At 68.9% G+C, this 57,671-nt stretch carries 40 protein-coding genes (2 of these 40 cut by a window edge); 16 read left to right on the top strand and 24 right to left on the bottom strand.

All coding sequences use genetic code 11. From position 1 onward, the window contains the following. The 8 genes from ACR4XJ_RS14375 to ehuB form a co-directional block, all read right to left on the bottom strand. On the bottom strand, nucleotides 1–726 hold the 5' portion of the coding sequence (locus ACR4XJ_RS14375) for a 4Fe-4S binding protein (RefSeq protein WP_434755855.1). It extends 213 nt beyond the left edge of the window; only the first 726 of its 939 coding nucleotides appear in the window; its start codon is at nucleotides 724–726; its stop codon lies beyond the left edge, outside the window. Continuing rightward, nucleotides 723–1,337 (bottom strand): 4Fe-4S dicluster domain-containing protein, encoded by a 615-nt coding sequence (locus ACR4XJ_RS14370; protein WP_434755854.1) that lies wholly within the window; start codon nucleotides 1,335–1,337, stop codon nucleotides 723–725. The genes ACR4XJ_RS14375 and ACR4XJ_RS14370 overlap by 4 nt, the downstream gene beginning before the upstream one ends. A gap of 58 nt (nucleotides 1,338–1,395) precedes the next feature. Further along, nucleotides 1,396–1,686, bottom strand: a complete 291-nt coding sequence (locus tag ACR4XJ_RS14365; protein WP_434755853.1) for a chaperone NapD — start codon at nucleotides 1,684–1,686, stop codon at nucleotides 1,396–1,398. 107 nt (nucleotides 1,687–1,793) lie between these two features. After that, complete coding sequence (locus tag ACR4XJ_RS14360) at nucleotides 1,794–4,061, bottom strand: nitrate reductase (protein ID WP_434755852.1); 2,268 nt, start codon at nucleotides 4,059–4,061, stop codon at nucleotides 1,794–1,796. Nucleotides 4,062–4,223: 162 nt separating this feature from the next. Then, complete coding sequence (locus ACR4XJ_RS14355; protein WP_434755851.1) at nucleotides 4,224–4,757, bottom strand: hypothetical protein; 534 nt, start codon at nucleotides 4,755–4,757, stop codon at nucleotides 4,224–4,226. Further along, nucleotides 4,754–5,326, bottom strand: coding sequence for a cytochrome c3 family protein (locus ACR4XJ_RS14350; RefSeq protein ID WP_434755850.1), 573 nt, complete (start codon nucleotides 5,324–5,326; stop codon nucleotides 4,754–4,756). The genes ACR4XJ_RS14355 and ACR4XJ_RS14350 overlap by 4 nt, the downstream gene beginning before the upstream one ends. Nucleotides 5,327–5,733: 407 nt before the next feature. Beyond that, a complete protein-coding gene (locus ACR4XJ_RS14345) occupies nucleotides 5,734–9,066 on the bottom strand; it encodes a PAS domain S-box protein (RefSeq protein WP_434755849.1) in 3,333 nt (1,110 codons plus the stop codon). 104 nt (nucleotides 9,067–9,170) lie between these two features. After that, entirely contained in the window at nucleotides 9,171–10,052 is an 882-nt protein-coding gene (ehuB, locus tag ACR4XJ_RS14340) for an ectoine/hydroxyectoine ABC transporter substrate-binding protein EhuB (protein WP_434755848.1), read from the bottom strand. Between the two features lie 294 nt (nucleotides 10,053–10,346). On the opposite strand from ehuB, the gene ACR4XJ_RS14335 reads away from it, so the two are divergent. Continuing rightward, nucleotides 10,347–11,114, top strand: coding sequence for a tetratricopeptide repeat protein (locus ACR4XJ_RS14335; protein WP_434755847.1), 768 nt, complete (start codon nucleotides 10,347–10,349; stop codon nucleotides 11,112–11,114). A gap of 123 nt (nucleotides 11,115–11,237) precedes the next feature. On the opposite strand, the gene ACR4XJ_RS14330 is transcribed toward ACR4XJ_RS14335, so the two are convergent. The 5 genes from ACR4XJ_RS14330 to ACR4XJ_RS14310 all read right to left on the bottom strand — a co-directional run bounded on the left by ACR4XJ_RS14330 (nucleotide 11,238) and on the right by ACR4XJ_RS14310 (nucleotide 17,374). Further along, complete coding sequence (locus ACR4XJ_RS14330; protein WP_434755846.1) at nucleotides 11,238–13,943, bottom strand: glycosyltransferase; 2,706 nt, start codon at nucleotides 13,941–13,943, stop codon at nucleotides 11,238–11,240. A gap of 187 nt (nucleotides 13,944–14,130) precedes the next feature. Further along, nucleotides 14,131–14,544 carry a hypothetical protein gene (locus tag ACR4XJ_RS14325; RefSeq protein ID WP_434755845.1) on the bottom strand — a complete coding sequence of 138 codons (414 nt, stop codon included), beginning with the start codon at nucleotides 14,542–14,544 and terminating at the stop codon, nucleotides 14,131–14,133. Nucleotides 14,545–14,768: 224 nt separating this feature from the next. Further along, nucleotides 14,769–15,794 (bottom strand): glycosyltransferase family 2 protein, encoded by a 1,026-nt coding sequence (locus ACR4XJ_RS14320; RefSeq protein ID WP_434755844.1) that lies wholly within the window; start codon nucleotides 15,792–15,794, stop codon nucleotides 14,769–14,771. Nucleotides 15,795–15,858: 64 nt separating this feature from the next. Next, nucleotides 15,859–16,794, bottom strand: coding sequence for an ATP-binding protein (locus ACR4XJ_RS14315; RefSeq protein ID WP_434755843.1), 936 nt, complete (start codon nucleotides 16,792–16,794; stop codon nucleotides 15,859–15,861). Between the two features lie 328 nt (nucleotides 16,795–17,122). Then, nucleotides 17,123–17,374 (bottom strand): hypothetical protein, encoded by a 252-nt coding sequence (locus ACR4XJ_RS14310; RefSeq protein ID WP_333506060.1) that lies wholly within the window; start codon nucleotides 17,372–17,374, stop codon nucleotides 17,123–17,125. A gap of 363 nt (nucleotides 17,375–17,737) precedes the next feature. Between ACR4XJ_RS14310 and ACR4XJ_RS14305 the strand changes: the two genes are divergently transcribed. From ACR4XJ_RS14305 to rfaE2, 7 genes are all read left to right on the top strand, one after another. Then, entirely contained in the window at nucleotides 17,738–18,106 is a 369-nt protein-coding gene (locus ACR4XJ_RS14305) for a response regulator (protein WP_434755842.1), read from the top strand. A 365-nt stretch (nucleotides 18,107–18,471) separates the two neighbouring features. Next, nucleotides 18,472–20,292: a sensor histidine kinase gene (locus ACR4XJ_RS14300; protein ID WP_434755841.1), complete on the top strand. Its 1,821-nt coding sequence runs from the start codon at nucleotides 18,472–18,474 to the stop codon at nucleotides 20,290–20,292. Beyond that, nucleotides 20,289–20,741 carry a response regulator gene (locus ACR4XJ_RS14295; RefSeq protein ID WP_434755840.1) on the top strand — a complete coding sequence of 151 codons (453 nt, stop codon included), beginning with the start codon at nucleotides 20,289–20,291 and terminating at the stop codon, nucleotides 20,739–20,741. The genes ACR4XJ_RS14300 and ACR4XJ_RS14295 overlap by 4 nt, the downstream gene beginning before the upstream one ends. Before the next feature lie 106 nt (nucleotides 20,742–20,847). Continuing rightward, a complete protein-coding gene (locus tag ACR4XJ_RS14290) occupies nucleotides 20,848–21,522 on the top strand; it encodes a site-2 protease family protein (RefSeq protein WP_434755839.1) in 675 nt (224 codons plus the stop codon). A 58-nt stretch (nucleotides 21,523–21,580) separates the two neighbouring features. Beyond that, nucleotides 21,581–22,570, top strand: a complete 990-nt coding sequence (gene trpS / locus ACR4XJ_RS14285) for a tryptophan--tRNA ligase (protein ID WP_434755838.1) — start codon at nucleotides 21,581–21,583, stop codon at nucleotides 22,568–22,570. Nucleotides 22,571–22,835: 265 nt separating this feature from the next. Further along, nucleotides 22,836–23,657 (top strand): YkgJ family cysteine cluster protein, encoded by an 822-nt coding sequence (locus ACR4XJ_RS14280; protein WP_434755837.1) that lies wholly within the window; start codon nucleotides 22,836–22,838, stop codon nucleotides 23,655–23,657. Nucleotides 23,658–23,815: 158 nt separating this feature from the next. Next, on the top strand, nucleotides 23,816–24,352 hold the full coding sequence (rfaE2, locus tag ACR4XJ_RS14275) for a D-glycero-beta-D-manno-heptose 1-phosphate adenylyltransferase (protein ID WP_434755836.1): 537 nt from the start codon (nucleotides 23,816–23,818) through the stop codon (nucleotides 24,350–24,352). A 181-nt stretch (nucleotides 24,353–24,533) separates the two neighbouring features. On the opposite strand, the gene ACR4XJ_RS14270 is transcribed toward rfaE2, so the two are convergent. Together ACR4XJ_RS14270 and ACR4XJ_RS14265 are read right to left on the bottom strand one after the other, a co-directional pair. After that, entirely contained in the window at nucleotides 24,534–27,164 is a 2,631-nt protein-coding gene (locus ACR4XJ_RS14270) for a PEP/pyruvate-binding domain-containing protein (protein WP_434755835.1), read from the bottom strand. Nucleotides 27,165–27,167: 3 nt separating this feature from the next. Further along, the gene (locus ACR4XJ_RS14265; protein ID WP_434755834.1) at nucleotides 27,168–30,032 is read right to left on the bottom strand and encodes a sigma 54-interacting transcriptional regulator; all 2,865 of its coding nucleotides are present in this window, start codon (nucleotides 30,030–30,032) and stop codon (nucleotides 27,168–27,170) included. Between the two features lie 623 nt (nucleotides 30,033–30,655). On the opposite strand from ACR4XJ_RS14265, the gene ACR4XJ_RS14260 reads away from it, so the two are divergent. From ACR4XJ_RS14260 to ACR4XJ_RS14235, 6 genes are all read left to right on the top strand, one after another. Continuing rightward, entirely contained in the window at nucleotides 30,656–30,949 is a 294-nt protein-coding gene (locus ACR4XJ_RS14260) for a DVU0150 family protein (RefSeq protein WP_434755833.1), read from the top strand. Between the two features lie 28 nt (nucleotides 30,950–30,977). Further along, entirely contained in the window at nucleotides 30,978–32,030 is a 1,053-nt protein-coding gene (locus ACR4XJ_RS14255; protein ID WP_434755832.1) for a sulfite exporter TauE/SafE family protein, read from the top strand. A 31-nt stretch (nucleotides 32,031–32,061) separates the two neighbouring features. Further along, entirely contained in the window at nucleotides 32,062–32,667 is a 606-nt protein-coding gene (locus tag ACR4XJ_RS14250) for a DUF4881 domain-containing protein (RefSeq protein ID WP_434755831.1), read from the top strand. Between the two features lie 128 nt (nucleotides 32,668–32,795). Continuing rightward, on the top strand, nucleotides 32,796–33,020 hold the full coding sequence (locus tag ACR4XJ_RS14245; RefSeq protein ID WP_434755830.1) for a hypothetical protein: 225 nt from the start codon (nucleotides 32,796–32,798) through the stop codon (nucleotides 33,018–33,020). Continuing rightward, nucleotides 33,017–33,853 (top strand): hypothetical protein, encoded by an 837-nt coding sequence (locus tag ACR4XJ_RS14240; protein WP_434755829.1) that lies wholly within the window; start codon nucleotides 33,017–33,019, stop codon nucleotides 33,851–33,853. Before ACR4XJ_RS14245 ends, ACR4XJ_RS14240 begins: the two co-directional genes overlap by 4 nt. 70 nt (nucleotides 33,854–33,923) lie before the next feature. Continuing rightward, nucleotides 33,924–34,334, top strand: a complete 411-nt coding sequence (locus ACR4XJ_RS14235; RefSeq protein WP_434755828.1) for a response regulator — start codon at nucleotides 33,924–33,926, stop codon at nucleotides 34,332–34,334. 323 nt (nucleotides 34,335–34,657) lie between these two features. Here ACR4XJ_RS14235 and ACR4XJ_RS14230 read toward each other — a convergent pair whose 3' ends face one another. From ACR4XJ_RS14230 to ACR4XJ_RS14220, 3 genes are all read right to left on the bottom strand, one after another. Continuing rightward, entirely contained in the window at nucleotides 34,658–35,590 is a 933-nt protein-coding gene (locus ACR4XJ_RS14230) for an SAM-dependent methyltransferase (RefSeq protein ID WP_434755827.1), read from the bottom strand. A gap of 116 nt (nucleotides 35,591–35,706) precedes the next feature. Then, nucleotides 35,707–36,795 carry an HD domain-containing phosphohydrolase gene (locus tag ACR4XJ_RS14225; protein ID WP_434755826.1) on the bottom strand — a complete coding sequence of 363 codons (1,089 nt, stop codon included), beginning with the start codon at nucleotides 36,793–36,795 and terminating at the stop codon, nucleotides 35,707–35,709. Continuing rightward, nucleotides 36,792–40,058: a PAS domain S-box protein gene (locus tag ACR4XJ_RS14220; protein WP_434755825.1), complete on the bottom strand. Its 3,267-nt coding sequence runs from the start codon at nucleotides 40,056–40,058 to the stop codon at nucleotides 36,792–36,794. The genes ACR4XJ_RS14225 and ACR4XJ_RS14220 overlap by 4 nt, the downstream gene beginning before the upstream one ends. A 519-nt stretch (nucleotides 40,059–40,577) precedes the next feature. Between ACR4XJ_RS14220 and ACR4XJ_RS14215 the strand changes: the two genes are divergently transcribed. Next, complete coding sequence (locus ACR4XJ_RS14215; protein WP_434755824.1) at nucleotides 40,578–43,613, top strand: sensor domain-containing diguanylate cyclase; 3,036 nt, start codon at nucleotides 40,578–40,580, stop codon at nucleotides 43,611–43,613. A 54-nt stretch (nucleotides 43,614–43,667) separates the two neighbouring features. On the opposite strand, the gene mltG is transcribed toward ACR4XJ_RS14215, so the two are convergent. The 3 genes from mltG to ACR4XJ_RS14200 form a co-directional block, all read right to left on the bottom strand. Next, nucleotides 43,668–45,014: an endolytic transglycosylase MltG gene (gene mltG / locus ACR4XJ_RS14210; protein ID WP_434755823.1), complete on the bottom strand. Its 1,347-nt coding sequence runs from the start codon at nucleotides 45,012–45,014 to the stop codon at nucleotides 43,668–43,670. Nucleotides 45,015–45,316: 302 nt separating this feature from the next. Next, nucleotides 45,317–45,745, bottom strand: coding sequence for a Holliday junction resolvase RuvX (gene ruvX, locus ACR4XJ_RS14205; protein ID WP_434755822.1), 429 nt, complete (start codon nucleotides 45,743–45,745; stop codon nucleotides 45,317–45,319). Nucleotides 45,746–45,819: 74 nt separating this feature from the next. Then, nucleotides 45,820–49,437, bottom strand: a complete 3,618-nt coding sequence (locus tag ACR4XJ_RS14200) for an FAD-binding and (Fe-S)-binding domain-containing protein (RefSeq protein WP_434755821.1) — start codon at nucleotides 49,435–49,437, stop codon at nucleotides 45,820–45,822. Nucleotides 49,438–49,880: 443 nt separating this feature from the next. Here ACR4XJ_RS14200 and ACR4XJ_RS14195 point away from each other — a divergent pair, with 443 nt between their 5' ends. Then, a complete protein-coding gene (locus ACR4XJ_RS14195; RefSeq protein WP_434755820.1) occupies nucleotides 49,881–51,347 on the top strand; it encodes an ATP-binding protein in 1,467 nt (488 codons plus the stop codon). A 307-nt stretch (nucleotides 51,348–51,654) separates the two neighbouring features. Here ACR4XJ_RS14195 and ACR4XJ_RS14190 read toward each other — a convergent pair whose 3' ends face one another. The 3 genes from ACR4XJ_RS14190 to hypF all read right to left on the bottom strand — a co-directional run. Beyond that, nucleotides 51,655–53,679, bottom strand: a complete 2,025-nt coding sequence (locus ACR4XJ_RS14190; RefSeq protein ID WP_434755819.1) for an autotransporter outer membrane beta-barrel domain-containing protein — start codon at nucleotides 53,677–53,679, stop codon at nucleotides 51,655–51,657. 95 nt (nucleotides 53,680–53,774) lie between these two features. After that, nucleotides 53,775–56,348, bottom strand: a complete 2,574-nt coding sequence (locus ACR4XJ_RS14185) for a LuxR C-terminal-related transcriptional regulator (protein ID WP_434755818.1) — start codon at nucleotides 56,346–56,348, stop codon at nucleotides 53,775–53,777. A gap of 317 nt (nucleotides 56,349–56,665) precedes the next feature. Further along, a protein-coding gene (gene hypF, locus ACR4XJ_RS14180; protein WP_434755817.1) for a carbamoyltransferase HypF crosses the window boundary here: on the bottom strand, nucleotides 56,666–57,671 show its end. The gene runs 1,454 nt beyond the window's last position; 1,006 of the gene's 2,460 nt are visible here — the last part of the coding sequence; its start codon lies off the right edge, out of view; it ends in the stop codon at nucleotides 56,666–56,668.

Below are 57,671 nucleotides of genomic sequence, written 5' to 3'. Positions count from 1 at the left end.
CCACAGCCGCGCGGCCAGCGAAAGCAGCACCGACTGCGGGCACAGGTAGCGGCACCATAAGCGGGTGCGGGTGCGCCATTCCGCCGCCAGCAGCGCGGCAATGAGGACGAGGCCCGTCCACGGCCAGTCCCACGCGCTGGGGGCCGGGCGGGACAGGGCCAGCAGTTGCAGGGTGATCTCACCGGGCAGGGACAGCTGGTTCAGCAGCGGCGCGCCCGCAAGAACCGTCAGCGCAAGTCCTGCCGCCGCCATGCCCGCCCGGATGGGGAATCCGTTCCTCCACGTGGGGGACAAGCTGGTGAGCCGGGAGGCGTCCGGGCGAGCCGCAGCGTCCGGGTGAGCCATGGCATCCGGCCCGGCTTCGGTCCGGGGACGAGCGAGGCAGGCCGCGCATGCCGCACGCGGGGCGCTCTTTCGCCGGGCATGCACCAGTTCCGACAGCAGCCCGTAGGGGCAGCCCCAGGAACAGAACACCCGGCCCAGCGCCACGGCCACGGCCAGCACCAGCAGCCCTCCCAGCAGCAGGCGCGCGCCGGGCAGCGCCCCGGCCGCCAGCACCTGCACGGCGGCCAGCGGGTCGGCCAGCGGCAGGCCCCACGCCTCCAGCGAGAACAGCGTGCCGGACACGCCGTGGAATCCCTTGCGGTTCAGCCAGGGCAGCGCCGCGAACAGGGCCAGCACGGCCCACTGCGCGGGACGCCGCCAGCGTGCGTGCCACGGTTTCATACGGGAAACCCTCCGTGTCCGGGTGTGGCCGCGATTTCCTTGTCCACGTTCGACGCGGTCCTTCGGCCCGCGACTTCATCCATGTTCGACGCGGTCCTTCGCCCGGCGACTTCATCCACGTCCGACGCGGTCCTTCGGCCCGCGTCTGGCCGCACCACGATGGCGTCCACCGGGCAGACGTGCTCGCACACCCCACAGCCCACGCAGGCGTCGGCCACGGCCGGAATGTCGCCGCCCTCCAGCACCATGGCAGTGCCGCGCAGCGGGCATTTGTCGTAGCAGGTGCGGCACAGCACCGTGCCCACCCAGTTGTGGCAGCGGTTCTTGAGCAGCACGGCCATGCCCATGTCCGCCCGCGCCATGTCGCGCACCGGACGCAGCGCGCCCGACGGGCACACTGGCGGACACTTCATGCACAGCCAGCAGGGGATGGATTTGGCATGGATGTACGGGGTGTTGCGCACCCGGCCCAGGAATCCGGCCAAGCGCCCGGCGGCCATGCGGATGGACCCGTACGGGCATGCCTCCGCGCATTTGCCGCAGTGGATGCACCGGGCGCGGAATTCCGCCTCGGCCCGTGCTCCCGGCGGCCGCAGCAACCCCGAGGACATAAGGCCGGATGCCGGGAGCGCCCCCCCGCCGTCCGGCGGTTTGGAGGATGCGGACACCTCAGGCGCTCCGGTGCTTGCCTTCCCACGGCGGACACTTGATGGAGCCGCCGTCGGCCAGTTCGTCCTCGTAGGTCAGGTAGGCAAGATCCACCGACAGCACGCCCTCCCACACCGCCAGCCGCTTGAACTCCTGCTCCATGCGGTCCGACGCGGCCTCCAGCACCGCCACCATGCGGCCCGGAACCTCCGCGCGCTGCACCTCGGCAATGCGCGGGTCGACCGCCAGCCGCGTCCATACCGCTTCCGCCGCGTCCGCGTCCGTCTGCACCAGAATGCCTGCTATGGCCATGATGCGCTCTCCATTGAAAAGTTTGGGGGGGAGGGGCCGGGGGAAGGAGGAATCCCCTTTTCCCAATGGGGGTTCCTCCCTCCCCGTTATCTCTTCTCCCGCCGTGCCTACGCCTTCCGTATCCGCGCCGCGCAGATCTTGTATTCGGGCTCGCGCGAGATGGGGTCGGTGGCGTCCAGGAACAGCTTGTTGACCAGCTTTTCCCTGTCGAAGAACGGCACGGCGATGAGCCCGGTGCGGCACACGTCGCTGACGCGCGCGGGCAGGGTCATCTTGTCGCGCCGGGTTTCCACCACGCAGGCGTCGCCGTGGGCGATGCCGAGGCGCGTGGCGTCGTCGCCGTTGATCTCCACGAAGGCCGAGGGGTTGGCCTTTTGCAGTTCCGGCACCTTTCCGGTCATGGTGGCGGTGTGCCAGTGGTCGATGACGCGCATGGAGGTCAGGTACAGCGGGTATTCGGCGTCGGGTTCCTCGGCCGCGCCCTGGTAGGGGCGCATCCACAGGGCGGCCTTGCCGTCGGGCCTGCCGTAGAAGAAGAACTTGTCCGGATGGTCGGCGGGCACGATGGGGTCTTCGCCGCGCACGTAGCGCAGCCGGGTGCCGGGATGCTTCTCGTGGGGGCAGGGCCAGATGAGGCCCGATTCCTTGCGCAGCCGTTCGCGGGTCATGCCGTAGAAGTCGTAGGTGGTGCCCTTGCTGACGGCGCGCCATTCATCCCACACGTCGGCGGCGTTGCGGAAGTTGACCAGCTTGGGGTCCACGCCCGCGCGCCTGGCGAACTCCACCAGGGTGTTCACGGTGGGGCGGCAGCCCTGCGGCGGCTCCACGGCCTTTTCAATGAGCGCGTAGCGGCGTTCGCCGCAGCCGTACACGCCGTCGCGCTCGCACCAGAAGGCCGGGGCCAGCACCAGGTCGGCGTAGCGCAGGGTGACGGCATCGGGGAAGGCCTCGATGACCGCGATGAACGCGTCCGGGTGGCTCATGGCCTTGTGGACCTTGTTCAGGTTGGGCAGCGTGTGGGCGGGGTTGGTCTCGCAGATCAGCAGGGCCTTCACGTCGCCCCGGCCAAGGGCTTCGAACAGGGCCACGGTGTGGTAGCCGGGCTCGGGGGCGATGGTGCCTTCGGGCACGCCCCACAACTGCTCCATTTCGGCGCGGTGCTTGGGGTTGGGGATGGCGCGGCCCGCGGGCAGCAGGTGCGAGAGCGCGCCCGCGTCGCGCACGCCGCCGCAGGCGTTGGGCTGCCCGGTCAGCGAGAAGGGGGTTGCGCCGGGGCGGCAGATCTGCCCGCTGATCAGGTGCAGGTTGTGGATCAGGTTGTTGGCCCACACCCCGCGCACCCGCTGGTTGATGCCCATGCACCACAGCGACGTGGTGGCGGGCGATTCCGCGAACAGCCGCGCGGCCTGCCAGATCTGCTCTTCCGGGATGTGGCAGATGCCCGCCACCTTCTCGGGCCGGTAGTCCTCCAGGAACGCCTTGTAGTCGTCGAAGGTGCAGTCCTTGCCCTCGTTGTCCTTGAAGGCCACGTACTTGCCCCAGAAGCGGGAGTTGTCCAGTTCTTCGTGCACCATGACCCAGGCCATGGAGTTCATCAGGGCCAGGTCGGTGCCGGGGCGGAAGGCGATGTGCAGGTCCGCGATGCGCGAGGTGTTGGTGCGGCGCGGGTCGGCCACGATGATCTTGACGCCGGGCGTGGCCTGCTTGCGCCGCGCGATGCGCCGGAACAGCACGGGGTGCGCCTCCGACGTGTTGGACCCGATGATGAAGAAGCACGAGGCCTGGTCGATGTCCTCGTAGGTGCCCATGGGCTCGTCCTTGCCGAACGAGGTCACGTAGCCGCCCACGGCCGAGGCCATGCACAGGCGGGGGTTGCCGTCCACGTTGTTGGTGCGCAGACCCGCCTTGAAGATCTTGCTGGCCAGGTACGATTCCTCGGTCAGACACTGGCCCGAGCCGTAGTAGGCCACGGACTTGGGACCGTGGGTGTCGATGGCCGTGCGGAACTTTTTCGCCAGCAGGTCCAGCGCTTCGTCCCAGCCAATGGGCTCCAGCGGGCCGCCCTTGGTCCGGCGCACCATGGGGCTGGTGACCCGGTCGGGCGAGTTCAGCACCGGGATGAGCAGCGCGCCCTTGAGGCACAACAGGCCCTTGTTGTGGTTGTCCGGGTCGCCCTTGATGGCCACGGCCTTGCCGTTCCTCACGCCCACAAGCACGCCGCAGCCGGTGCCGCAGTAGCGGCATACGCCCTTGACCCAGGTGTCGGGCTTTTCGTCCTGCTGGGCGGCCGATGCCGGCAGCGGCGCGCCGCTGACGGCGGCCAGCGCGGCAGACAGGGCCATGTAGCGCAGAAAATCGCGTCTGGTGCATTCCATGGTGCTCTCCTTGCTATGGGGGCATGGTTGCAACGCAGTTTTTTTGTTCGCGGGCAAGGAAAACAAGCCTGACATCAGGGAGTATACTCTTGTGGTATTCGACCTGGGGGCAGGCGACGTTTGACGAAGCCGGCGGGCAAAAGGACGCGTTGCGGGCATGCCCTAGTCCAGCGTGGTCTTGGTGGTGGCCTGCCGGTTGACGTAGGCGTCGCCGTGCATGGGGTTCTGGTGGTTGGGGTGGCACGCGGAACAGTTGCCGCGCGTGCCGAACTTGGCCTCCATGCGGTCCATGCTGGGGGCATGGCAGCGGGCGCATATCTCCACGCCGGGGGAGCGGTTGAAGGCGATGGCCCCCTTGCCGTCGGGCTGGCCGTGGCAGGTCTGGCAGCGCACCAGGGTGATGCCGTGCTTGCCCTCGTACCAGTCCTGGGCCACGCGGGGCGTGGATTTCACGTGGCAGCCGTAGCAGTCGCCCATCTTTTCGGGCGCATCGAGATGTCTGGCCGCCTCGCAGCGCACGCCGGGAAAGGCCAGGCGCACGTACAGGAAGAACGCGGCCACCAGCAGGGCCAGGCCCGCCAGCGCGACGACCGCGCGGTTGCGCAGCAGCGGGTGGGACAGGATGGACGTTGGCCGTGAGGTCGGCGTGATTCCCATCGGATCGGGCGTCATGGTGGGTTTCATGGCGGGCGTCATGGGCGTGCCTCCTTGAGCTTGGCGGCGAATTTGGCGTTGGCGGCCAGGCGCTGGTCGAAGCGCGGCAGGTGCGCCATGTTGCGGTGGCAGCCCGCGCAGCCACTGCGGGAGATGCCGTTCTTGCCCTCGTAGTTCTCGTGGGCCAGGCGTCCGGTTTCAGACACGGCGCCGTCGTTCTTGGCGTTGCGGGCAAGGTCCTGGTGGCAGGCGCGGCAGTTGGCGTCGTCCACGAACCGGCGCGCCATGGGCTGCATGGCGGCCCGGTCCAGGTCCTCTCCCTTGCCGCCGTAGTGGGCCCAGATGTCCTTCACGCCCAGGTACGTCTTGGCGGCGACCATGCGCACAAGGCCCGTACCGGGGATGTGACATTGCGAACACCCGATGGGGCCGCCCTTGGCGTCCTTGGCGTGGGGCGAGGCGTCCAGTTCCGTCTGGTAGACCTTCATCTCGTGGCAGGACATACAGAACGCGGTGGTGGACGTGGCCTTCACGCCGTAGGCGCTCGCGCCGAGGGCGACCACGGCCAGGCCCACGGCCATGATCCAGAAACTTCGGGAACGGGGTGGCATGCGCATGCCTCCGGCTGGGGGTTGGGGGATTGCGAGCCCCATTGTGAAAGAATGCACAGCAAGAGGCGGGCCAGCATGCAAGTAATCGCTAACATGCCGTAACAACGCGGATTCATGATGCAGGGGCCGCGCCGGTCAGTCATGTTTTTCTGAAAGACTGTCAGCTATTTCTGAAAATTCGTGTTTTTCGTACAGGCGGGGTGGAGCTGGAACGGAAGCCGGGGGGCGAGAGGGGGGGGCTGGTTGCCGACGCCGGAGGGGCAGTGCCCGCCGGGGGCGAGGGGCCGTGCGGCGGGCCGCAAGGGGGGATGCGCGGGGGGCATGGGACCGGGCCGGGGTGTGCCGGACAGGCCGGGGGGGAGAGGGCGGGGGGGAAGACCGGTGCGGGTGGCCGGCGGGAGGGGCGGTTATTCCATCGGGCCCCGGCGCAACTGCATGGCGCGCAGGATGGCCCGGCGCAGCACGCCCATCTCCACCGGCTTGGCCACGTAGTCGTCCATGCCCGCTTCCAGGAACGTTTCGCGGTCGCCCATCATGGCGTGTGCGGTCATGGCCACCACGGGGATGGCCGCGCGGGCGGCGAAGGCCGGGTCGGTGCGGATGGCGCGGGTGGCGGTGATGCCGTCCATGACCGGCATCTGCACGTCCATGACCACGCAGTCGAACTTGGCGCGGCGCAGGGCGTCCAGGGCCTGCTGGCCGTCGGGGGCCAGGGTCACGGCCATGCCGGACTTCTCCAGCATGCGGCGCACGGCCAGCTGGTTCACGGCGTCGTCCTCCACCAGCAGCACGTGCAGCCCGGACGGGGGTTCCGGCAGGGCGTCGTCCCTGGCGGGGCCATCGGGGTTGTCCGCCTCTCCGTGCTCGGGGGAGTGCGCCGCCCGCGCCGTCATGCGGGGATGCGCGCCCGGCAGGGCGGAAACGTCGGCATGGCGGGCGGGCATGCCCAGGCCCGCGTCGCCGATCACGGGGGCGTCGGCCTCGGGGGCGTCCCGCCCCGGCTGCGGGGGCTGCCGCGTTTCGCCGTCGTCCCGCAAGGCCCCGAAGGGCAGCGAGATGAACACCGTGGTGCCCGTCCCCTGGGTGCTTTCCAGCGAAAGTTCGCCGCCCATCAGGGCCACCAGCCGCCGCACGATGGACAGGCCCAGCCCCGCCCCGCCGTGCCGCCGCACGTGCGAGCCGTCCAACTGGCTGAACGGCTCGAAGATGCGTTCCAGGTGCGTCTCCGGAATGCCGATGCCGGTGTCGCGCACCTCCAGCAGCAGGTGCAGGCTGGAGGGCAGGGTGGCCGGGCCGCCCCCGGCAGCGTTCCCGGCCGCGCCCGCGGGCAGGCCCAGCGGGACGAGTTCCACGGTCACCGAGCCGGAGTCGGTGAACTTTATGGCGTTGCCCACCAGGTTGAAGGCGATCTGGCGCAGCCGGGCCTCGTCGCCCACCAGCCGCGCGGGCAGGCGCGGGTCCAGCCGGATGTCCAGTTCCAGTCCCTTTTCGCGCGCGGGCAGCAGGAAGATGTCGCGGATGGACGCCGCCACCCCCTCCAGCGCAAAGGGCGCGGCGCGCAGGGCCAGCCGGCCCGCCTCCACCCGCGAAAGGTCCAGCACGTCGGACAAGAGCTGGGTGAGCCGCCGGGCCGAGGTGATGGCGCTGGTCAGGTAGTCCTGCTGCTCACCGTCCAGGGTGGTGGTCTGTAGCAGTTGCAGCATGCCCAGCGCACCGTTGAGCGGGGTGCGGATTTCGTGGCTCATGTTGGCCAGGAATTCGGACTTGGCCAGGTTGGCGGCCTCGGCCATGGCCTTTTCGCGCAGCAGGGCGGCCTCCGCCTCCTTGCGGCCGGTGATGTCCACGGCCATGCGGATCACCGCGCGGCGGCCGTCGGGCAGCGAGCCCAGCGGCGCGGAACTGAAGTCCCACACCCTGGCCGAGCCGTCGGCGCAGATGACCGGGTGTTCGCCGTCGGCCCTGCGCGCGCCCAGGGCGTACAGGGTGTCGGTGTCGGTGGGGTGGCGCGCGGCATCGCCCGCGCCGCCATCCCCGCCGCCCGGAACCGCGTCGTGTCTTGCGTCTTGTCTTGCATCGGGCCCATGCACCGGATCGCCGCGCATGGCCAATTCCTCCCAGCGGGCCAGGGTGGGCACGCTGCCGGGAGCGTAGCCGGAAAGTTCGCACCAGCTGCGGTTGAGGGCCAGCACGGTGCCGTCCTCGTCGTGAATCATCACCGGCACGGGCGCTTCCTCGATGGCCGCGCGGAACTGCCGTTCGCTGGCCAGCAACTGGCGGCGGGCCACGTACTGGGCGCTGACATCGGTGAACACCAGCACCGCCCCGGTGATCTCGCCGGCCGCGTCGTGGATGGGGGCGGCGCTGTCCGATATCTGGTATTCCGCGCCGTCGCGGGCCAGCAGCAGGGTGTCGTTGGACAGTTCCACCACCTGGCCGGAGCTCACGGCGCGGGCCACGGGGTCGGGCACCGGTTCGCGCGTGCCGCCGGAGACGATGACGAACACCTCGCCGATGTGCCGCCCCCTGGCCGTGCCGAAGGGCCAGCCGGTCAGCCGTTCGGCCACCGGATTCATCAGGGTGACGCGTCCGGCGCGGTCGGTGGCCATCACCGCGTCGCCGATGGAGCGCAGGGTGACGGCCAGGTTCTCGCGGCTGGTGCGCAGGGCCTCTTCGGCCTGGCGGCGGGCGGTGACGTCGGAATGGGTGCCCACGAAGCGCAGCGGGGTTCCGTCTTCCGCGAGGGACATCACCTTGCCCCGGCCCAGCACCCAGATGTACGAGCCGTCCTTGCGCCGCATGCGGTATTCCGAGCGGTAGGTGGAGGCGGCGCCGGAAAGGTGCAGGTCCATGTCGGCCCGCATGCGCTGCCGGTCGTCGGGGTGCACCCGGTCTTCCCATTCGCGGGGCGAGGCGCCGATCTCGTGCTCCCCGTACCCCAGCAGTTCCTTCCAGTGGGGCGAAAGGAACAGTTCCCCGGTGGGGAGGTTCCAGTCCCACACGCCGTCGCCGGGCCCTTCCAGGGCGAATTGCCAGCGCTCCTCGCTGTCCACCAGGGCCATCTCGGCGGCGCGGCGGCGGTCGGCGGCCACCTTGAACAGCAGGGTGAGGCCGCACAGAAAGCCCATCCACAGCACGAAGACCACCCGGGTCAGGCGGCTCTGGCGCTCGGCGTCCTCCACGAAGCGGACGAAGACGTTGCGCTCCAGCGCGTCGCCCAACCGGTCCAGTTCGGTGAAGGCCCGCCGCTGTTCCAGCACCAGCAGGGGGTGCTCCTCGCGCGGGGTGGAGAGGCGGGCGTTGGTGGTGCGGTCCAGCGCGGTGATGCCGTCGGCGTAGATGCGCAGCTGGGCCACCAGCATTTCCGGCGCGTCGTCACGGAAGAGGCGGGCGGCGGGAATGGCGGGGACGCCCGGAATGGCGTGGCCGGGCAGGGCGCCGCCCGGCGCCAGCAGTTCGTCCACGGCGTCGTACAGCCTGCCTGCGCCCTGCTCGAAATAGGCGCCGTGGATGCCGGGGAGGATGTCGGCGTCGCCCGCCAGTTGGCGTTCCGCGGCCAGTTGCCCCTTCAGCAGGTCGGCCCGGGCGATGCGCAGCGCCTTCACCACCGGCAGGAAGCCGCGCAGGCTGGCGTGCCAGCCGTGGTTGATCCACAGCAGCAGGACGCCGGAGCACACCAGCGCCAGGATGCCCCCGGCGATGGCGATGTTGCGGCTCTGCGAGATGACGGGGCGTCTGGTCATGCTGCGGGTCCTGTGGCTGTGGCGGACGTGGCGGGTTCGGCGTCCATGGGGTGGAGGCGTGCGGTGCGCGGTCCGTGCCGGGCTCGGGCCGCGCACGGGCCGGATCAGTCGCCGGGGGGGAGTCCGCCGGGGGCGGACCAGGGGGGCAGGGTGGTGGCGTCGAAGCCGAAGGGCCGCACCAGCGCGAGGTGCTCCGGCGAGCCGATGAAGGTGCGCAACTGCTCGTTCACCCTGGCCGCAAGGACTGTGTCTTCCTTGCGGAAGGCGAAGGCGCACAGCCCGGCCACGGACCTGCCCTCGATGACCGGCTGGGTGAACGGCCGCGCGGCCTCCAGTTCATCCGGGTGCTGGCGGGCCAGCAGCACCACCGTGGGCCCGGAAAGGGCCAGGCCGTCCACGCGGCCCTTGCGCACGGCGGTCATGCCCGCGTGCGCGTCGGGCACCAGGAGCAACCGCTCGGCGGGCATGCCCAGTTGCAGCAACTGGCGGTGCTCCACGGCGCCGTCCAGCACGGCCACGGTGACCTCGCCGCGCCCGGCGAGCGAGGCGTAGTCGTGCAGGCCGCGCGGGTTGCCGCGCCGCACCAGCAGGCCCTGCCCCACGACGCTGGAGGGCAGCGAAAAGGCCACGCGGGCCGTCCGGTCGGGCGTGATGAACATGCCCGCCGCGATCATGTCGATGTGCCCGGCCAGCAGGTCGGGGATCAGGGCGTTGAAGTCGCCGAGCACCCAGCGCATCCGGGTGATCCCCGCGCGGGTCAGCACCGCGCGGGCCACTTCCGGGGCCTCGCCGGTCACCGTGCCCTCGGGGGTGCGGTAGGCGTACGGGGGTTCCAGGGCGTAGCCCACCCGCACCGTGCCCCCACGCCACGCCGTATCGTCCGGTCCGGGCAGTTCAAGCAGCAGGAAGAGCAAGGCCGTCACCGCGCAGGCCAGGGCGACGAAGCCGAGCAGTGAGGAACCGGGGCGCGGACGTCTGGTGGGCATGGGGCTTGCGTGTCCTGTGGCCGGGCGCGGCGCGCGTGCGCCGGCCGGAACCGTTTTGCCGCCGCTGTGACATATGCCGGCGCATCGGAACATTATTCTTTGCCGCATGGAGGCACGGCGTCAATTGGGGGTTACCGCGCCCCCCTCCGGGGAGCGCCCATGCTGATGGTAGGGTTATCCCGCTACGTGCGAAGGGGAACGCGCAATGCGGTGTAACGGTCTTGACATGGCGGGGCAGGCAATGAAGTATGCGACAACCCACCGCCTTGGGGAGGGCAGGACATCGGTCGCGCCATGGCGCGCAGCAGGGGAGAACCCGTGCACGACGAACAGTATCCGGTCATACTCGGCGTCTATTCATTGCAACAGGATGCCGTGGTGGGCATAGGCGGCACCGCGTCGCAGCAGCGGCAGGTCACCTATTGGTATGCACGCAAACTTGATGCGGGCACCTGCGAAGTACAACCGCTCAACGTGCACCATGTGCCATCCGGAATTCGTAAGCCGATGGAAGAACTTGATTTTCTTCGTTCGTACATGCCGGAACCGCTGTACTACAAGAACCATACGGTGCCGGCGCTGGCGTCCCTGCACCGCAAGCTGGCCGAAGGCGAGTCCTGCCTTGCCGAACTGCGCCTGGACGATGCGGAAAAGGCGTTCATCAAGGCGCTGATGATCGACGACCTGAACGTGCCCGCCAACTTCGGCCTGGGCGAGGTGTACGCGGAAAAGAAGGACGTGGCCCGGCTGCGCAAGGTGCTGAACGTGCTCATGGGCAGCGACGAGGCGTTCCTGACGGAACACCGGGTGCGCTTCAACAAGTTCGGCATCAGCCTGCGCAAGAACGGGCACTTCGACGATTCGCTGCGCTTCTACCACAAGGCGCTGGAATGCCGCGAGGACGAACACCTGCATTTCAACATCGCGCGGGTGCACTTCGACAAGGGCGACACCGGCGCCTGCATGGAACACCTGACCAGGGCCCTGGCCATGCGGCCCGACTTCACCGAGGCGCAGCGCTTCCTGACCTTCTGCGGCGGCCGGACCTGCTCCGGCCTGTAGCGGAGCCGGGCGCGCCGCCGCGCGATTTTTCACCGGAAACGGGGACGGCCGTCACGCGATGTGGCGGCCGTCGTGCGTTGGGGGAGGGGGACGGGGGCCGGAGGCTGCGGAAACAAGGCGTGCCTATGCGGCGTTGCGGTCGCGGTACATGGCCCACTGTTGCAGGAAGGCCGCCTCGAAGGACCGGCTTTCGGCGTAGGCGCGGGCGGCGACGCGCATGGCGTCCAGCCGGGCCGGGTCGGCGGCCATGTCCAGCATGGCCCGGGCCATGGCCGTGGCGTCGCCTTCCGGCACGATGGCCCCGGTGTGGCCGGGCAAGAGATTTTCCTGCGGCCCGCCCTTGTCGGTGACCACCACCGGCAGGCCGGATGCCTGCGCCTCCAGCACCACGTTGCCGAAGGTGTCGGTGCCGGAGGGAAACACGAAGACGTCCGACGAGGCGTAGGCGTTGGCCAGGTCGTCGCCGGTGAGGTACCCGGTGAAGGTTACCGGCAGGCCGCGCAGGGTCTGTTCCAGTTCGGCGCGGGCCGGGCCGTCGCCCACCAGCACCAGCCGCAGGTGCGGGGCGCGGGCCGCCACCAGCCGGTAGGCGTCGGCCAGCACGTGCAGGTTCTTTTCGCGCGACAGGCGCCCCACGTACAGGAAGCGCACCGGCTGGGCCGCCGGGCGGGGCGCGCCTGCCCCGGCGCGTGCTTCCCCGCTGTCCGGGAACGGGCGCGGCAGGGTCACGGTGCTGCCGTCGTAGCGGCTGAAGAACCCGTTGCGGCGGGCCGGGGTGAAGGTTTCGGTGTCGATGCCGCGCGGGTAGAAGGCGATGCGCTCGCGCGCGATGCCCCGTTCCGCCAGTTCGTCGCCGGTGGCGTGCGAGGGCACGTACACCCGGTCCATCTGGTTGTAATACCAGATCATGTACCGCCACATGGCTTCCTCCAGCCCGGCGTCCTCGGTCAGCATCATCACGTACTGCGGGAAGGCGGTGTGGTAGGTGGCGTGGATGGGCAGGCGCAGGATGCGCGCCGCCGCCAGCGCCACCAGCCCCACCGGGCCGGGCGTGGCCGAGTGCAGGTGGGTGAAGCCCTGGCGGTAGCAGTGGTCCAGAATCTTCAGCACCGGCGGGTAGTACAGGGCAAGGCCGGGATACTCCGGCATGGCGAACGAGCCGATGGGCCGGAAGGTGAACACGTCGGAACGGTCGGCCAGTTCCGGGTCGGCCACGCCGTCGGGCGCGCAGGTGATGACTTGCAGGCGCTTGTCGTTGCGGCGGGCGATGTCCAGTTGCAGTTGCAGGGTGCGGGCCACGCCGTTGACGTCGTAGAAGGTGTCGGTGAAGTGCCCCACGTGCAGGCGGCCCGTGGCGTGCCATTCGTCAGCATGGGCGTCAGCATGGGCGTCAGCATGGGCGTCAGCATGGGCGTCAGCATGGGCGTCAGCATGGGCGTCAGCATGGGCGTCAGCATGGGCGTCCGCGTGGGCATCGGCCCCGGCTTCCGCCTCGTGCGGCAGGAAGTGGTCGCGGCAGGCGCGGGCGAAGGCGCGGTCCTTGGTGAACAGGGTGTACCCCACGAAGTACGGGGCCAGGATGGCGTAGAGCGACCCTGCCGAGCCCACCACGTTGAACACGCTGAACAGGTCCGCGCCCATGGCGTTGTCCAGCAGGGTGTCGGCGAAGGTGCGGAGCACCCTTTCCGAGGCCTGGTCGGCAAAGCGCATCCAGGCGCGCTCGGTGCGCTCGCCGGTGATGCCTCCGGCGGGGCCGTCCAGCAGGGCGCGCAGTTCCGGGTCGTTGCGGATGATGTCCGCCGCTTCCGTTTGCAGGTGGTCCTGCACCGTGCGCGGGGTGGAGCCGGAAAACGACAGCTTCGGGCGGCGGTACCCGATGAGCCCGTGCAGCCTGGTCAGCAGGCCGCCTTCCGGTTCCGGCGCGCCGGTCAGCACCCGGTCGGCGAAGCGCAGCACCGTGTCGCGGTTGACGTGGCGGGCCAGGCCGAAGCGCTGTTTGTAGAACTGGTAGGCGATGGAATACAGGTTGTGGGCCATGGTCACCGGGGTGGCGGCGCTGCCGTGCGGCGTGCCGCGCCCTTCCATCACCCCGCGCAGGGCGTCGCGCACGCGGCCGTGACCCACGCCGGAAACCCCTTCGATGACCGTGTGGCTGCGGGCGATGTTCAGCGAGGAATGGTCGTCGGACCCGGCCATGAGGTGCTTCACCCACGGCCGCTCCATGCGCGGGGTCATGTCCTGCCGGTCGGCCATGGCGTCCATGTCGGCCGGGGTCAGCCCCTGCGCGATGGCCCGCAGGATGCCGTTCTGGAAGTCGTCGCGCGAGCCGTTCAGCTCGAACACCCGGAAGAGCAGCAGCAGCCGTTCCATGTGGTCCAGGGTCAGGCGCTCGTTCAGCGAGTACATGGCGTGGGCGCAGGCGTGGGGAATGCCCGACACGGCCAGGTAGTCCACCAGGTCGTAGATGTTCTCGCGCAGGCGGGTGATGTCGGCGTGGTGGGCCTCGGTCAGGTCCCAGGCCAGCACGTGGATCTTGCAATGGTCTTCGGGGAAGTAGGCGGTGATTTCCTCGCTGACGAAGGTGTGGTCCAGGTGGGCGATTTCGAGGCTGCCCGCCAGAGTGTTGTGGTCGGTGATAGTGACCAGGTCCATGCCCCGGCGGCGGGCGATGTCGTACAGCGCCCTGGGGTCGGTGTAGCTTTCCGCGCAGCCCAGCTTTTGCAGGATCCACTGCGAGGGGCGGGTGGAGTGGCGCGAGTGCACGTGCAGGTCAACGGAGAGCGGGGGGAAAGCGGAGCGGGGTGCGCCGGTGGATTGGCCGGTAGCCATGGGGTGCGACCTCCTGCGGGTTCCGGGGCCGCGCGTGGCGGTGCGAGCGCGCAGGCGCGGCGGCGGGTTGGGCGAATCCGGCAAGTGTCTGCGGATTGCCTGACGGTGTTGCAGGAGCAATGCGCTTCACCGGTGGCGCATGCGTGACGGCGTCGTGAATCTTGCGGGCGGTTGGGTGACGTTTTGGTCAGATGTCGCGGCGTCTCACGGTTATCAGATTGCCGAAGACGCCCATGTAGACCAGCGAGCATGGAACCATCAGCCCGGAAAGCTGGTGTTCAGCCGCGTATTCCAAGGTGTTCCAGAACCATAGCGGATTCATGACGGGGTCTTCCGGGCGGGGCATTTTGCCTATGCGCCCTGAGTAGATCATGAGAAAGAACATGACCACGCTGTAGGCGATCACCCACCCCATGGCGTGTTGCTGGGCGGCCTCGTCGCGCAGGCCGCGCAGGGCCAGCGTGATGACCCACAGCCGTACCCCGATGGCGGCGGTCTGGTGCAGCAGGCCCACCTGTTCCGGCGCGCCGCCGACGATCCACACCACGAAGTCGAAGACCCCGAACAGGAGCAGCAGGGCGACGGTGATGCGGCGTTTCATGCGGGCCTCCCGGCGGGCGGGGCAGATGCGGAACGGGGCAAAGGGCGGCGAAGCGGGCGCGAATCGTGTGTGCCGAAACGGGAGTACCGCCTTTCGATAGCGCGGTTCGCGTGCGAACGAAAGCGGGCCGCGCGGCACGGGACGGATGCGGAAAGAACGTACGGGGGGCGTGTTGCCGCTGCCGGGATGGACGCCCCATGCCGGAAAGAGTGACGGACCGCTCGCTACGCCGCCAGGATGTAGTCCCGGCCCTGCGCGTAGCCCGCGCCGTCGAGGAATTCCGTCAGTTCTTCCGCCGCGCCGTGCCCGGCCAGATACGCCACCAGAAACCCCTTGCCCGGCGCGGGCATGGCTTCGCGGCCCAGCACGGGCAGGCCGTCCACCCGGTTGCCGATCTTGCGCGGGTCGATGTCGATCCACGCCCGCACGGCGATGCCCTGCTCTATCAACTGGCGCGCCCGGCGGCGGCTGGCGCGGCCCGCGCCCACCACCCACACCTCGGGGTGGCGCGGATTGTGCCGGGCCAGCCAGCGGGCCAGGTACAGCCCCTTCAGGGTGTAGAAACCGTCTTCCGCGTAGTTGGGGTGGGTGCGCGAAAGGCGGCCCGGCGGGTCGTTCCAGGTCAGCAGGGTCTGCGGCAGCTTGGCCATGGCCACGCCCGCGTCCAGCCAGCGCAGCCACAGTTCGTAGTCTTCCGGGAAGGGGCCGTCGGCGTACGCGCCGTGCAGGCCGGGCAGTTCCGCGCGGAACATCACGGAGGGGTGCGCGAAGGGCGATTCGCGGAAGCGGGCCAGGGCGATGTCCGCGGGGTCCAGCAGGGTGTTGGTCCAGTCCACATGGCGGGCGTAGCCGCCGCAGCGGTGGCGGTCGCCGCCGAAGGCCACGCGGCAGCCCGCCAGGCCGATGTGCGGGTGGGCGTCCAGGAAGGCGCATTGCAGGGCCAGGCGCTGCGGGTGGCAGGTGTCGTCGGCGTCCATGCGCGCGATGTACCGGCCGCGCGCAAGGGCAAGGCCGTGGTTCAGCGCGGCCACGATGCCGCCGTGGGGGATGCGCGCCGGGCGGATGCGGGCGTCGCGCCCGGCAAAGGCGGCGAGCAGGGCGGGGGTGGCGTCGGTGGAGCCGTCGTCCACGGCCACCACCTCGAAGTCCGCGCCCGTTTGCGCCAGCAGGCTTTCCAGCGTGGCGGGCAGGGTGGCGGCGGCGTTCCAGACGGGCAGCACGACGCTGACGGCGGGACAGGGCTTGGGCATGGCGGCGCGGGTTGGGGTGAAACATCCGGGAGGGGGAGTCGCCTCCCTCCCCCGGCATGCTTTCCTATCCTTCGATTACTGCGTCACCCGCCCCATTCGCCTTGTCGCGCAGGGCGTCGCGGATGCGGCACACCCCGCACACCTCGTTGGAGGTGGGGTAGCCGCAGCGGGTGCAGGGGGTCAGGTCCACGCCGTCCTCGCTGTCGGCGCGGGCGAACACCGGGCGGCCGCGTTCCAGGAAGCCCTGGTAGAAGTCCAGCTTGCGGCCGGGCATTTCCTCTTCCAGGTCGGTCCACAGCTTCTTGTAGAAGGTGAAGCTGGCCCCGCCGGAGTAGGGGCAGGGCGCGTAGTGGTGCTCGATGCCCATGAGGAAGGCGTAGTTGGCGGTCTCGAATTCCGACAGCCGCCACAAGGGCTTGACCTTGCGGGCGAAGCCGCCGTCTGCGGCAAGGTCCGGGCCCTGGTCACTCAGGTAGGCCACGTCCCAGCGCAGGGTGTTGCTGAACAGCCGGGCGATTTCGTCGTCCAGGTTGTGGCCGGTGGCCAGCACGGTGAAGTTTTCGTCCAGCGCGGTCTTGTTGAAGAAGTAGCGCTTGACCTTGCCGCACGCCGAGCACACCGGCCGGTTCAGCCGGGCCTTCACGTCGGGAATGGCCAGGCCCTCGGCCCCCATTTCCTTCACGATCAGGTTCAGTCCGTGCTTTTGGCAGAAGCGCTCCACCACCCCGCGCGCGGCGGGAGAGGAGCCGGGAATGGCCAGGTCGATGTGCAGGCCGGTGACGTCGTAGCCCTGCCGCGAAAGCTCCAGCATCAGGCTCAGCGAATCCTTGCCGCCGGAAAGGGCGACCAGGATGCGGTCGTCATGGGTGAACAGCTTGCGTTCCTTGATGCCGCGCTCCACCTGCCGGGTGAAGAACAGCAGGAAGCATTCGGCGCAGAAGCCGGTATGGTGGCTGGGCAGGGCGACGACGGCCGTCTCCTTGCAGCGTTTGCATTTCATGGCGGGTGATCCTTTCGGGTTGCGGTGCGTGCGGTGCCTGTCTTGAAAGGCGCCGGCCACAGCCTGGGAAGTGGAAATCGCCGCAAACGGCGGGATTTCGTTCTCTGGCAAGGAAGACGAAGTTTTTGCGGAGGGAGCGTGCGGCAGCCGTTGCACGAACAACGTGAGTGCTACGGATGGCGACAGCATCGCGCTCTTGTTGTACGTGACCGGAGCAAAAGCGAGCCTGACGCGCTGCTCTCGATGGCCGTATGGCTCGCGGACTCGCCAACGGCCACGCTTCGCGCCCTTCGGGTCGGTCAGCCAGAGGGCGAAAGCGCGCCGCGTGTTATCCGCTTGAAGTGACGATGCGGATCAACAACTCATCATCCGGCAGCACTTCGCGGTCGGGGGTGAGCAGGCCGCCGTCGCGCACGACGATGGCCGTGGCGGGGCGGATGCCCAGCTTGCGCAGCACCTGCAGCACGGTCTTCTCGCGCGGCATGGTCAGCAACTGTTCCTTGGGTTGCAGGCGCACCGTGATGGTGCGGGGGACGAACGCGCGGCGTTCGCCGGGTGTGGTTTCCGGGGTGTGTTCCATGTCCCGTCTCCGGGTGAAGGTTCGGGGGAAGGGCGCGGCCGCAACGTTTTCCACGGCGGCGCCCGGGCCGCGTACCGGAAGCGCACCATACCCGTTTGCGCCCCGATGGCAAGGTGCGGCGCCCTTGCGGCAGGGGCTGCCCGGAGGGCGTGTACTCCCGGCCCGGCGGCAATGACGGGGGGAACGCGCAGCCCGCCCGCGCGTGAAGATGCCGCGCCGCCGGGGCGGGTTGCTTGTCTTCATCGCGCGCCTGTACTATTCTCTGCAAAGGTGCGGGGACAGCACGCCGCCCGCGCGCCAATGTGGCGGCGCGGCGTCCCGCAGGCCCCTTCCCCCAGCGTTCCGAGCCTTCGGAGGTGAACCATGTCGGCCAAGAAGATCCTTGTCGTGGACGATGAAAAGCACATCCGCATGCTGTACCAGGAAGAGCTGGAGAGCGAAGGCTACACCGTGGCCGTGTCCGACGGGCGCGAACCCATCCTCGACGTGGTGGCGCGCGAAAAGCCCCTGGTGGTGGTGCTCGACATCAAGCTGGGGCCGGACATCTCCGGCCTGGACCTGTTGCAGGAAATCCGCCGGGGCGACCCCACCCTGCCGGTCATCCTGTCCACCGCCTACGATTCCTTCCAGCACGACCTGAAGTCGGTGGTGGCGGACTACTACGTGGTCAAGTCCGTGGACCTCACGGAACTGAAGGCCAAGGTGGCCCTCGCCATCGAAAAGCGCCCCTGACGCTTCACCTCTCTTTCCGCGCTCCGTCCCGCCCTATCCGGCCCGCCCCGCGCTGGCCCGTGGCGGTGCGTCCGCGCCATTCTTCGCGCAGGTGGCATGCCCCTTGCTTTTGTCCCTTGGGGCGGGCTCCGGCTTGCGCGATATTGCGCGATAGCCGTGCGCCGTGCGGCCGACACGCGGATTGCGTGCCGCGTGCGCCTGCCCGTGCCGTCCGGCGCGGCCCGCCCCGTTTTTGAGCCTTCGTCCCAGGCCCGCCAGGCGCCCGGCAACCGTCTGGCGGACGCGGGCGGGGTGTTGTATCGCGCCGTCCGCGCATCCGGCGGCCCGGTGCGTCGCGCCGCCCCGCGCCAACCACAGAGGTGCCCATGCCAGACTCCCTGTTCCCCGTCGGCCGCCGCGTCGCGCTGAACCGGCTCATCTACATGGGCATCCTGGTGGCGTCGGTGCTGCCGCTGGTGCTGATTCTGGGGGTCATGAACCTGCATCTGGGGGTGTCGTTCCGCGAGATGGTCTTCGGCCAGGCGCGCGAAATCGCCGACCGACACAGCCAGAAGATCGACGACTTCCTGCACGAACGCCTGGCCAGCGTGCAGATGCTGGTGGAGGCGCAGGGCGCGGGCCTGCTGGACCCGGCCAACCTCAACCGCAAGCTGGAAGCCCTGCGCAGCGCCTACGGCGGGGTGTACGTGGACCTCGGCATGGTGGACGATGGCGGCATCCAGCGGGTGTACGCCGGACCCCACCGCCTGGAAGGCACGGACTATTCCCGTGGGGACTGGTTCCTTCAGGCTGGCGCGCGCGACGTGTTCGTCAGCGACGTGTTTCTGGGGGTGCGCAAGTCGCCCCATTTCATCGTGGCCGTGAAGCTGAAGGTGGACGGCAGGTCCTGGATCCTGCGCTCCACCATCGATTTCGCCAGCTTCGTCTCGCTGGTGGAGGACATCCGCGTGGGGTCCACCGGCCAGGCCTGCATCATCAACCGCAGCGGGGAATTCCAGACCTCCGGCGGCCGCCATGCGCCGGGCGACGGCACCCAACTGGCGGAGTTCGCCCGCCGGGTGTTCGGCGGCGGCATCGCGGGCATGGAGCAGGAGCGCGCCTTCGAGGAAGGCGACATGCTCTACGCCATGTCGCGCCTGAAGGGCGGCGACTGGGTGCTGGTCTTCCAGCAGTCCTCGCGCGAGGCGTTGCAGGGCCTGCACGCGGCGCAGCGCACCCTGTTCCTGGTGCTGGGGCTGGCCTCCATCGCGGTGCTGGTGCTGGGCATGTTCCTGGCCCAGCGCATCATCGAGCGCATCGACGGCCTGGAACGCGAGATGGCCGCCCTCAACGCCCAGGTGGTGGAGGCGGGCAAGCTGTCCGCCCTGGGGGAGATGGCGGCGGGCATCGCCCACGAGATCAACAACCCCGTGGCCATCATGATGGAGGAGGCGGGCTGGATAGAGGACGTGCTGGGCGAATTGCAGGAGCAGGACGCCGTGCGCGAGATAGGCGACAGCGCCCGGCAGATCCGCACCCAGGGTGTGCGCTGCCGCGACATCACCCACAAGCTGCTCAGCTTCGCCCGCCGCTCCGACCGCGAGGTGCACGCGGTGGACATCAACGCCATGGTCACCGAGATGGTGGAGCTTTCCGGCCAGAAGGCGCGCACCGTCAGCGTGCACGTGGTGGTGGCCCTTGCCGAGGGGTTGCCGCCGGTGGCCGCCTCGCCCTCCGAATTGCAGCAGGTGTTCCTGAACCTGTTCAACAACGCCTTCGACGCCATGGAAGGTTCCGGCGGCACCCTGAAGGTGGCCACCCTGATGAGCGACGGCGGCATGGTGGCCGTGAACGTGGCCGACACCGGCCCCGGCATGCCGGAAGCCATCCTGCAACGCATCTACGACCCGTTCTTCACCACCAAGCCGGTGGGCAAGGGGACGGGGCTCGGGCTGTCCATCTGCTACGGCATCGTCAACAAGATGGGCGGCGAGATAAAGGTCAGCAGCATCGTGGGGGTGGGCACCACCTTCCAGGTGCTGCTGCCGCCGTACGACCCCGCGGTGCATGCGGCGCAGGCCGCGCAGGGCGCCGGACGGCTGGCGGGCGGGGAGCGCACGGCCTTCTGCCCCGCGCCGCGCGCCATGGTCCAGACCGCCGCGAACCACAAGGCCTCCGGCAGCGGGGCCACGGAGGATAGTGCATGAGCGAGACCCACTCCCACGCGCCGCCGGGTGCGCCGTCCGGAGCAGGTCCGGGCGGCGGGCCGGAGGGTTCCGCCACGCCGGTGCGGCTGCTGCTGGTGGACGACGAGGCGGGCTTCATCCGGGTGATGCAGAAGCGCCTTGCCCGGCGCGGCTACGTGGTGGACACGGCGGGCAGCGGCACGGACGCCCTGCGCGCCCTGCGGGGCGCCACCTACGACGCGGCGGTGTTCGACCTGAAGATGGACGACATGGACGGCTTCGAACTGTTGCGCGTGGTGCGGCGCATGGCCCCGGAAATGGCCGTGATCATGCTGACCGGCCATGGTGGGGCCGAAGAGGCCCGCGAGGGCATGCGCCTTGGCGCGGCCGGATATCTGCTGAAGCCCTGCGAGATGGAAGAGCTGGTCTGCGCCATCGAGCGGGCCTTGGGGCGCGGCGCGGCGGTGTAGCCCGCGCGCGACTGACGCAACTGGCGCGACTGGCGCAAGGGGCGCAAGGCCCGCGCGGCCATGCGCCCCTTGCCCTGCCCCCGCCTTCGTGGTAGCCGCTGGGGTCATGTTCGAAACCGACATCGCCGCCAAAGTAAAGCTGCTGGCCGCCGCCTTCGTGCCCATGCTGCTCGGCATGGTCTGCCACGAAGTGGCGCACGGCTGGGCCGCGTGGAAACGCGGCGACCCCACCGCCAAGATGCTGGGCAGGCTGACCCTGAACCCGCTGCCGCATCTGGACGTGATGGGCTCGCTGCTGTTCGTGTTCACCGCCCTGACCAGCCCCTTCATCCTCGGCTGGGCCAAGCCCGTTCCCGTGAACCCCCGCTATTTCCGCTCCATCCGGCGCGACATGGCGCTGGTTTCCGTGGCCGGCCCGCTCACCAACATGCTGGTGGCGCTAGGGTTCGCCCTGTGCCTGCGGCTGCTCACGCTGGCCATGCCCGTCACGCTCTGGGGCGGCCACGGCGTGTACGACTTTTTCCTGTACATGTTCTTCGTGGGCATAAAGGTGAACTTCATGCTGGCATGGTTCAACCTGCTGCCCATTCCGCCGCTGGACGGCGGCAGCATCCTCGCGGGCGTCCTGCCGCGTTCCATCAGCTGGCATTACCAGAAGATGGAGCGCTACGGGCTCATCGTGCTGGTGGTGCTGCTGGCCACGGGCATGCTGTTCCCGATCCTGTCCCCGCTGGTGCAGAATTCGCTGGAATTCACCCTGTGGCTCGTGGGGCTTGAATAGCCCCGCCCGCCTTCGCCGCGCTACGACATCCCATCCCCTCCCGGAGGAACGACAGATCATGACCACCCCCGACAAGCGCACCGTTTCCGGCATGCGGCCCACCGGGCCGTTGCATCTCGGCCACTACTTCGGCGTGCTGAAGAACTGGGTCGAGATGCAGCACGAGATGGAGGCGTTCTTCTTCGTGGCCGACTGGCACGCCCTGACCAGCGACTACGCCGATCCTTCGCGCATCCGGGATTTCGTGCCCGAACTGGTCACCGACTGGGTGGCCGCCGGTCTGGACCCGGAAAAGTGCGTGATGTTCCAGCAGTCGCACATCAAGGAACACGCGGAACTGCACCTCATCCTGTCCATGATCACCCCGGTGAGCTGGCTGGAACGCAATCCCACCTACAAGGAACAGAAGCAGGAAGTGGTCAACAAGGACCTGGGCAACTACGGGTTCCTGGGCTACCCGGTGCTGATGGCCTCCGACATCCTGATCTACCACCCCAAGTGGGTGCCCGTGGGCCAGGACCAGTTGCCGCACCTTGAACTGACCCGCGAGATCGCGCGCCGCTTCAACTTCCTGTACGGCGAATACTTCCCCGAGCCCGAGGCGCGCCTGACCCCGGCGGCCAAGTGTCCCGGCCTGGACGGCCGCAAGATGTCCAAGAGCTATGGCAACGCCATCTACCTGCGCGACACCATGGAGGAAATCGCCCCCAAGGTGCGCGGCATGTTCACCGACACCAACCGCCTGCGCAAGAGCGACCCCGGCAACCCCGACGTGTGCAACCTGTTCCCCTACCACGAACTGATGGCCACCCCGGAACAGCAGGCCGAAATCCGCCAGGGCTGCACCTCCGCCTCGCTGGGCTGCGTGGACTGCAAGAAGATCTTCCTCGAAAACCTGGGCGCGTTCCTGGGGCCGCTGCACGAGCGCCGCGCCGCGCTGCTGGCCAACCCCAAGGGCATCCAGGACATCCTGGAGGCCGGGGACGCCCGCGCCCGCGCCGAAGCGGCGAGGATCATGGACGGCGTGCGCGGCCGCATCAACTTCTAGGCGGCACCGCCACAAGGTGCCTTTTGCCCTCTGCCTGCGTCGGAACGTCTTTGGATTCCGGTCGAGTACGATAAGAGTACACTCCCTTCATCCAAAGGCGTTCCTCCTTGGCAGAGAACAAAATGCCCTCCTGTGGCGGCACCGCCTGTTGCCGCCATAGAGGATGATGGCTGAATCCCATTGATCACGATGGGTGTGCCTCTGCTCTCTCGAATTCAAAAGATGACCGCGCCGGACATCCGACGCACTGCCAAGCGAGGCGACGATGACCGGCGAGACGAACAACTGTGGCGGCTGCGGCGCGCCAGGGGCGGAAGCCGCGCAGGGCGACGAGACGCAGGCATTTCTGGAAAGCCTGCCGGAGCTGCATGACGGCGAGACCTTCCGCTTCGCCTGCCATCCCGGCGTGCGCTGCTTCAACGCCTGCTGTTCCGACCTGAACATGCCGCTCACGCCGTACGACGTGCTGCGGCTGCGCCGCAACCTGGGCATGGGCAGCGAGGAATTCATCAACACCCATGCCCGCGTGGGCCAGTACCCGGACACCGGGTTTCCCGCCCTGTTCCTGCGCATGAGCGACCACCCGCTGAAGCTGTGCCCCTTCGTCAGCGACGCCGGGTGCACCGTGTACCCCGACCGTTCCGGGGCCTGCCGCACCTATCCGCTGGGGCGGGCCACCAAGGAGGACGGGCAGGGCAACGTGGTGGAGCAGTTCTTCGTGGTGCGCGAGGAGCATTGCAGGGGCTTCGACGAGTCCGGCCAGTGGTCCAGCGCCACATGGCTTGCCGACCAGGGGCTGGAACCGTACAACGCCTCCAACGACCGCTACATGCGCCTCATGGCGCGCTGCAAGCGGCAGGGCGCGGCCATCAGCCCCAAACAGGCCACCATGGTGTTGCTGGCCTGCTACCAGTTGGACCGGTTCGCCGATTTCATCCGGGGCGTGCGATTGTTCGACCGGCTGGACATGCCCGCCGACCGGCAGCAACTGGTGCTGGACGACGAGGAGGCCCGGCTGGACTTCGCCTACGACTGGGCGGAGCTGGTGCTGTTCGGCGATTGCGCGGCACTGCGCATGAAGGGGTAGCGGGTTCGGTCCGCGTTTTCGGGCGGAATGCGGCCACGGGCCCCCATGGTCCCGCCATGGGGACCCGTGGCTGCAATGTGCAACGAATGTCCAATGCCCGTCCGGCAGATGTCCGGCACATGCCTGGCACATGCCCGGCGGGCCATCCGGAGCCTTTCATGGACGCCAACCATTCCGGCCCGGCCAACCTCGATCTGAGCCACCCCGCCGTGGTGTCCCGCGCCGATCTGCCGGGCCTGCTGGCCCCTCGTCGCGCCGCCGGGCAGCGGGTGGTGTTCACCAACGGCTGCTACGACATCCTGCACCCCGGCCACGTGGACCTGCTGGCCCGCGCCCGCGCCGAGGGCGATCTGCTGGTGCTGGGCCTGAATTCCGACGCGTCGGTGCGGCGGCAGGGCAAGGGCGCGGACCGTCCGGTGAACCCCTTCGCGGTGCGGGCCTACGTGCTGGCCCATCTGGCCAGCGTGGACTACGTGGTGGAGTTCGACGAGGACACTCCTCACGCGCTCATCGCGGAAATCCAGCCCGACGTGCTGGTCAAGGGCGGCGACTGGTCCGTGGACCGCATCGTGGGGCGCGACGTGGTGCAGGCCCGTGGTGGGCGGGTGCTCAGCCTGCCCCTGCTGCCCGGCTTTTCCACCACCGGGCTCGTCCGGCGCATCCGGGCCGGGCTGTCCGCTGGCGAGGAGGAATAACCCCGGCCATATTTTTTTCGTGCGTGCGCCGCACGGAACTTGCGCGTCATGACAGGATGTGCAAACAGAGTATCCCCGATATTCCAGGCGAATATCGGGGATACTCTGTTTTGTGCAAGCGCTTCGCGCAGGATTTGTCGCGCTGTTTGCGCTTTGCGTGATTGTCCGGGGGCGGCTGCGGCTAATGATAGTGGCCGTTCAGGAAATTTTCCGCGAAGCGTTGCACCGCCGCCTCGTCCACCATCAGCATGTCCAACTGGCGGGTGACGATGAGCAGCCGCCCCAGTTGCACCAGCCGTTCGGCGATCTGCGGGGCCGCGAACTTCTGGAAGCGGGCGGTGACCATGTCGCCCCGCACCTCCACCTGGAAACCGATGGATTCCAGGATTATGCCGATGCAGCGCACCCGGCGGTTCTTGCGCGTTTCGTCCGCCGCGCCGCCCTTGAACTGGAAGGTGATGTAGTTCTTGTTCATGGTCTGGCCGCAGTAAGCGTCCAGCACCCCGTAGTGGTAGCCCACGCGCGAACTGAAATTCAGGTACTTGTCGGAGACCAGGGCGTAGCTGCGGTCGCCGAAGCGCTGGCCGTGCATGGTGGGCGGCTCGATCATGTGGCGGCTCATGACCGACAGGAAGCCGCTCATGTCCACCGGGCGCGGGCCGCGCTGGTGCACCGCCGGGTCCAGCATGCCGTCCAGCAGCGCCTTGAACGGTGCGGAGACCACCTGTTCCGGCCACGCGTAGGGGCCGTCCACGTCGGTCAGGCCGCCGCCAAGGTCGATGACGTGCAGGTCCAGCGGCACCGGGGCCTTCATCTCCACGGCCACGGCCCCGGCGTCGGACACCGTGTCCGACAGCCGGAACATGTGGGCATAGGACAGTTCGTGCACGAAGCGCATCACGTCGTGGATGGTGCGGCAGGCGGCGGGGGTGAAATCGTCCGACTTGGGGTCGTGCAGGTTCAGGGGCGAGACAAGCGCGGCCACCTGCTTGAGCAGGTTGTGGATGGGCGTGTCGCGCAGGCACACGGCGCGTTCCTCGCGCAGGGGCAGGAGTTCCTCCACCCGGCCTTGGTAGACCCGGCAGGAAAAGGCGTCCACGGTCACCTCCATGCCCACGCGCAGCGCGGCCATGGCCCCCGGCGCGTTGACGATGGTGGGCACCCCGAATTCCCGCGCCAGCGAGGCCATGTGCCCGGTGATGCTGCCCGCCTCGGCCACGATGGCCTGGGCGCGTTGCATGACCAGCACGTACGACGGCGAGGAATGCATGGCCACCAGGATGCCGCCCTCGGGGAACAGGGCCAGTTCTTCCGCGTCCCTGGGTTGCAGCACGGGGCCGCAGCCCACGCCGGGGCAGGCGGGTTCGCCGCCGTGCAGCAGCAGGGGGTAGCCCTCCATGAGCGGCGTGGTGCGCGCGTCGCCGCGCGGGGTGGTGGTCAGCGGGCGGGCCTGGAGCAGCAGCAGCCGTCCGGACGGGTCCAGCGCCCATTCCACGTCCTGGGGCACCCCGTAGTGCGCCTCCACCCGCATGCCGATGCGGGCCAGTTCGGCGGCCTGGGTGTCGGTCAGGCAGGGAGCCTCGCGCTGGGGTTCGGGCACGTCCTCCTCGCGCAGGCGGCCATCGTCGCCGGGAGCCAGGCGGTGCGCCTTGCAGACGATATGGCGCGATACCGGGTGGGGGGCGTCCTCGCGGCTGAACAGCCAGGTGTCCGGCTCCATTTCGCCGTCCACCACGGCCGCGCCCAGCCCCCACGCGGCGTTGATGACCATGGAATCGGACAGCAGGTCCACGGGATGGCGGGTGAACAGCACCCCGGCGGCCACGGAATCCACCATTTCCATGCAGGCCACGGCCATGGCGCTGGCGTCCAGGGTGATGCCCTGGTGCAGGCGGTACACGATGGCCTGGGGCATGAACAGGCTGGCCACCACCCGCTTCCACGCGTCCACCACGCCGTCGCGGGGCACGTTGAGCACCGAAAGGTACTGCCCGGCGAAGGACACGTGGCTGTCCTCGCTAAGGGCGCTGGACCGCACGGCCAGGCGCAGCGGGGCGCCGCCGCTTTCCGGGCCGCCCGGGCCGCCCGTTTCGTCCGTATCGGCGGGGCCGAACGCCGCGTCGCAGGCGGCGCGCAGGGCGTCTGCCACGTCGGGCGGCACGGTGGCGGCGGCGAACAGGTCCTGGATGTCCTCGGCCACGTCCAGCACGCTTTCCGGGTCCTGCGGGTCCACTTCGCGCAGGCGCTTGCGTATCTCGCCCATCAGCCCGTCATGCTCCATGAAGGCGTAATAGGCGCGCGTGGTTATGGCGAAACCGCGCGGCACGGGAACCCCCACCCGCGAGGTCAGTTCGCCAAGGTTGGCGCACTTGCCGCCCACCCAGTCCACCATGTCGCCGTTGATCTCGGCGAAGGGCAGGGCGTAGGCGTCCACCGTGGCCTGGGGGCGGCTTTCCAGCAGGCCGGTGATTTCCGCGTTGATGCGCTCCACCACGCCGGGCAGGGCGGGGTAGGCGTCATTGGAGATGGCGTTGAGCCCGGTGACCATGCGCATGGCGTGGAACACCGCCCGCGTGGCCTGCGAGCGCAGCCACGTGGCCCCGAACAGGGTGCAGCCCGCGATCTTCTCGTCAATGTCCGCGAGGATGCGGGCCAGTTCCGCGTTGGAGTCCAGCAGGTCCTTGAAGTGGGCGTAGCGGGCGCGGAACACCCGCATGACCCGCTCGCGCGATTCGGCGTCCACGGCGCGCCTGCGGCCGAACAGCGAGCGCAGGCGGTCCAGCAGCGAGACGGGCGGCGGCGCGGCCAGCATGGGTCACCTCCGGGACGGCGTCGCCGCAACGCCGTCGGTCAGCACGTACCGGGTGGCCGGGCCCTTGCCCACCTTGCGGATGAAGCCCTTGCGAACCATGTCTTGCAAGTCGTACTGCGCCGTGCGCACGGGTATCTCGTTGCCCACGATGTCCTGGTACTGGGTGCGGGTGATGCCGCCGTTGCGGCTGATGAACTCCCACGCGGCGCGCTGGCGCGGGTTCAGGGTGGACAGGGGCGGCACGGAAGATGTGTCGGTCCCGGCGCGCGGGTGGCGGCCGTTGCCGGGGGGCATCCCGGCCCGGTCGCCCCGGTCATTCTGGTCACCCCGGCCCTGTCCACCGTGTCCGCCGTGTCCGCCGTGTCCGCCACGCAGGCCCGACACGTCCGACCAGTCCGGCCCGCCGCCGCCTCCCCCGGCCGCCACGATGCGCCCGCTGACCGGGTCGTACACGGTGGCTCCCGAGGGCGCGGCCACGACGCCTCCGCCCGGCATGCCCGAGGGGCCGTAGCCCGCCCCGTAGGCGGCTCCGTCATTGGGGTGGAGGGGCGCATGGGGGGAAGGCTGCCCGTAGCCCTGCGGCGGCGCGCCGGGCGCGCCCGGCTGGCCCATGCCGGAAAGGGCCGGGGAGGGCGGCAGCAGCGCCCCGTGCGACAGGGTGGGGTCCAGTTCCGCGCCGAAGCGCAGGTCTTCGGCGTACAGGGTGTCCCCTTCGGCAAAGGCCACGGCGCGGGTGATGCAGTTCTTCACCTCGCGCACGTTGCCCGGCCAGTCGTAGGCCAGCAGCTTTTCCAGCGCCCCGCGCGACAGGCCCATGGCCGGGCGCTTCAGGGTTTGCGCGGCCTGCTTCAGGAAATAGTCGGCCAGGGCGGGGATGTCCTCGCGCCGGTCGCGCAGGGGTGGCGTGTTGATGGTGATCACCGCCAGCCGGTAGTACAGGTCTTCGCGGAAGGTGCCCTGGCGCGCGCATTCCTTCAGGTCCACGTTGGTGGCCGCGATGATGCGCGCATCGAAGGGAAGCTCGTCGTCGCTGCCCAGCGGGCGGATGCGCCGCACCGACAGGGCGCGCAGCAGGGCCTGCTGCACCTTGGGCGAGGCGTTGCCGATCTCGTCGAGGTGCAGCGTGCCGCCGTCGGCCGCCACGAAGGCCCCCTTGCGCTCGCCCCGCGCCTCGGAAAAGGCGCCCTTGACGTGCCCGAACAGGGCGTCCAGCAGCAGGTTTTCGTCCAGCGCGCCGCAATTGATGGAAATGAACGGTCCCTCGGCGCGGTCGCTGGTCATGTGGATGGCCTCGGCCGCCAGTTCCTTGCCGGTGCCCGTCTCGCCGATGATCAGCACGTCGGCCTCCACGCCGGAGGCCTTGCGGATCAGGCCGCGCAGGCCGCGCACCGATTCGCTGGTGCCCACGATGCCGGGCATGGTGTCCTGCGGCGAAAGCTGGCTCTGCGGCTGCTGTTGCGCGATTTCCGTGTCCAGGCATACCCGCTGCCGCCGCCGGGTGGACTGGATGTGCTCCTCGCGCAGACGCAATTCCTCGTTGCGCGCCCGCAGGGCGACGAACAGGTCGTTGGTGGTCTGGCGCAGGGCCTCGGCCTCGGGGTGCACCCGGCCCAGTTCGATGGGTGAAAGGTCGCCCGATTCCAGCTTGCCGCTGGCCTCTTCCGCGATGCGGTGCAGCGGCCCGGCGATGCCGCGCCCCAGCATGCCCAAGATGAACGCCGCCGCGGCGCTGGAGCACAGCCCGAACACGAACAGCGCGCCGTACAGCTTGTACGACGCGGCCATGGCCAGGAAGCTGGTGTCGGTGTAGGCGATGCCGCCCACCACTACGGTGCTGGCGCCCGGCCCTTCGCTGAAGGTGACCGGCGCGTAGCTGATGTAGAAGGCGCGGTTCAGGGGCGAGGGGTCTTCCAGCATGGCGCCCAGGCGGTTCTGGCCGGAATTGCCGGACTGGACCTCCGTGACCATGCCCCAGTAGCGCTCCTGCTCGGGACTGGGGCGGAAGGCCGCCTCGAAGCCGGGGCGGCCGAAGTCGCCGCGCATGCCCGAGCGCACGGTGTCGGTGGAAAGGTCCAGGTTGGGATGCTCGGGCGACTCCGACTGGAACAGGATCCAGCCGTGCGCGTCGAAGAAGAAGCTGCGGTGCTTCTCCGTCTCTTCCGGAAAGATGTACAGCGGCGAACGGCGCGATGCGTACACCGACAGCACGTTGCGCATGGCCAGCATGTCCACCGAAAGGGTGAGCAGCCCGGTCTGGTTGCCCGCGGCGTCGATCACCGGGGTGGTCAGGCGCAGCACGTGCATGGACAGCCCCTGCACCGTGCCCGCAGAGGGCACGGAGGGGTAGACCACCTCGGTGGGGGCGGAAATGCGCACGAAGCCGGGCTTGGGCTCCTGCGTGTTCTGGCGGGTCAGCGGGCCGAACCGGGTGGCCAGGGCCTGTTCCAGCGGCACCATCCACACGTCGCGCCCGGTGTTCAGCAGCACCATGCGGTTGTCGGGGGTGGAGCCCTGGTAGGCTATCTCGCGGTACAGGGTGCCCATGGTTTCGGCGCGGGTGCGCAGGTGGTGGGCCAGCGAGGCGGCCGAGATGTCGGTGCGGGCGAGGTAGAGCAACTCGCGCCGGGCCTGCTGGAGCACCTGCTCCATCTCGTGGGCCTGCGCCAGCGTGGCCAGCAGCGAACTGCGCCCCAGCGCGTCGTGCAGGAAGTTCTGGGAGATGCGGTGGGAGATGACCCCGCTGATGACCAGCAGCAGCATGAACGCGGGCAGCGCGGCGAACAGCAGCCGCTTGGCGATGCTCCATTCCGAGAAATTGCCTTCCAGCCGGAACAGCGTGCCGAACAGCGGCGGCCGATAGTAGCGCATGCCTTCTCCCTGCGTGGGTGCGGGGCGGTGTACCGCCCGTATCCGGAAACGCGGCGCGCGGGGGCGCTGCGGTCTGGCCGTGGTGGGCAACGCGCGTGCGCGCCGGGTCCGTGCGCGCCGGTCCCGTGCGCCCCGGTCCCGCCGTCTGGCGGTGCGGCTCGCGCGCGAGTGCGCGCCAACGTCCGCTTGCCGGGGTGGAGGGCGCGCCGGTGCCTGTCGCGCTGCATTGGCATGAGCGCGTACACCTTCGCTTATGAGCGTTTCCCTCCTCTTCTGCAACAGCATGCGGCGGGGGGAAAGGCAGACGAAAGCGGGCCGTTCACGGGCGCGGTTGCTTGAGAAATTATGTACAATGTTTTGCGCAATCATGCAAGCGCATCTTGCGCGAAAGGAGATTACATAAATAAAAATAGTGTATTAAAAATTTTGGCATGCGACTTGCTTTCTCCGGGTCGCGCGAAGAGAACCGCGCAATGTACAGGACCAAAACCGCACTCCAAGGGGGGGTGCGGGTGGACGGAAAGGCGGGCTCCGACGCCGGACGGGATCGCGAAAGGCGAGGACGGGCCGGAGGCGGCAGCCGAAAAGGGCGGCAGGGGCTGCCCGCAACCTGGAGGATGCACATGAGAAGGATCAAGACGCTGTTCATGTCGCTGCTGACGTTCGTGCTGGCCATTCCCGGCCTGGCGCTGGCCGCAGGCGGTGGCGGCGCTCCCGTGGTCATCGTGGCCGACACCCGCAAGCTGGACGGGGTCATGGCCTGGTGGGCGAACCTGTACAACGAAAGCCACGTGCAGTTCACGGTGCTGACCATCATCCTGATTCCGCTGGTCGGCGTGATCTTCGGCGTGCTTGCCGACATCGTGATGAACTGGATCGGCATCGACCTGAAGTCCCGCGAACTGGCCGAGCATTAGGCCGCGCCCGCACCAAAGGAGAATAACGATGGAATGGCTCTATATCCTCATGCCCATCGCGGGCGTTAAGATCTTCTGGCCCGGCCTGATCATTCTCGGCGTGGGCGTCGGCATCATCGGCGGCTTCTTCGGCATGGGCGGCGCGTGGATGGTGACCCCCGGCCTGAACATCCTCGGCTTCCCCATGGCCTTCGCCATCGGGACGGACATCGCCCACATGGCGGGCAAGTCGCTCATCTCCACCATGCGCCACGGCAAGTTCGGCAACGTGGACTACAAGCTGGGGATGATCATGCTGGTGGGCACCGTCGTGGGCTTCGAAGTGGGGGCCCAGATGGTCATGTGGCTCGAGCGCGTGGGCAACGTCGAAAAGGTCGTGCGCTGGATCTACATCGCCCTGCTGACCCTGATCGCGTGGATGGTCTTCCACGACGTGGCCAAGCGCCGCGAGAAGGAACGCCAGGCCGCCGCACGCGGTGAAAAGCTGGAAGCCGGGGCCACCGGCGTCGAATGGCACAAGGCCCTGCACAAGATCAAGATTCCCCCCATGGTGCACCTGCACGAAGCCGGCATCTACTGCTCCGCGTGGCTGCCCATCATCGTCAGCTTCGCCACCGGCTGGCTGGCGGGCATCCTGGGCATCGGCGGCGGTCTCATCCGCATGCCCGCCCTGATCTACCTCATCGGCTGCCCGACCCACGTGGCCGTCGGCACCGACCTGTTCGAAGTCATGATCTCCGGCCTGTACGGCGCCGCCACCTACACCTACAAGGGCCGCACCGAACTGGTGGCCGCCATGATCATGCTGGTGGGCGCCTCCGTGGGCGCGCAGGTGGGCGCGGTCGCCACCAAGTACATCAAGGGTTACGGCATCCGCATCGCCTTCGGCCTCGCCGTGGTCGGCTGCGCCATCTCCATCCTGATGAAGCTCGTGCAGCCCTGGCTTCCCCAGTTCAGGAGCGCGCTGGACACCGCCGCCACCGTGCTGGTGCTGGGCCTGGTGTCCTGCATGTCGCTGTACATCTTCATCCGCATGATCCAGGGCGTGAAGATGGAACTGGCCCGCAAGAAGGCCGCCTAGCCGCGCCGCGCACGAGAGAAGGAGAAAACATATGAGACGCTTTCTGCTGATGCTGCTCGTCGTGGCGCTGCCCCTCGGCCTCGTGGGCTGCGGTGAATACGGCAAGGTGGACCAGGGCCGGGTGATCGCATACGACAAGAACGCGAAAACCGTCACCCTGATCCAGGACAAGGCCATGGAGCCGCTGAACCCGGACTACTCCATCCTGCCCCCCCACACCTACAAGCTGCCCACCGACCCCGCCGAAATGGGCCCCGAGCCCAGGGCCGGGCAGCGCATGAAGCTGGACACCAAGGCCAACATCATCCGCATCTTCAACACCAAGACCCAGGCGTTCGAAGACATCGCGTTCAAGATGGTGGACCTGCAGGAGAACATCGACCGCAACCATCCGCTGGTGTACGACAAGGCCACGGAATCCGCGAAGAAGTTCCCCATGGTGGACCGCGACAAGAAGACCGTGACCATCTACTCGGGCCGCCAGAAGATGCTGTGCACCATCTCGATGCCTGACGAATACTTCGCACTGCCCGATTCCACCTGGGATGCCGGCGACGAAGTGCGCGTGTACTACAAGGCCGAGGGCGTATCCCTGCGCTTCATGAACATCTCCAGGACCGACATCTTCAAGAAGTAGACAGACGGCGGCGGGGCCGGCGACGGCCCCGCCCCTTCCCCCCCTTCCGCCCCGCCATGCCCCGTATACGGCCTGGCGGGCCGGAACGGGCGGAAGAAGCCCGAGGACAACAGACAAGGAGCGACACCGTGGAAGACCAGATGGATTTCGCAACCACCGTGGCCCACAAGCTGCTGGTGCTGACCATGAACCTGCTGGCCATCGCGGCGGTGTGCGCGGGCATGTACCGCGCCTCGTTCGTGCCGGACGAATTCACCCCGGTGTTCTTCAAGACCTTCTTCGCGGTGCTGGGGCCGTCGCTGGTGCTGGGCTGGTGCGCCAAGCGCTGGCTGCGCGCCAGGGGCCGCGCGTGACCAGATCGGTGCATCTGGCGCGCCTGCACCGGCGTTCCGGGCGGGTGGCGCTGCTGCTTCTGCTGGTCTGCGCGCTCAGCCTGGTGGACGGGCTGGTGGGCAGGATGCAGCAGGGCTTCAACCGCACCGACGCGCTGCCCGGCGGCGAATACCCGGTCAGCGGGCCGCTGCCGCCCCAGACCGAAACCATCGAGGACATGGTCATCGAGGGCGGCACCGACGACAGGCAGGTGCGCCTCGTTCCCTACGAAATCTATTCCGGCTACTGGCTGGGCGGAAAGATGTGGCGCGGCGCCATCAAGGTGGGGACCAGCCCCGCCTCCGGCGAATACGTCATCCGCGTGCATGACAAGTACGGCGAAAAGCAGAACCCCACGCTGATCTTCGCGGTGGTGGTCTGGCCCGACGAGGCCACCATGAAGGCCAACTCTCCGGAACGGCTCACCCGCTGGTTCGGCGTCAGCGCCTTCAGCCTGTCCGCGCTGGTGCTGCCCTTCGCCCTGCTGGCGGGCTTCGGCAACTTCATGCTGGGCCGGGCCTGGAGCCGGGCGCTGCTGGCCGAGCGCAGCGCCGAGATCTACAAGCTGCTGCCCGCGCCGGACGGCGGCGGCAAGGACGTCACCTTCGGCCTTGGCGTGCAGCACGGGGCCAGCCCCGGCATGCGCTGCCGCATCAGCCGCCCGGACGGCACCCCCGTGGGCGAGGCGCGGGTGGTGGAATGCACGGCGCGCGATTGCGTGGCCCGCATACCGCATGGCCTGAACGTGCAGCCCGGCGATGTGGTGACCCTGCCCGACATGGTGGCCGGGCCGGCGGAAACGCGCCGCGCCTGACGGGGCTGGGCCAGACGGGTCTGGTCTGACGGGGCTGGGCCAGACGGGCCAGGTGGACAGGAGGGGGAACATGGACTGCCCGGAATTGCTGAAAAGCTGCCGCATCCTGCTGGTGGACGACGAGGACGGCTTTCGTGACGCGCTGCTGCGCCGCATGCGCAAGCGCGGGGTGGCCATCGAGGGCGTGGCCAGCGGCCGGGCCGCCCTGGAATGGCTGGCCCGCGAGACGGTGGACGTGGTGATCCTGGACATCCAGCTGGGGGACATGGACGGCCGCGACGTGCTGCGCGAGATCCGCAAGGCCGGCGGCGAGGACCCGGCGGTGATCATCCTGAGCGGGCACGCCTACACGGATATCGCCCTGGACGCCATGCGGGCCGGGGCCAGCGACTATCTGCTCAAACCCTGCCCGGTGGAGGAATTGCTGGAGCGCATCGAGACCGCGTTCGAGCAGGTGCTGGAGCGCCGCGCGGCGCAATGAGGGCCTAAATTGTCTTTTCGCCCGTTGGCTTCGTCAAACTTCACCTGCCATATCGGCCGAATACGATAAGAGTATACTCCCTCATGGCAGGCTCGTTTTCCTTGCCAACGAACGAAAATCCTAATTTAGGGCGCGGTAACTCGGTAGCTGGCGGAAAAATTTTGCCGGGCAGCCCCGCGGCCGGCGGACACCCGCCGCCAATGTTCCACGACAGCATACGCCCATTCCCCTCGCAGTCCGGGGCGGAACCTTCGCAGCAGACGGTTCCGCCCCGGTCTCATTCGTGGCGGCGGGAAGGCGGAGGAGGCGCGGCAACGGCCATGTCAGTCGCGCAGCAGCACCCAGGTCAGCTCGTGCTTGTTGTGGGCCAGGTGCAGCAGGCGCGACCCCGGCACCGCCGCGAAGGCGCGCGCCGTGGCGTGGTCCGTTTCGGCCTGGAACTTCAGGGTGCACACGAAGTTGCGGCACTGCCCCAGTTCCAGCCAGCGGCCCACGGTGGCCAGCAGCCGGTCGGGGTAGCAGATCACGTCGGAGAACAGCCAGTCCACGGCTCCGGCGTGGCGCGGGTCCAGGCCGAAGGCGCTGCCCGTGCAGAAGTTCACGTTGGGGTGGGCGGCGATGTGCGGGGCGATATCCGCCTTGTCCACGCTGAACACCCGCGCCCCCAGTTCCGCCAGCACCCAGGTCCATCCGCCGGGGCAACTGCCCAGGTCCAGGCACAGTTCGCCGGGGCCGGGCCGCCTGCTGAGCAGCGTGAACAGTTCCCACAGCTTCAGGTAGGCGCGGGTGGGGGGCACGGTGCGGTTTTCCTCGAAGCGCGGTTCGCCGTCGGGGAAGGGGCTGGAGCACCGGGCGGATGCCAGCACCAGGTCTAGCTCCCACAGGGTCCATGAGCCCAGCGGCGCCGTGGGCGGCGCATCGCCGAACGCCAGGGGCCGGGCGGCCACGCGGGGCAGCTGCTCCTGGATCAGCGCGGCCCGGCGGTGATGGCCGGTGGCGTGCAGGTGCCAGTTGCGCTGGATGGCCTTCAGCTTGCGGGCCGCGTCGCCGATGGAGGCCACGGGGATGGACACCGGCTCCAGCCAGATGTTCTGCGCCCATGCCGCCGGGCGGGGCGGCCCCTGCGCCGCCACCAGCCGTCCGCGCACGTCCAGCACGCGCGCGCCGTGCAGGTTTTCCAGTTCGTGGACCAGGTCGTCCGTGAACCCGGCGGCGGCGATGTAGATGGTGCGGTCGGCGAGTGGGGTGGCGGTCATGTCCGTGTCCGAGGGGGTTCGGGAAAGGGGGGCGGCGGGCGGTCAGCCCGTGGAGCGCGGCGTGGGCGTGCCTGTAGCGCGACGCGGTCCGTCTGGCAAGCCGCCCCCGCCCGCCGTCAGCCCGCCCAGCGCTCGCGGATGGCCTCTATTGCGTCCAGGTTGTCCAGGAAGACCTGCACCACGGCCGGGTCGAACTGGGTGCCGGAACCCGCCACGATGGTGTCGCGGCATTCGTCGCGCGTGAAACAGCGCTTGTAGGGGCGCTCGCTGCGCAGGGCGTCGTACACGTCCACCAGCGACACGATGCGCGCCTCCATGGGCACGTCGCGGCCCGGCAGGCCGAAGGGGTAGCCCGTGCCGTCCCAGCGTTCGTGGTGCAGCAGGGCCAGGGTGCGGGCCAGGGCCAGGAAGGGGTTCCCGTCCTCTTCGCGGGCGGCCAGGTGCGACGCGCACGAGGCGCGCGCCTCGTCCCGGTCCAGCGGGCCAAGCAGTTCGCACCCGAAGGCGCAGTGGCGGCGCATCAGGTCCCATTCTCCGGCCTCCAGCGAGCCGGGCTTCAGCAGGATGCTGTCCGGAATGCCGATCTTGCCCACGTCGTGCAGCGGCGCGCACTGGCGCAGCATGTCGCAGCGGTCTTCCGGCAGGCCCAGCGCACGGCCCAGCAGCGCGCTGATCTCGCCCACCCGGATGACGTGCATGCCGGTCTCGTTGTCCTTGTATTCGGCGGCCCGGCTGAGCCGCTGGATGATCTGGCGGCGGGTGCGCTCGATCTCTGCGGTACGCTCGCACACCATGGACTCCAGCCGCTGCTGGTAGGCGCGGTTTTCGCGCAGCAGGCGGGCCCGTTCCAGCACCTTGCCCAGGGTCAGTTGCAGGATGTTGAAATCGTGCAGGGGCTTGGTGATGAAATCCCACGCTCCGGCGCGCATGGCCCGCACGGCGTCCTCCACCACGCCCACGCCGGACAGCACGATGGTGGGCAGGTCGGGGGCCAGTTCGCGGGCGTGGGCCAGGAAGGCGTACCCGTCCATGACCGGCATGTTCAGGTCCACGATGGCCGCCTCGACGCCGGGCAGGCCGGCCTCCAGCATCTTCAGCCCCTGGCGGCCGTCGGCGGCCTCCAGCGTTCCGTAGTCCATGTCCTCGAGGAAGGCGCACAGCGAGCGCCGCAGCCCTTCCTCGTCGTCGACGACCAGCACGCTCATTGCGGGTTCCTCCCGTTGGCGGGGGCGGGGTCCACGGGCAGTTCGATGATGAAGCGGGTGCCCTTGCCCGGCTCGGATTCCACCTCCATCCGGCCGCCGTGCCCCTTGGTGACGATGAAGTACGAGACGGACAGGCCGAGGCCGGTGCCCACCCCCGGCGCCTTGGTGGTGTAGAACGGCTCGAAGGCCCGGCGCTGCACCTCGGGCGGCATGCCGGGGCCGTTGTCGGCCATGACGATGCGCACCCCGCCCGGCATGGCGGAAACGTCGATGTCGATGCGCGGGGCCTCCACGGGCGGGTCGGCGGCGGCCATGGCCTGGGCCGCGTTGCGCAGCAGGTTGACGGCCACCTGCTCGATTTCCGTTTCCGTGCAGTTGATGGAGGGCAGGTCGTCGTCCATGCGCAGGGCGACGTCTATCTTCCGGAAGTCGTAGCTCTTCTTCAGGTCGTAGTCGCTCTGGGCCAGGGTCAGCGCGCGGCGCAGCACGCCCGGCAGGTCGCAGACCTTGCGCCTGGATTCGCTGCGGCGGCTGAATTCCAGCATGTGCCGGATGATGGCTGCGGCGCGCAGGGCGGCGGACTGGATGTCGCCCAGGAACACGTCCAGCTTGCGCTCGCGCATGTAGCGGGCCAGCAGTTCCATGTCGAGGCCCATGGCCCGGGCCACCTCCAGGTTCTTGGCGAAGTCTGGCCGGGTGCGCTGCGCCATGTTTTGCGCCGCCTGCAACACGATGCCGAGGGGGTTGTTGATCTCGTGCGCGATGCCCGCCGCGATGCCCCCCAGCGAGACCATCTTTTCGGTCTGGATGATCATCTCCTGCATCTTCTTGATCTGGGTGATGTCGCGCAGCACGGCCATCACGTGGTCCTCGCCGTCGATGTGCAGCAGCGCGCAGGACAGCAGGCAGCTCATGGGCGTGCCGTCCTTGTGCCGGGCCGCGAATTCGTGGTTGCGCAACTCGCCGTCGCGCCGGAGCTGGCGGTAGGCGTCGCGCAGCGAGGCGCCGGGGACCACGATGGCCAGATCGCTGGCGGGGGTGGCCAGCACTTCGTCGCGCGTGAAGCCGAACATGCGGATGAACGCGTGGTTCACGTCGCGCACCGTGTCGTCGTCCAGCCGGGCCACCACGATGGCGTCGGGGCTGAGCTGGAAGAGCTGGAAGAACTTCTGCTCCGACTGGCGCAACTGCTCCTCGGCCTGCCTGCGGACGCTTACGTCCTCTATGGAGCCGTCGAGGAAGCTGGGCCTGCCCTCCGCGTCGAACTGGAGCGAGGCGTTGACGATGGCGTGGAAGGGCGTGCCGTCGCGGCGCAGCAACCGGCATTCCATGCGCACGCCCGAGGGGTTTTGCCGCAGCATGCCCAGCAGAAGGTCCCGCTGGGCCGGGTCGTAATGGATGGACAGGGGCGCGCGCAGACGCAGCAGTTCTTCGCGGTCCGCGTAGCCCAGCATGCGCGCCAGGGCGGGGTTGGCGTCCATGAATCCGCCCTCGAAGCCGGTGCGGAAGATGCCGAGGGGCGCGTTGTGGAAGATGGCGCGGTACTTTTCCTCGCTGGCCTTCAGGGCGGCCTCCGCCGCCTTCATCTCCGTCACGTCCACGGTGATGGACAGGATGGCCTCCTCCCCGCCGAAGGACACCGGCACGGAAGAGAAGATGATGTGCCGGGGGGAGCCGTCCGGCCTGCGGCTGCTGGACTCCACGCCGTGCACGCCGCCCGTCTCGCGCACCCTGCGGCGGAAGGCCGCGGCCTCTTCCGGCGTCATGGTGGAGAAGCGCCGGGTGTCGCCGCGCAACACCTCGTCCCTGCCCATGCCCTGGGCCTCCAGAAAGGCCCGGTTCACGTCCAGCAGGGCCCCGTCGGACATGCGGTTGATGACGATGGCGTAAGGGGCGTTCTCGAAGATGGTGCGGAAGCGCCGCTCGCTTTCCAGCGCGGCCTCGCGGTGCTGCTTCAGGCTGTGCACGTCCACGTTCAGCCCCAGGATGCGCGTGGGGCGGCCGGCCGCGTCCCAGGCCACGGCCTGGCCCTTGCCCAGCACCCAGCGCCACTGACCGTCGGCGTTGCGCATGCGGAATTCCGATTCGTAGCTGCCCGTGCCGCCGGACGCCATATAGGCGGCAAGCACCGAGGCGGTCCGTTCGAGGTCGTCGGGATGCATCAGGCTGAACCAGCCTGCGCGGGTAAGGGGTGTGCTGTCCGGCTGGTATCCCAGCATGGTGTACCATTCAGGGCTGCAATAGGCGGTATCCGACTCCGGCTGGTACTCCCAGATGCCCGCGTTGGTGGCCCCCAGCACCAGGGCCAGGCGGGTGGCCTGTTCCTCGGCCTTGCGGCGCGCATGGTCGAGGGCGTCCACCTTTTCGCGCAGCCTGCGCCGCAGCACCGAGGTGACCAGGGTGAGCCAGGCCACCACGACCACGGCGGCCACGGCGGACACGCGCAGCATGCGGCGCTGGTCCTGGGTGAGCACCCCGCCGGTGTCCAGGCGTATCCAGCGGGCCTTGGTGCGTTCCAGTTCGTCCGGTGGAATGGCGGCAAACGCCTTGAGCACCGCGCTGCACAGCAGGGGGTGCTTTTTGCTGATGCCCAGGCTGAGGGGGTAGTCGAGGTCGGCGGTGCCGACCACCTTCAGGTTGGGCAACTGCTCCTTTTCGATGTAGTGGGCTGCCACGGCCTGGTTTTCCACCATGGCGTCCACCACGCCGAAGGACACGTCGCGCAGGCCGGTCTGCACGTTGGGCACGGGCACCACCTCGATGCGCCCGTCCGGCGACATCTGGCGGACGTACGCCTCGGTGACGTAGCCCTGCACCACGGCCACGCGCCGCCCGGCGAAGTCGGAAAGCCCGCGGCCGTCCTCCTCGCCGCGTCGGGCGATGATGGCGGTGGGAATGTCCACGTAGGGCGGGGTGAACTGGGCGAAGCGCTCCCGCTCCGGGGTGCGCACGATGACGGGGACGACGGCGATGTCGCCGCTTTCCAGCGCCGCGAGCTGGCTGGGCCAGTCCGGAGCCGGGGTGTTGATGAAGCGGGCCCCCAACTGCTGTTCGACCAGGGCCATCACATCGGCGGCCAGCCCGTGGAACGTGCCGTCCGGGGACAGGTTTTCGTAGGGCGGAAAGTTCTTGTCGAAGTACAGGGTGAGCTTGTCGGGGTTGTCGGCAAGCCAGGTCTGCTCCGCCTCGGTCAGCGCGGCCCGGGCCAGGGCCGGGAAGGGACACGGCAGGCACAGGGCCATGGCCGCCAGCAGCAGCGCCACGTACGGCGCGGCGCGCTTGCGGAGAGGCCGGAGAGGCCGGGGAGGCCAGGGAGACCGGACGGGCGGGGCGGTGGGCGCGGCATGGCGGTCCGGGAGCATCTGTAGCCCTCCGTGTGCGCCGCCCGTTTCCGGCGGGGCGGCATGATGGCGGATGGTTCCAGTATGGACCAGTTGGCGGGGCCGCGCAATGCACGCGCCGTTTTTTCGTTTCTAATGCGGACACCGGACCGCGAACCGCCCGATACCGGCGGGGACCGTGGCCCCATCGGCCCCCCCCCCGGCCCCCTTGGCCCCCATCGGCAGGGTCCGCTTGCGGAGGGGCCGCCGTTGCCTGTACTTTCTGCGTTCGCAGGGGGGCTGCCGGGGAGAAAGTGATGCCTTGCCGACACGTTGGCGCGTGCAATCCTCTGCGTGGCGTGGTATGCTGCGTCATGGCCGCCTGTACCTGACGCACGGCGGGGGCCGGTGAAGGATGGTGGCGGGCCGGGGCCGGAACGGCGGCCCGCACAGGGGGACAGTATGGACTTCATCAGCATCGGGGAACGGACGCAGGCCCGCTGGCAGCAATCGCTGGATACCCTGGCGCGGCTGCTGGGCATTCGCGTCGCCGCCATCATGCGACGGCACCCGGGGGGGCTTTCGGTGCTGCTTGCCAGCGACACGGCGGGCAATCCGCTGGTGCCGGGCATGCGCATCGCCACTTCGGCGGGCGGAACCTACTGCGACGCGGTCATCGAGGCGGGCCAGCCGGTGTACGTGCAGAACGCCCTGGACGACCCGCGCTGGCGCGACAGCCCCATGGCGCGGGCGGGCTTCGTCGCGTATCTGGGCTATCCCCTGCTGCTGCCCGACGGGCAGGTGTACGGCACGCTGTGCCTGCTGGACACGCGCCAGTGGCCGCCGTCCGACGTGCACCGGTCCATCGTGTCCGACTTTCACGGCCAGGTGGAGGAAACCCTGGCCCTGATCTACGAGAACGCCCTGTTCGGCGCGCAGCAGGACACCCTGCCCTCGGCCGCGCTGACCGTGGACACCCGGGGCGTGGTGGCGCGGGCAAACCGCCGCTTTCCGAAGCTGTGGGGCATCGATGCCGACGCCGCCAGCCTGGCCGGACGTCCGCTGGCCGAGGTGAAGGCCCTGGCCGCCGCCCGCCTGCCGGACCCCGCCGCCATCGACGCCGCCCTGCCCGACGCCCCGGCCCGCGAAACAGGCGGGCCGTCCGCCCGCCCGTCCGCCCGGTCTGGCGGGACTGGCGGGACTGGCGAAACTGGCGGCCTTCCGGTGCAGCTGGCCGACGGCCGCGTGCTGCGGCGCACCTTCCGCACCCTGCGCGACGAGCACGGACGGGTCTGGGGCAGCCTGTGGCTGTTCGAGGACGTCACCGCCGAGGTGCGCGCGCAGGAAGCGCTGCGGCGCAGCGAGGAACGGCTGAAGCTGGCCCTGGACGCCGCCAGCGAGGCGCACTGGGACTGGAATTTCGAGACCGGCGAACTGTATTGCAGCCCGCGCTACTACGAAATGCTGGGGTACGTGCCCGGCGAGTTCGAATGCACCCACGACGCCCTGCGCGACCTGGTGCATCCCGACGACATGGCCGACGTGACGGCCGCCCTGTGCGTGCCCGAGGGGGGCGTTACCGTGCCCGGCCTGTCCGGCCTGTCTGGTCTGTCTGGCCCGGCCGTTGCCCGCGTGGTGGCCGGGGCCTGCGGGGTGGGCCAGTTCGAGGTGCAGTTCCGCCTGCGCACCAAGGACGGCGGCTGGAAGTGGATGCTGGCGCGCGGCCGCGTGCTGGCCCGGCGCGAGGACGGTTCCCCCGCGCGGGTGGTGGGCACGCACATGGACATCACCGCCGCCGTCAGCCAGCGCCTGGCCCTGGCCCGCAGCGAGGAGTTGTTCCGGGGCATCTTCAGCACCGCCTCGGTGGGCATCGTGCTGCTGGACCGCTTCGGCCTGCTGGTGCGGGTCAACGACGCCTGCGCGCGCATGCTGGGGTACGCCACGGAAGAAATGCGCGGCCAGCACTTCAGCCGGTTCATGCACGAAGAGGAAACCCCGCTGGCCGCCACCATCCTGGCCAACCTGCTGGCCCGCACCCAGGACGCCAGCCGCCTGCAACACCGCCTGCGCCACAAGGACGGCGGCTACCTGTGGACCGACATCAGCGCTTCGCCGCTGGTGGGGCCCGACGGCGAGGTGGAGTCGGCCCTGGCCATCATCACGGACATCAACGAGCAGCGCGCGGCCCAGCAGGCCCAGGAGGACAGCGAGCGGCGCTACCGCGCCCTGTTCGAGAACGCGCAGGTGGGCATCTTCCGCACCCGGATTTCCGACGGCCGGTTCCTGGAGGCCAACGCCCGGATCATCGAAATGTACGGCTGGACGGACCGCGCGGAATTCCTGGACAAGATGCGCGCCACCGAATGGTACGTGGACCCCGAGGCGCGGGGCCGCGTGCTGGCCGCGCTGCTGCACCGGGGAGAGTTCCGCAACGTCGAGGTGGAAATGCGCCGCCGCGACGGCTCCACGGTGTGGTTCGAATATTCCGGCAAGCTGGCTGGCGACACCATCGTCGGGGTGGCCCAGGACGTCACCCAGCGCAGGGCGGCGGAAGCGGCGCGCCAGCGGTCGGAGGCGCACTACCGGCTGCTGTTCGAGGCCGCCGCCGACGCCATCTTCCTGCATGACACCGAGGGGCGCTTCCTGGACGTGAACGAGGTGGCCTGCCGCCGTCTGGGCTACACCCGGCGCGAACTGCTGGACATGACCCCGCACGAACTGGATGCCGTGGAATTCGCCGAGCAGGTGGGCGAGCGCATCCAGCGGCTGCGCGAGGAGGGCTCGCTGACCTTCGAATCGGCCCATCGAACCCGGAACGGCACGGTCCTGCCCGTGGAAATCCATGCCAAGCTGCTCGACTTCGACGGCAGGCCCGTGGTGCTCAGCATCGCGCGCGACATCACCGACCGCAAGCGGCTGGAACAGGCCCTGATGCGCGAGGCCACCACCGACCCGCTGACGGGCATCCGCAACCGGCGGCAGTTCTTCGTGGACGCGGAGCGCGAGATGGGCCGCGCCACCCGCTACGGCCGGCCGCTGACCGTGCTGATGCTGGACCTGGACCGCTTCAAGCGCATCAACGACCGCTTCGGGCACCACGCGGGCGACGCCGTGCTGCTGGGCTGCGTGCAGGCCTGCCAGCAGTCGCTGCGCGATACCGACATCCTGGGGCGGCTGGGCGGCGAGGAATTCGCGGCGGTGCTGCTGGAGACGGACCTGGACGATGCGCTGGCCGCCGCCGAACGGCTGCGCCGGGCCGTGGAGGAAATGGCCGTGCCCTTCGGCGGCCAGACCCTGCGCTGCACGGTGAGCATCGGCATGGCCCTGCGCGGGCCGGGCGACGCGGCGCTGGACGACATCCTGCGCCGGGCGGACTCGGCGCTGTACTCCGCCAAGGAGGCGGGCCGCAACCGGGTGATGCTGGCGCGCGCCACCAACGGCGGAATGGAGGACCAGAACCGCCGCTGGAGCAGCGGCGGCGTACCGCGCAACGGCTGACCGGCACGCACCGCGCCGCCGTGTGCCGGGAACGGCCGGGGGCGCGGGGACCGGTTACGGCGCGACCGGCTCGACCGGTGTGACGGGGGCGGCTGGCTCGGCAGGGGCGGCTGGCTCGACCGGTGCGACGGGGGCGGCTGGCGCCTCCTGCGGAGAGGGCTGCGGCTCTGCCGTGGGGGCCGGTGCGGCATTCTCCCCGGGGGGTGTTGCTAGTGCGGCGGCCTCGCCAGCGCTTCCGTTGGCCGGGGTGCCCTGCGTCGCCCCCCTGGTCCGCCCGCCCCGCTGGAAGCGGTTCACGGCGCGGTTGTGTTCGTCCAGCGTGGCGCTGAACTGGTGCGAACCGTCGTTGCGCGACACGAAGTAGAAATAGCCGTGCTTTTCCGGCGCGGTGGCCGCGCGCAGCGAGTCCAGCCCCGGCGAGCAGATGGGGCCGGGGGGCAGGCCGGGGCGGCGGTAGGTGTTGTACGGGTTGGCGGCGTCCTGGAGGTGCGGGCGGCGCAGGTTGCCGTCGAAGGTCTCGCCCAGGCCGTAAATGGTGGTGGGGTCCGCCTGCAACAGCATGCCGGTGCGCAGCCGGTTGGCGTACACCCCGGCCACGCGGCCGCGTTCCGAGGGCTGGCCGGTCTCCTTCTCCACGATGGAAGCCAGGATGATCAGCCGCCGCAGCTCGTCGCGGACGGGGCGGCCGTCGGGCCAGACCTGCGCGGCGCGCCGCCAGAAGGTGTCCACCATGCGCCCGGCCACGGCGCGGGCCGATTCCCTGTCCGGCACCGGGGACTTCTTGAGCAGGTAGGTGTCGGGGAACAGGAAGCCTTCCGCCGTGTCGAAGGGGATGCCCCAGTGGCGCAGGAAGGCCGGGTCGGTGATCACCGCGCGGAAGTCCTCCACGGTGACGAAGCCCTCGGCCTCCAGCAGGCGGGCGGTTTCCCACCAGGTCAGCCCTTCGCGCAGGGTGATGCGCGACAGCACCGGCTGGCCGTTCACCAACTGGTCCAGCACGCGGAAGGGCGTCCAGTTGCTGTGCACCAGGAAGCGCCCGGCCTTCAGCGAGGTTTCCCAGCCGTGGTAGTGGGCCAGCAGCTTGAAGCGCCAGTCGCTGGTCACCGCGTCCTTGTCCACCAGTTGCTTCGTCACCCTGTCGAAGGTGGCGCCGGGCTCCACGTCCACGTACACGTCCGTTCCAGCGGGGCCGGGCGCGGCGGGCGGGGTGCTCAGGAAGCGCCAGGCGTCGTAGCCCGCATAGCCGCACGCCAAAAGGCCCAGCAAGGTCAGCGCCGCCAGCGCGCGCAGCAGGAGGCGCAGCAGGGGGCGGCTGGGTGGCGTGGGGGACGACACCGGCTCGGGCGTTTCCGGTTCCGTTGGTTCCGCCGGCTCGGGCGTTTCAGGCGCGACCGGTTCCACTGGCGCCGCCGATTCCGCAGACTCCACCGGTTCTACCGGCTCTGCCGATTCCGCTGCTTCGCCTGACTCCGCTGCTTCGCCTGGCTCCGCAGCTTCACTTGGTTCCGCTGCTTCACCGGACGGGGACGTTGCGGGCGTGCCGGGCGCGTCTCCGGCGGGGGGGGCTTCCGGTGTTGCGTCTGTATCGGGTACGGGTGCGTCGGCTACGGGTACGTCAGGAGTGGGCGCGTCCGCAGCAGCCGCCGACGGGTCGGAATTCGGGGGGGCTTTGGGGGTATCGCTCATGCGGTGATGCTGTCCGGTCAGGCGGGGGTACGCCGGGATTCAGGCAGGTTGAGGAACGATTGCAGGATGCGCGCGGCCGCCTGCTGGTCCACCACGGCCTCCAGCGCCTTGCCGGAAAGCCCGGCGTCGCGCAGGTCGTCCTCGGCCTCGTAGGAGCTCAGGAATTCCTCCATGAGGTAGACGGGCAGGGTGGTGCGGCGCTTCAGCCGTTCCACGAAGTTGCGCACCTGCCGGGTGGTCAGGGTGTCCGTGCCGTCGTGCAGCAGGGGCAGCCCCACCACGAAGGCGTCGGCGCGTTCTTCCTCGGCCACGGCCAGCAGTTCGGCAAAGAACCGGTCGCGGGTGGTCATGACGATGGTGCGGCGCGGAAAGGCCATGCTGCCGCCCGTGTCGCTGGCCGCGATGCCGGTGCGTTTCGTGCCGTAGTCGATGCCGAGGTACTTCATGGCAGGCCGGATGCTACGCCAGCGGGCGCGGCGGGGCAAGTCGCGGGGCGGCGACGGCCCTGCCGCGCGCCGTCCTACAGCGTCGAATCGTCCACCACCCGCACGCCCCCCTCGTCCCTGGCGTGGTCGGCGGCCTTGCGCAGTATCTTGCGCCAGTCCGCGCCCTTGGCCAGTTCGGCCAGCCATTCCAGGGTATGCAGCACGGGGCGCTTGTCCTTGAGGGCCAGCATGGTGCGCTTGATGCCCACCTTGCACGAGGGGCAGCCCACGATGATGGGCGCGCCGTCGGCGTAGGTCATGAAGTCCGCCTCAAGGCGCATCCGCTTGCGGGCGCGCAGCTTGTTGTAGATGGCGGGCGAGGTCATGGCGCCCATGCCCGATTCGCCGCAGCAGCCGGGGTTCACGCGCACCTTGGCCCCGGTGAAGGCGGCCACGGCCTGCGCGTAGATGTTGGCGGCCTTGCCCTTGTGCACGCCCACCCATTCGGCGTGGCACGAGGGGTGGTAGAGCACCTCGGTTCCGGCGGCGGGCTTGGCCGTGCCGGTAAGGGCGTCGGCGGACAGGGTGTTGGGGGGCAGCCGTTCCAGCAGGAACTGCACCATGTCCATGTGGCGCATGGCCGGGGCGTCGCCGCGCGCGCCCAGCAGTTCGTGGCGCTGGATGCCGTCGCGGCACGAGCCGCAGGCGGTGATGACGTGGGTGACGGAAAGCCCCGCCGCCCGCGCCTTGTCCAGGGCGGCCCTGATGGCCTGCACGTTGTGGTCGCGGTTGGTGGCGAAGGCGTTGTCCGCCCCGGCGGACAGCAGCGGGTAGCCGCAGCACAGGTGCTGTTCCGGCATGACCACGGCCACGCCGGACTTGAGCATCAGCATCAGCCCGGCCAGGCCGATGTTGCGGTAGAACAGCCCGCCCCCGCAGCCGGGGAAGTAGAACACCGCTTCCACGGGTTCGCCGGTGGCCGCCGCGCGCTCGCGGGCGCTGGCGGGCACGAAGATGCCGCCCTTGCCCAGGTGCAGGGTTTCCGCAAGGTTCTTGTAGCCCACCTCCGGGCCGGGACCGGCAAAGAGCGGGTTCTCGAAGCGTTCGCGCCACCCGGCGGGCACCAGCCCCATGAAGCGGTTCTGGAAGCGCTGGCCCATGGAGGCGGCCTTGGCCGCGCGGGGCACGCGCGCCGCCGGATCGGCCGACAGCCATTCCAGCACCTTGCGCTTGATGGGGTGGCCGCCCGCGTTCTCCGATTCCAGGAAGGCGCGCATGGCCAGGGCCACGCCCGACGAATCGATCTTCACCGGGCAGACCGAGGTGCAGCGGCCGCAGCCGGTGCAGTGCTCCATCATGGCGCGCAGTTCGCCCAGCAGGAAGGGGTCGGGCCGGCCCTTGTTGACCTGCGAATAGTACACCGCCTCCACCAGCGCGCCGAGGGCGATGTTCTTGTTGCGCGGGTGGTATTGCAGCGACTGTTCCGGGTAGAACATGGGACAGACCTGCTTGCACTTGCCGCAGCGGGTGCAGATCTGCACGTTGGCCAGCAGCGCGATGAGCCGTTCCTTGTCGGGCAGGCCGCTCTGGCGGATGTCCTCGATGAGCCGGTTGAACGAGAAGGTGAACGGCCGCACCGGCAGTTCGCGCTGGGTCAGCTTGGCCGGGTTCAGCACGTTGCGCGGGTCCACGCGCTCCTTGAAGGCGCGCAGGGCGTCCATCTTTTCCTTGCGCAGGAAGGCGATCTTGGTGATGCCGATGCCGTGCTCGCCGGACACCTCGCCGCCCACTTCCTGCGCCTTCGCCATGACGCGGTGGGCCACCTGCTCGGCGTTGTGCAGCATGACCGGGTCGTTGGAGTTGACCGGGATGTTGACGTGGCAGTTGCCGTCGCCCGCGTGCATGTGGCTGGCCACCTCGATGCGGGTGGCCTGCATGTGGTCCTTGATGCGCTCTATCTTGCGGGCCAGGTTGGGGTGGGCGTTGGCAAGCTCGCCCAGGAACACCACGGCGCGGATCTGCATTTCCTCGTCCGAGATGTCCTTGGCCGAAACCTCGCCCTTGGCCACCTTGGAGGCGTAGGTGAATTCGCGGTTGAACTCCTTGTCGTCCAGCGGCATGCCCGCCAGACGCCCCACCTCTTGCAGGGCCGAGCGGTAGGCGGCGGCCGCGCATTCCAGGTTCACCTGCTCCAGAAAGTCCGCGAACTCGGGCACGCCGTCGATGGGGATGACCACGTCCTCGTTGATCTTGAAGCCCGAGGTGCGGCGGGCGATGGCGGACAGCTTGTGGCGGTCCTCCCAGAACACCTCGGCTTCCTTCTCGTCGCGCGCGGCAAAGATGTCCGCCCCGTCGTAGGGGTTCACGATGTCCAGGATCTGGTGCACGGCGCGATCCAGGTGGAACTCGTCGTCGCCGTCCAGTTGCACGATGAGCACCGAGATGGGGTCGCCCTCGTACTCCGTGGACTTCTTCTTGTATTCTATGGCCTTGACGTACTTGGAGTTGAACTCCTCCAGGGCCGATATCTTCACGTGGTCGCCTTCGCGGCGGATGGTGTCGCGGTAGCCCACCACGTCCTTGATGACCTGCATGGCGTTGTTCATGGAACGCCCGAAGAATTCCAGCACCAGCACCCGCTGGTGGGCCGGTTTCTTGTGCAGCACGAAGCAGGCTTCGACGATGATGCCGTCCACGCCTTCCTTCTGCATGCCGGGCAGGCCGCCCAGGGTCTTGTTGGTCACGTCCTTGCCGAGGCCCGGCAGGCGGATTTCGTCGCCGCGCAGCGACACCACGTTGCGCACGCCGCCGCTCAGGTCGCGGATTTCGAAGGTGGCCGTCTCGCCGGGCATGATCTTGTGGCGCGGGTGGTCCACGCGGGCCACGTCGATGATCTCGCCGGTGGGGGTGACCATGCGCCACGAGAGCAGGTTGTCGAGGGTGGTGCCGTATTCGAAGGCGAAGGGGCCGCCCGCGTTCTCTGCGATGTTGCCCCCGATGGACGAGGCCAGCTTGGAGGCCGGGTCCACGGTGAACAGCAGGCCCTTCTTGCCCGCCGCCGCGATGGCGTCGTTGGTGATGACCCCCGCCTCGCAGCACAGCACCCTGTTCTGCTCGTCGATGCTGACGATGCGGGTCAGGCGGCCAAGGCTCAGGATCACCGTGCGCTTGCGGGCGGGCACTGCCCCGCCGGTCAGGCCGGAGCCGCCGCCGCGCGGGATGATGGCGAACTTCATCTCGTTGGCCAGCTTGACCACCGCGCTGACCTGCTCGGCCGAGGCGGGGCTGACCACCAGCATGGGCAGTTCCATGCGCAGGTCGGTGGCGTCCGTCGAATTTTCCACCAGCGCGCCGGGGCGGGTGTCGATGCATTCGCGCGGCATGACGGCGGCCATGCGCTTCACCAGTTCGTCGCGGAAGGCCACCTCGGCCTCGTGCGCGCTCCAGAACATGGTGATGCCTTCGCCGATGCTGGTGGCGTAGTGGTGGGCAAGTGCCGCCTTTTCGCCCTCGAAACGCGCGCGAACGCTCGCTTTCACCGTTTCCGCGTCGATGAACGGGTTGTACACGACCAGAAACAGTTCTTCCGCGATTTCGATGGCAAGGTGGCGCACGGACTCTGGCCAGTCCTCGAATTCGTCCAGATTGATGCGCAGGATGCGGTTGACGACGAAATCCGCGGATATGGAGATATGCGGGCCTTTATGGGGCATGAGCGGGCTCTCTCTCGGGTTGCGGTGAGAGGAAGCCGTAGACTATAGGCGCGCGCGGCCCGGTTGGCAAGTTGAGTGAGCGCACGATTTTTTGGCGGGAAGTGTGCCGCACGGGAACCGGGGCGGTACCGGCATGGGCCGGGGCAGCCGGTTTCCGGCGCGTGCCGGGCAGGAACCCGCCACGCAAGCGGGGCCGCCCCCGCCAAAAAAATGTGCGGGAATTTTCCTGCATTGCTGGTTAGCATCAGCAAAATGACGCTATGATGGTTCATGAATAGAATGTTGTATGGTGCTATGTTATATACAGTTTGTGCGTGCGAACAGTGTATTTTCATAGCATCAACCCGCACACGTTAACTGTAAGATCAATCAATTGATTGTAATTGACACATCGTCGCAATTGGTGTGTAGCGTTGTGCAAGCTCCAAGAAAGGAGGACCGCCATGCCGCACGCACTGCCACGCGCCGATGTCATGGGACGCCTTGCCGCGGACAACCCGTGGTGGGCCGACGAGATTGCCCGCCCCTTCGCGGCGGATCTGCCGCAGCGCGACCACTTCGCGCCGTTCTTCGAACTTGCCGCCGACTGTGCCCTGCACCGGGCCGTGGTGCTCATGGGGCCGCGCCGGGTGGGCAAGACCGTGCTGCTGCACCAGATGGTGGACAACCTGCTGAAGCAGGGGGCCGAGCGCCGCCAGATCCTGTTCGCCACCCTGGACGCCCCGGCCTACACCGGCATGGGTCTGGCCGACTTCGTGGAACTGGCCGCCGAGATGGCGGGCCTGGACCCCGCCCGGCCGGGGTGGGTCATCTTCGACGAAATCCAGTACATGGCCGACTGGGAACACGGCCTGGACGCGCTGGCCGCGCGCTGGCCCGCGCTGCGCTGCACGGCGTGCGGTTCCGCCGCGCCCGCCCTGCGCCGCATGGGCGACGCCGAGGCGGCCGGGCGCTTCGCGGTGTACATGCTGCCGCCGCTGTCCTTCGCCGAATTCCTGCGCCTGTCCGGCGGGCAGCGCCGCGACATGAAGCAGCTGTTCACGCCCGAACGCATGGACGAACTGAACGAACTGCTGGTGCGGTACATGAATTTCGGGGGGTACCCCGAGGCCGTGGTGTCCGAACGGGTGCGCGCGGACATGACGCGCTTTCTGCGCAGCGAGATCATCGACCGGGTGCTGTGCAGCGACCTGCCCGGCCTGTACGGCATCTCGGACGTGCAGGAGCTGAACCGCCTGCTGGCCGTGCTGGCCCTGAACAGCGGGCGCGAAGTGACTCTGGAAGACCTGCGCGGCGAATCGGGCATCGCGGTGAACACCCTGAAGCGCTACCTCGATTATCTGGAAGCCGCCTTCCTTGTGGTGCGGCTGCGGCGCATCGACGACGCGGGCCGCCGCTTCCGGCGCGACCGCAGCTTCAAGGTGTACCTGGCCAACCCCTCCATGCGCACGGCGCTGTTCGCGCCCATCACCGGGCCGGACGACCCGGCCCTGCAACCGCTGCTGGAAACCGCCGTGGTGGGGCAACTGCTGTGCAGCCCGGCGCTGTCCAGCAACACCTGCTACGCCCGCTGGGACGGCGGCGAGGTGGCGCTGGTGGGCCTGCACCCGGTGCACGGCAAGCCGGTGCTGGCCTTCGACATCCGCTGGAGCGACGAGGGCATCGCCACGGGCGCGCGGGGCAGGACGGGCGGCAACGGCAGCGGGTCCACGCCCCTGCGGCCCCTGTTCGAGTTCGCCCGGCGGCACAACGTGCGCAAGGCGTACGTGACCACCCGCACCACCTTCACCGTGGGCGTGCAGGGCAAGACCGAATTCTCGTACCTGCCCGCGGGCATGCTGGCGTTCACCCTGTCCAGCCAGGCTGCGGAGCGTATTTTCGCCAAGCTGGTGACGGCGGATGTGGGGTAGGGGCGAAGCAGGGGGAAGAAGGGCACTGGCCGGAATTCCAGAGTATTGTTGACGAGTGGCCCGCCCCCGCCGTGGGGCGGCGGGACGAAACAGTAAGCCGGGCGGCGCGATACGCGTCGCCCGGCTTGCTCGTGTCTCCGGCGGCAGGACCGCGAAAGGCCGTGCCCGGGCGGACCGTGGTTTCCGCCCCCTGCACCGGTGGGCAGGGGGCGGGAACGGAAGGGAGGTCTTTCGGAAAACTCCCGCCGCCATGGCGGCCCTGCACGGGATGGCAAGGGGCTACCCCGTGCAGGGCAAGGCCGCCGGTCTAGAATTCGAACTTCAACTGCAAGCTGCCGGTCACCCCTTCGCGTACGCCGGTATAGCCCTGTACGCCAAGGTCGAAGGAGAAATCGGAATCCTTCAGAGGCGTCACGGTCAGGCCCAGTTCGCCCACGCCCGTGTCGCCTTCGAGGCTTGGGGAATCGATGTCCACGCCGTTCACGCTGCTGCGCTGCTTTCCGTCGAACTCCCGTTCCCAGTACGCGCCCGCGTAGGGGGCGATGTACTCGTTCACCGCATAGCTGAAGCGGCCGCCCAGGCGGGTGCGCAGGGAGTCGGCATCGTCAAGGCGCACCTTGTCGTCATGCACGTCCACGTTGTCGCCGTCCTGGCGGGTCCAGAGCAGCTTGGCGGAAAGGTCCAGCATGGCCTGTTCCGTGAAGCTCCACTGGTACCCCAGGCCCGCGTGCGTGCCCCAGTACATGGACGCGGCATCAAAGTCCGCCCGGTTGCCGTTGTAGCGGATATCGCCGGAAGAGAACTCCGTTTCGGCGCGGCCCAGTCGGGCGGAAGCATCGACATACGCACCGGAAAGCACGCCGCCGGTCACGTCGAAGCGCCCCAGAAGGCCGCCGCCGTAGTAGCTGGTATCGCCGTCACCCTTGACCGAAGCGTAATTGGAAAAGCTGTTGTGGGAATTGTAATTGCCCAGGCCACCTTCAAAGAACGCACCCAAGGTGACGCGGCCCAGTGGCAGGCCGTTGCCGATGGCCAGGCCGGTCAGCATGGAAAAACCGTCCACATCCACATGCGAGCCGGTGTTGTATCGGCTCCAGCCGCCGGAACCGGCGGCGAAGCTGCCAAGGTGAAAGCCGGGTCCCCTGGTGGCGAAGAGGGCCGAGCCCATGCCCTGGTTCAGGATGAGGTCCGTGCCCTGGTTGACGAAAGCCAGGGTGGCGGCACGGCCCTCGGCATACGCCTTGAGGCGTTCATACTCCGTGCCGGTGGGCGAGAGGGCGCTGAGCATGGCGGTCAGCTGTGTTTGGGTCAGGGTCAGGGTGAAGATTTCACCCGTGTCCGTGGTCACAACCAAGGAAACCGGCGTGCCGTTGATGCTGACGAGCGCATCGAGCAGCACCACCGTATCGTTCAGGCCGAGGCGCGCCAGCCTGTTGTCGATACTCAGGTTCGTCCCGGCCAGATTGGCGGTACCCACGGTAAGAAAGGTGTCGCCGCTCGCCAGCCCGGCAGGCAGTACAAGGGTCAGGTTGGCGTTGGAAACATTCAGCGTGTTGACATAAGCCCTGTTGGCGACGCTGCCGTTGGCGACGCGCAAGAAGCCGCTGTCTCCGGCCGCGACATTCAGGGTGCCAATAGATATCCCCCCGTCGGCGGCGTTCAGAAACAGCTCATGCCCGTTGCCGAGGATGGCGGTGTTTGTCATGAAATTGCCGCCCGGCAGGCCCCCTATCGCGGTCAGACTGGTGTCCAGCGTGGTGACGTCAAGAGTATTGATGTTAATAAAATAGTCGCCCCCGTCCGGGCTTTCGGCGGTGACGGAAGAGGCTATGAGAGTTCCAGCTATCCACAGATGGGGCACCCCGCTCCAGGAACCGTTTGCGCCATCCCGACCGGTGTAGACATACACGGAGTCGGCGGTGACAGTGGTTCCCGCGCTGAAGGTCAGCCAGGCGTCGCCGCCCTCGTCTCCTGCCATGCCGCCGAAGCCGCCGGTGTCGCCGCCATTGCCGCCCCGGACGGTGATGGAGTTGGTGGTGACGGTCGCTGCGTCCAATGTCTGGCTGGCGCTCCCGCCCTTGCCGCCGCGGTTGCCGGAGCCGGAGTCTCCGTTTCCGCCCTGGCCGCCGGAGATGGTAATGGAGTCGAAGGTGGTCGCACTGTTGGGGGCTGGCGTGTTGTCCGCACCGTCGGAGCCCACGCCGCCGCCTGTACCGGCAGCGCCGTCGCCGCCTGTGACGGTGAGGGGCGCCGCGTGCACCGGCGCGGCAGGCAGGGCCAGAAGGCAACAGAGCAAGAGGCAGCGGAATAAAGCGCGGCAGTATCGCGTCATGGTTTCCTCGCAGAACGGCAAGTGTGGCAGGGATAAGGAAGAGTGCCGTATACAAGGCCATGTTGCTTTTGGGCATCACCCGAAACGGGTGATATTCACTGTTGCGGCGTCCGGGGCAGCATCCGGGGCAACGTCTGGCGCAGCATCTGGCGCAGGGCCGTGCGGGAGGTGGCGCCCGTCTTGCGGTAGGCGGTCTTGAGGTGGGTTTTCACTGTGTTGGGGCTGAGGAACAGCTGTCCGGCGATTTCCGTGTTGGAAAGCCCCTGCGCCGCGAGGCTGGCGGTTTCGTATTCGCGCCGGGACAGGCCGAAGACCCCTCGGGGGGAATACAGCCTGTCGGCGATGGCCTTGCGCCCTTCCTCCATCCGTTGCCCGAGAGCCCGGACCGAGGCTGCGAAGCCGGACGCCCCGGATGCCATGGACGCCCCGGAAGCCATGGACGCCCCGGATGCCATGGACGGGGCCAGGTCTTCCAGCAGCGGCGCGATGCACGCGTGGTTTTCGGCAAGGGGCAGCAGCAGCCCGTCGGGCAGGGCCATGTCCAGCGCCTGTTGCAGGGCGTTGGCGGCCATGGTGCGTTCGCCCCGCAGCATCCATGCGGCGGCGTTGTGGACGTGGCCATGCAGCAGGGCCAGCGGGTAGCGCAGGGCGGCGGCAAGGCCCATGGCCGCGTCGTGCTCGCCCAGCAGGATTTCCGGCTTGTCCGTCAGCAGCAGGTAGCGTGCCCGGCACAGGTCGGCGAATGGCACGGCCGGGGTGAACAGGCGCTTCGCGAACGCGCCGGGCGTGCCCTCGCGCAGCCATTCCGCCATGTCCTGCGGGCGGTCCAGCAGGCCCATCAGGTACGAGCGGGCCATGTCCGCCGCCATGCGGTTGGTCTTTTGGGGGTGCGCATCCGCGATGCCGGTCATGGCGTCCATGGCGTCCACCAGGGCGTCCGTGTCCCCCCGCAGCATGGCCGCCCGCCCCAGCACGAATTCCGCCCCGATCAGGATGCTGGCCTGCCCGCGCAACGCGGCCTCGTGCCGGGCCTTGCAGGCGTGCACCTGCGCCATGGCCGCGTCGCCCCGGTACAGCAGGCATTCCGCCGCCATGAGTTCCGGCGCGCCGCTGCCGTGCCCCTGCGTCATGGCGAAGTAGTAGGGGCAATACGTCTTCATGTCGGCGCATTCGCCGTCCAGCCTGCCCGTTTCGCTGTGGTACATGAACAGGACCGACGCGTTGCCGAAGGTCCAGGAATTGTCCAGGGCCACCAGCGCAGTCATGCCGCCGGTCAGTTCCGAGGCGCGCTGCATGCGCCGCCCCATTTCCGCGATGTCGTTGTAGCGGCTGAACGCCTCCACCAGCAGCAGTTCGCCGCGCAGGTAGTCCCGCCGGTCCGGGGGCATGGGCGCGGTTTCCACCAGTTCGCCCATCTCGGCGAACAGCGCGCCGAATTCCTCGTAGCAGCCCTGGGACAGCAGTTCGAAGGCCAGCTGGATGGCGGACACGGGGTGGCGCAGCTTCATCTCGCGCGTGCAGTTGGCGGCGATGTCCGTGAGCGCCGTGGTGTAGGCCATGCCCGGCATGTCCAGCAGGCGGTTGCCTTCCATGCCGGAAAGGTCGAGCGAGAGTATCCGCTCGAAGTCGCGCAGGCGGTAATAGAACGAAATGGCCGCTTCCCAGTCGCCTTCGGCGGCGCACCAGCCGCCCGCCGCGTACAGCGCTTCGCGCTGCCGGGCGTCGGGCAGTTGGGCAAAAGCCTTGCGGGTGAATTCCAGCAGGGTGCTGTGCGGGTAGTACAGCCCCTGGGCCGCGTCGAACCGCAGCAGGGCGTTGCGTTGCAGGGCCGCCATGGTCTTGCGGGGCAGGTGGTCCCTGTCCAGCAGGAACGTGGCCTGCCGGTGCGAAAAGCATTCGAAGGGGGAAAGGCGCAGCAGGAAGTCGCGCCCGGCATCTTCCAGGCCGTTCCAGATGACGTCCCGCAGCAGCCCTTCCAGCCCGGACGCGGCGGCGAAGCCGCCCGTTTCGCGCCAGCGCCGCAGGTGCAGGGCCAGGGCGATCATCCAGCCTTCGGCGCGGCGGTGCAGTTCCGCCGCCTCTTCTTCCGCCAGCGTGATGCCGGCATGGGCGGCGTATTCCCGCGTCTCGCCGTCGGTCAGGCGCAGGTCGGCCACGTCCAGCCGCAGGTACCCGGATTTTTCGTACGGCATGATGCAGGGTTCCAGCGCGCGGGTGACCACGGCCACCCGCACCGTGGACGAATCGTGCTCCAGCAGGGCCTTCCAGACGGCCATGGGCGCAAGGGGGGCGATGTGCTGGAAGTCGTCCAGCACCAGCCATGCGGGCTGCGCGCTGTCCATTTCGCGCAGCAGGGCGGCCACGTCCCCGGCGTTGTCCTCGTCCGGCAGGCCGAGGCCGAGCAGTGTCCTGCCCGTGGGCTCGTCGATCTTCCGCACGGCCTGGCAAAAGCGCCGCCATGCGGCCTGCGGCGATTCCTCCGCGCCGACGTGCCGCACCCATGCGGTGTCCCGGGGCAGGTGCGGATGGATGTAGTTCTGCACGGCCGTGGTCTTGCCGTAGCCGGAAGGCGCCTCGATGAGCACGCTGCGCATGGTCAGGGCTTCGCGCAGCCTGTTCTTCAGCCGGGGGGAAAAATAGGGAGTGTCGGCTGGTCTCTGGCGCGCCATGACTGTCCTTGGTGAAGTGGAGGTACCGGCGGTGGATGAGGCGTTGCCGGATGCATCGGGAGTGTGCGGAAGCGCGCGAAGGGCGATTCAGGATGGAAAACTTCCGGAATTTATCCACATAGCACGGATGCAGCGCGAAAGTAAACCGGGTTATATTTCCGGATGCTTTCTCGGATGCCGCATGTCAACGGGACGTACAGTGGCGTTGCGGAATGAGAGTGGCGCTTTCGGATTCTTGTGGCAGACGTTGCGGCAGGGCACGGTGAATCTGAGACGCGGCGCATCAGGGACGCGGCGGGGACGCGGCGCGGCGGGGGCTATCCCCGCGCGGCCAGCGCCCGGCGCGCCCAGGCGGCCTGCCCCAGCGAGATGCACCCGTCGCCGGGGGGCAGTTCCGCGTGGGTCAGCACGGTAAGCCCGCGCGCGGCAAGGGCCTGGGGCAGGTGCACGGACAGGGTCAGGTTCTGCATCACCCCGCCGGACAGGGCCACCACGGGTACGCCCATGACTTCGCCCATGACCCCGGCTGCGGCGGGGGCCACGGCGGCGACCATGTCGGCAAGGCCCGCCACCAGCCCGGCGTGGAAGCGCAGCGCCACCTCGCCGGGGGGGACGCCGCGCGCCCAGTCGTCGTGCACGGCGCGGAACAGCGCATGGGTGTCGAGCACCAGCGTTTCGCCGCCGTCACGTACAGGGCGCAGGGGGCAGGGGTAGGCGTGGGCCAGGAAGTCGGCGTGGCTGCCCCCGTGCGGGGAGACGGCGTCCTGCGCGTGTTCCAGCCGGATGGCCGCCTGTCCCTCGTAGGTGATGGCGTCGCACAGGCCGAGCAGGGCGGCCACGGCGTCGAACAGCCGCCCGCAGCTTGAGGTGAGCGGGGTGTTCACCCCGCGCTCCAGCAGGCGCGGCAGCAGGGCGGCGGCCTGGGCGTGGCGGCGCAGCCACGGCCACGGACGCGCGCCATCCCGCGCGGGCTCGCGCAGGCCCAGATGCCACAGCAGCCCCTGCGCGATGCGCCACGGCTCGCGGATGGCGGCCTCGCCCCCCGGCAGGGGGATGCGGGCCAGCCGCCCCAGCCGCCGGTGGTCCAGCGCCACGTTGTCCACGTACAGCAGTTCGCCGCCCCACACCGTGCCGTCGTCGCCATGGCCCGTGCCGTCCAGGGCCAGCCCCAGGGCCGGGCCGTCGTGGCGGTTCTCCGCCAGCACGGCGTGGATGTGCGCGAAGTGGTGTTGCAGGGTCAGCGCGGGCAGGCCGCTCTGCTCCGCCTCGGCCGTGGTCATGTAGTCGGGGTGCAGGTCGCGCACCACGGCCTGCGGGGTCACC

Origin of the sequence: Nitratidesulfovibrio sp. D1 (assembly GCF_051133415.1) — a bacterium.
Lineage (GTDB): Bacteria > Desulfobacterota > Desulfovibrionia > Desulfovibrionales > Desulfovibrionaceae > Cupidesulfovibrio.
The sequence above is the reverse complement of the archived record's forward strand: the minus strand, read 5'-3'. Positions and strand labels throughout refer to the sequence as shown.

What these genes read in the sequence shown, in the direction of transcription:
- ACR4XJ_RS14250 (WP_434755831.1), top strand. Translation starts at nt 32,062, where the DNA reads ATGAGACGCTTTCTGCTGATGCTGCTCGTCGTGGCGCTGCCCCTCGGC.
- ACR4XJ_RS14360 (WP_434755852.1), bottom strand. Translation starts at nt 4,061, where the DNA reads ATGGAATGCACCAGACGCGATTTTCTGCGCTACATGGCCCTGTCTGCC.
- ACR4XJ_RS14270 (WP_434755835.1), bottom strand. Translation starts at nt 27,164, where the DNA reads ATGCTGGCCGCGCCGCCGCCCGTCTCGCTGCTGGACCGCCTGCGCTCG.
- rfaE2 (WP_434755836.1), top strand. Translation starts at nt 23,816, where the DNA reads ATGGACGCCAACCATTCCGGCCCGGCCAACCTCGATCTGAGCCACCCC.
- ACR4XJ_RS14185 (WP_434755818.1), bottom strand. Translation starts at nt 56,348, where the DNA reads ATGGCGCGCCAGAGACCAGCCGACACTCCCTATTTTTCCCCCCGGCTG.
- ACR4XJ_RS14280 (WP_434755837.1), top strand. Translation starts at nt 22,836, where the DNA reads ATGACCGGCGAGACGAACAACTGTGGCGGCTGCGGCGCGCCAGGGGCG.
- ACR4XJ_RS14200 (WP_434755821.1), bottom strand. Translation starts at nt 49,437, where the DNA reads ATGCCCCATAAAGGCCCGCATATCTCCATATCCGCGGATTTCGTCGTC.
- ehuB (WP_434755848.1), bottom strand. Translation starts at nt 10,052, where the DNA reads ATGCCCACCAGACGTCCGCGCCCCGGTTCCTCACTGCTCGGCTTCGTC.
- ACR4XJ_RS14295 (WP_434755840.1), top strand. Translation starts at nt 20,289, where the DNA reads ATGAGCGAGACCCACTCCCACGCGCCGCCGGGTGCGCCGTCCGGAGCA.
- ACR4XJ_RS14300 (WP_434755841.1), top strand. Translation starts at nt 18,472, where the DNA reads ATGCCAGACTCCCTGTTCCCCGTCGGCCGCCGCGTCGCGCTGAACCGG.
- ACR4XJ_RS14350 (WP_434755850.1), bottom strand. Translation starts at nt 5,326, where the DNA reads ATGCCACCCCGTTCCCGAAGTTTCTGGATCATGGCCGTGGGCCTGGCC.
- ACR4XJ_RS14320 (WP_434755844.1), bottom strand. Translation starts at nt 15,794, where the DNA reads ATGCCCAAGCCCTGTCCCGCCGTCAGCGTCGTGCTGCCCGTCTGGAAC.
- ACR4XJ_RS14235 (WP_434755828.1), top strand. Translation starts at nt 33,924, where the DNA reads ATGGACTGCCCGGAATTGCTGAAAAGCTGCCGCATCCTGCTGGTGGAC.
- ACR4XJ_RS14265 (WP_434755834.1), bottom strand. Translation starts at nt 30,032, where the DNA reads ATGCGCTACTATCGGCCGCCGCTGTTCGGCACGCTGTTCCGGCTGGAA.
- ACR4XJ_RS14355 (WP_434755851.1), bottom strand. Translation starts at nt 4,757, where the DNA reads ATGACGCCCGCCATGAAACCCACCATGACGCCCGATCCGATGGGAATC.
- ACR4XJ_RS14260 (WP_434755833.1), top strand. Translation starts at nt 30,656, where the DNA reads ATGAGAAGGATCAAGACGCTGTTCATGTCGCTGCTGACGTTCGTGCTG.
- ACR4XJ_RS14365 (WP_434755853.1), bottom strand. Translation starts at nt 1,686, where the DNA reads ATGGCCATAGCAGGCATTCTGGTGCAGACGGACGCGGACGCGGCGGAA.
- ACR4XJ_RS14305 (WP_434755842.1), top strand. Translation starts at nt 17,738, where the DNA reads ATGTCGGCCAAGAAGATCCTTGTCGTGGACGATGAAAAGCACATCCGC.
- ACR4XJ_RS14195 (WP_434755820.1), top strand. Translation starts at nt 49,881, where the DNA reads ATGCCGCACGCACTGCCACGCGCCGATGTCATGGGACGCCTTGCCGCG.
- ACR4XJ_RS14255 (WP_434755832.1), top strand. Translation starts at nt 30,978, where the DNA reads ATGGAATGGCTCTATATCCTCATGCCCATCGCGGGCGTTAAGATCTTC.
- ACR4XJ_RS14230 (WP_434755827.1), bottom strand. Translation starts at nt 35,590, where the DNA reads ATGACCGCCACCCCACTCGCCGACCGCACCATCTACATCGCCGCCGCC.
- ACR4XJ_RS14310 (WP_333506060.1), bottom strand. Translation starts at nt 17,374, where the DNA reads ATGGAACACACCCCGGAAACCACACCCGGCGAACGCCGCGCGTTCGTC.
- ACR4XJ_RS14225 (WP_434755826.1), bottom strand. Translation starts at nt 36,795, where the DNA reads ATGAGCGTGCTGGTCGTCGACGACGAGGAAGGGCTGCGGCGCTCGCTG.
- ACR4XJ_RS14325 (WP_434755845.1), bottom strand. Translation starts at nt 14,544, where the DNA reads ATGAAACGCCGCATCACCGTCGCCCTGCTGCTCCTGTTCGGGGTCTTC.
- ACR4XJ_RS14345 (WP_434755849.1), bottom strand. Translation starts at nt 9,066, where the DNA reads ATGACCAGACGCCCCGTCATCTCGCAGAGCCGCAACATCGCCATCGCC.
- ACR4XJ_RS14290 (WP_434755839.1), top strand. Translation starts at nt 20,848, where the DNA reads ATGTTCGAAACCGACATCGCCGCCAAAGTAAAGCTGCTGGCCGCCGCC.
- ACR4XJ_RS14330 (WP_434755846.1), bottom strand. Translation starts at nt 13,943, where the DNA reads ATGGCTACCGGCCAATCCACCGGCGCACCCCGCTCCGCTTTCCCCCCG.
- ruvX (WP_434755822.1), bottom strand. Translation starts at nt 45,745, where the DNA reads ATGAAGTACCTCGGCATCGACTACGGCACGAAACGCACCGGCATCGCG.
- trpS (WP_434755838.1), top strand. Translation starts at nt 21,581, where the DNA reads ATGACCACCCCCGACAAGCGCACCGTTTCCGGCATGCGGCCCACCGGG.
- ACR4XJ_RS14370 (WP_434755854.1), bottom strand. Translation starts at nt 1,337, where the DNA reads ATGTCCTCGGGGTTGCTGCGGCCGCCGGGAGCACGGGCCGAGGCGGAA.
- ACR4XJ_RS14335 (WP_434755847.1), top strand. Translation starts at nt 10,347, where the DNA reads ATGGCGCGCAGCAGGGGAGAACCCGTGCACGACGAACAGTATCCGGTC.
- ACR4XJ_RS14190 (WP_434755819.1), bottom strand. Translation starts at nt 53,679, where the DNA reads ATGACGCGATACTGCCGCGCTTTATTCCGCTGCCTCTTGCTCTGTTGC.
- ACR4XJ_RS14315 (WP_434755843.1), bottom strand. Translation starts at nt 16,794, where the DNA reads ATGAAATGCAAACGCTGCAAGGAGACGGCCGTCGTCGCCCTGCCCAGC.
- ACR4XJ_RS14215 (WP_434755824.1), top strand. Translation starts at nt 40,578, where the DNA reads ATGGACTTCATCAGCATCGGGGAACGGACGCAGGCCCGCTGGCAGCAA.